This is a genomic window from Arthrobacter sp. zg-Y1143, from assembly GCF_030125565.1.
Classification (GTDB): Bacteria; Actinomycetota; Actinomycetes; order Actinomycetales; family Micrococcaceae; genus Arthrobacter_B.
Window position 1 is genome coordinate 57534 of record NZ_JASKLW010000003.1, and the last position, 41902, is coordinate 99435.

Genomic DNA, 41902 nt, shown 5'->3' on the forward strand with positions numbered 1-41902 from the left:
GGCGGGGGCGGCTACAACGTGGCATCCGTGGTGCCCCGCTCCTGGGCCCTGCTCATTTCCGTGGCTGCCAACGGGCGGGTGCGCCCCTCAACGCCGGTGCCCGCGGCCTGGCGGGACTACGTGCTGGAAAAACACGGAGTGAAATGCACGGACGTCATGGGGGACGGGGCGGACCTGTGGTGGCGTTCCTGGGAAGTGGGATACGACCCAAATGACGGGATCGACCGCACGGTGATGGCCACCCGCAAGGAGCTGTTCCCGCTGCACGGGCTGGATCCCTGGTTCGATTAGCCGAGCCCGAAGATGCCCGGGCACCCGTATGCGGTTAGGGTAAATCCATGGTCTGTGACGATGTATTTGCTGTAATCGCGGAAGGCACCCGCCGCGAAATCCTCGGTGCCCTGCGTACCGGGGACAAGTCCGTAGGGACGCTGGTGGAGGAGCTGGAGGTCAGCCAGCCCACCGTGTCCAAGCACCTGAAGGTGCTCCGCGACGCAGGACTCGTCACCATGCGCGCTGAAGGGCAGCGCCGTTATTACTCGCTGCAGGCCGCCCCCCTGGAGGAACTCGTGCTCTGGCTGCGGGCCTTCGAACTGCCTTCCCTGAGCGGGCATACACCGCGCCTGGCTTCCGTGGGAACCGCGCGCACCACCGCGGCGGCGGCTGCCGCCGGTGCCCTCGTTCCCGGTGCTGCGGAGGCCCGTCCGCTGCCCCTGGACGCCGGTGTCCAGAACCTGGGCCGAACCGTCGGCCGTGCCGCAGAGCGTGCCGCGGACCTGTTCGGACAGCTGCCCAAATTCCGCCGCCGCCGCCCGTAGGGGTGACGTGCGGCCCGTTCGTTACGCGCGCATCGCGTCAGGGCACCCGCCGGACTAGCGTAGTGCTGACGGTGCCCCGACGCATAAGGAGCAGGACATGGAACGAGTACTCACCCGTGTGCGCGACGACGTTTTCCGCCGCAATCCCGGCGAAACAGAGTTCCACCAAGCCGTGGTGGAGGTCTTCGATTCGCTGGCGCCGGTCTTGCGCAAGCACCCGGAGTTCGCCGAAGCGGCTATCCTGCAGCGCATCTGCGAGCCGGAGCGGCAGATCATCTTCCGGGTTCCCTGGGTGGATGACAAAGGTGCGGTCCAGATCAACCGAGGCTTCCGGGTGGAATTCAATTCGGCGCTGGGGCCGTACAAAGGCGGGCTGAGGTTCCACCCGTCCGTCTACCTGGGCATCATCAAATTCCTCGGGTTCGAGCAGATTTTCAAAAACGCGCTTACCGGCATGCCCATCGGCGGCGGCAAGGGCGGCTCCGACTTTGACCCGCGCGGAAAGTCCGACGCCGAGGTAATGCGCTTCTGCCAGTCCTTCATGACCGAGCTGTACCGGCACATCGGGGAGTACACGGATGTTCCGGCAGGGGACATCGGCGTGGGCGGCCGGGAAATCGGCTATCTCTTCGGGCAGTACAAACGCATCACCAACCGCTACGAATCCGGCGTGCTCACCGGTAAGGGCGTGAGCTGGGGCGGGTCCCTGGTCCGCCCCGAAGCCACCGGGTACGGCGTGGTGATGTTCGTGGAGGAAATGCTCAAAACCAAGGGCATGAGCTTGGACGGGCAGCGCGTGATCGTCTCGGGATCCGGCAACGTCGCCATCAACGCCATTGACAAGGCGCAGATGCTGGGCGCCAGCGTGGTGGCCTGCTCCGATTCCTCCGGGTACGTGGTGGACGAGAAGGGCATTGACGTGCCGCTGCTGCGGCAGATCAAGGAAATCGAACGCGGGCGAATCTCCGAGTACGCCCAGCGCCGCGGACACTCGGTGAAGTATGTGGAAGGCGGGTCGATCTGGGACGCGGGCGCCGGCGTCGCCCTGCCCTGCGCCACCCAGAACGAATTGGACGCGGACAACGCGCTGGCCCTGATCCAGTCCGGGGTCCGGGCGGTGGCCGAAGGCGCCAACATGCCCTGCACCCCGGCGGCCATTTCGGCGTTCCAGGGCGCCGGCGTGCTCTTTGGACCCGGCAAGGCAGCCAACGCCGGCGGGGTGGCAACTTCGGCCCTGGAAATGCAGCAGAACGCCAGCCGGGATTCCTGGTCCTTTGAGCACACCGAGCGCCGGCTGTCCGAAATCATGGTGAACATCCATGAGCGCTGCGCGCGCACAGCGGAGGAGTACGGAGCGCCGGGCGACTACGTGGTGGGCGCGAACATCAGCGGGTTCGTCAAGGTGGCCGATGCCATGCTGGCCCAGGGAGTTATCTAGCTGTTCCGTTCCTGCCGGGCATCGTGGAGGGAAAGAACTTCCACTATGGTTACTCCAGCCACTACAGTAGGGACAAACGGGGCCGGACTCACGTCGCCGTGGCGTATTACGCGATGTCTTTCAGCTCAGTATTCTCCAATGCCGGGCTGCGGGAGCGGCAGCTAATGAGCAAAGGGACAGGGATAAATGGCAGACGAGGGAAACTTCTCGGATGTGCGGTTTCTGACGGTGTCGGAAGTCGCCGATGTCATGCGCGTTTCCAAAATGACGGTCTACCGGCTGGTTCACTCAGGTGAGCTGCCGGCGGTCCGCTTTGGCCGGTCCTACCGGGTTCCGGAGTCGGCCGTGCAGAAGGTGCTTCGAGACGCCGTCATTGACCGGCGTTCCGACACCGCGTGAGGAAGCAGCACGGCAGCGGTTCCATGCTGTCAATTACCGCAGCGCCGACGCTGTACCCTGTTAAGGAACGTTTTAATCGTCGCAAGTAACTACCGGCGTGCACTCCCTGCGGCCCTGGGCCGCAGGGGATGGATACCGGTGACTCCTAATTAGTTTGTGAGGACTCTGTGGGTTCAGTAATCAAGAAGCGCCGCAAGCGTATGGCCAAGAAGAAGCACCGCAAGCTGCTTCGCAAGACCCGCCACCAGCGCCGCAATAAGAAGTAACCACTTCTCCGCGACCGCTGTCAGCGTCCCGTGCAGTTTGCCGGTCCGCTGTGGCAGAGCCCGCCAGTCTTCCGGGACGGCGGGCTTCGGCTTTTAAGGCGTGTTTCGGCTCAGCGGCCGCGGACCCGGGTGAAGCCCCGCCAGAGGCCGTAGGCGGCGCCGGCCACGGTTGCGGACTTCAGGCCCAGGGTTGCTGCCCTGCGGCCGGAGCGGAAGTCATAAACGGGCCAGTTGCGTTCGCGGGCGTGACGGCGCAGCCGGGCGTCCGGGTTGATGGCTACCGGATGACCCACCATGCTCAGCAACGGAACGTCGTTATAGGAGTCGCTGTAGGCCCAGCAGTTTTCCAGCTCCAGGCCTTCCTTTTCCGCCAGTGCCAAAACGCCGTCGGCCTTGGCCTGCCCGTGGAGGAACTCGCCCACCAGCCGCCCGGTATAGAGGCCGTCGGTGACCTCGCTGACCGTGCCCAGGGCACCCGTGAGGTTGAGCCGCGACGCGATCACCGAAGCGACCTCCACCGGGGTTCCGGTCACCAGCCATACCGGCCTGCCGGACTTCATGTGCTGCTGGGTCAGGGCGCGGGTGCCGGGCCATATTTTTGAGATGATCATCTCGTCGTAGACCTCTTCACCAAGCGTGCGGACATCTTCCGACGACAGTCCGATGGCGAAGGCCAGTGCCGCGTCCCGGACCGAGTGGACGTCCTTGAGGTTCTCGCCCTGGAGCATGAAACGCAGCTGCTTGCCGGCAAAGCCGGCGGCTTCCCGCAGGGTAAAGACTTTCCGCTGGTGCAACTTGCGGCCCACATGGAACAGGCTGGCTCCGCGCATCAGCGTGTTGTCCACATCGAAGAAGGCCGCCTCGCCCGGCTTGCCCGCTGCAGACGTGGTCCCGCTGGCTCGGACTGCAGTGGATCGGGGCATATTCCGAGTCTACGCAAATCCAGGCCCGGGCGCGGAAATCGCGAGGTTTGGCGCTATTTTGGAACTATGAGCGAATCCGCCGGACCCGAAGTTGTCCTCCTGACCCGACCGGGCTGCCACCTGTGTGAAGAGGCCCGGTTAGTGCTCAAGCGCGTGGGCGGGGAACTGGGCGTGCCATGGCAGGAGCAAAATGCCGAGGAAGCCCCCGAACTCGCGGCCCGTTTCGGCGAGGAGATACCGGTGCTGTTCATCGACGGTGTGCAAAGGGATTTTTGGACCATCGATGAAACGCGCCTGAGACGGCTGCTGGGGGCATGATGATGCCGGAAGAAGCCCGCTCAGCCGAGGAGCAGACCGCTATGGAACGGGAAACCGCAAACAGCGACCAGGCCCCGCCGGCCGCCAGGCCCGGAACCCAGCGGCATATCCCTCCGGCGTCGCTGGCCCGCCTGACCATTTATCTGCGTGCCTTGTCCGTGATGCTCGCTGACGGCATAGAGCGGGTGTCCTCCGAGGAGCTGGCTGAGGCAGCGGGAGTGAACTCCCCGAAGCTGCGCAAGGACCTCTCCTACCTGGGCTCCTATGGGACCCGGGGGGTGGGATACGACGTGCCGTACCTGAGCGGGCAGATCTCTGCGGCCTTGGGACTGACGCTGAACTGGCGGGTGGCGATAGTGGGTGCAGGCAACCTGGGGCGTGCACTGGCCGGCTATCCCGGTTTCGGCAGCCGCGGCTTCGAAGTGGTGGCCCTTTTCGATGCGGACCAGATGGTAATCGGCCAGGAGGTCGGCTGGTTGAAGATCAGCCCCATCCAGTCGCTCGAAACCGTGCTGGTGAAAACGCGGGCGAACATGGCGGTGCTCTCCGTCCCGGCCGACGTCGCCCAGGAACTGTGCGACCGGCTGGTGGCGTCCGGCATCACCAGCATCCTCAGCTTCGCGCCGGTGGTGCTGCAGGCACCGCCGAACGTCCAGATCCGCAAGGTGGACATGGCTACGGAACTGCAGATCCTGGCCTACCATGCCCAGCGGGCCCAGGTATCGGAGATCGCATCCGACGCACGGGCCCGTCTGGCACGCTAAACAGCGTCCGGGCGGGCCGGCTCTGCCCGGCCCGGAGATACGACGTCGGGCTCCGGGTTATCCATTCCGTGACCTGCGGTGTAGTCCTGCTGCGCGTCGACCTGTGCGGCGCTGCGGCGCGGGGAACGGAACCATGGAGCCGCGCCCTTGGTGAAGGTCAAGCCAGCCCCCAGGGCGGCGGCTGCTGCGGCGGCCGTTTGAACGCCTGTGCCCGCCGGGATGGCGTACGCCAGAGCTGCCACTGCCAGTATGGCTGCCGTCACCTGGGCCCAGCGGCGTTTTTCCCAAATGCAGACGGCAAGCAGGAGCGCGACGCCGAAGAACACCAGGGCGTAGGCCACTTCCACGATCGCCACGGCCCTGACGTATTGCGAACCGTTGACGCCGAACCGTTCGAGGATGGACAGCACCCCCGGCAGGGACTCCGGCACGGGAAGGCGGGAAACCGCTGCGAAGGTGTCACCGAGGTTGAGCGCGCCCGCACCGGCAACACAAGTACAGGAAATTGCGATGAAGGGCACCGGGTTGCCCGTGGCAGAGGGGAGCTTTTTTCGCATCCACCGGGCCGCGGCCCGCGTCTGAGCAGCAGCGGTCCGGGCACCGGTCTGGACCTGGTGGGCCCCGGCTTGGATTGCGCGGGACGTGGCGTGTGCGCCGGCTTGGATGCGCAGGGATGCTGCGTGTGCGCCGGCGTGGATGTGGCGCGAGGTGGTTTGGGCGCTGACCTGGACTCGGTGTGCTCCGGCGCGGGCTGTGCGGGTGGTGGCGTGGGCGCCGGCGCGGGCTGTGCGGGTGGTGGCGTGGGCGCCGGCTTGGACGCGCAGGGATGCTGCGTGTGCGCCGGCGTGGATGTGGTGCGAGGTGGTTTGGGCGCTGACCTGGACTCGGTGTGCTCCGGCGCGGGCTGTGCGGGTGGTGGCGTGGGCGCCGGCTTGGATGCGCAGGGATGCTGCGTGTGCGCCGGCGTGGATGTGGCGTGAGGTGGTTTGGGCGCCGGTCTGGACAAGGTGTGCTCCGGCGCGCGCGCCTGCTTGGGTCCGCTCGGCACCTGCGCGCAGCCGAAGCGCCGCTATGTGCAACCCGATGCGGAGCCACGCCTGGAGTCCCCGTGCTCCGGCGAGGAGCCACCGGCCCACCCCCCTGGCCCCGGCGGCCAGCCAAGCAGTAAGTCCCAGGACTCCTTTCCGGAACCACAAGGCCAATACTTCTTCCTCATTCCGTGAGGGGCCTCCGGCTGCGGCAGCGCTGTCCAGAGCGTTGCTGTCCAGGGCTTCGCTGTTATCCATACCCTTCGGCAGATTCTTCGACGGCGGATGCGGCGGGGGAGCCGGGAAGGTGAAATCATTCACCGGTTCTGTCAGTTGCCCCTGATGGTTTTGGCGTCGGCGGTTAGGAAGAAGTGAGGCCATGGTGATCCCCTTCGCGGCGGAAACGGCGTCTCCGGAGGCGACTGCGGGCAGGGCCGCGCTTCCGGGAGAATACCTAACGCTACGCGGGCACTGAAGCCGTGTGACCACCCCTGCGCTGAACCCGCAGCGGGAAGGGAAAAGTCCCGCCGCAAACCGGCGGGACTATCCATATTGCAGTCCGGGGCCTTCCGGGGGCCCTTCCTGTACTCGCCGGGTCAATACGGCGGGTACAGGGGTGTGGTGCGGAAATAAGGGTTGGAGGGGGTGAGATAGAGCATCACAATGCCCGCAATGCCCAGCAGGCTGGAGAGCAGTGAGAGAAGACCCAGCGGTGAGGTGAAGTACGTGGCGGCCATGGTGATGATGCCGATCAGGGCGAAGGCAGCGAACACGGTCCCCAGGATCCGGGCCCAGTTTTTCCCCCTCCGGACAAAGACGGCTATCAGGATGTAGAAGCCGAAACCGATCAGGGCGACCACAATGCCAAAGCTCACCAGGAAGGAATTCACGCTGGTGGGGGTCATGCCCGAGTCTGTGAGTGTCTGCTGCTCTTCGGGCGTGAGCAGCGAGGGCAGGTTGAAGGAAGTAATGATGTTGTTGATCAGGCTCAGGACGCCGGCGGCGAGGATGAGCCAGGATCCGATCACCACTTCCCGCGGAGCCGGTCCCTTGGGAGCACGTTTACCCATACCGCCGCCGGGATAAGCGTACCCGGAGGGCTGTGCCGCCTGATATCCGTACGGCCCGGAGGCGTACTGGCCGTACTGGGGCTCGGGGCGCGTGCCGCCTCCCGGCTGCGGGGATCCGTAAGGGTTCGGAGTGCCGGGGGCACCGGCGGGTGGAGGGTTGTTTTCGCGACCTGGCTCGGGAGCGTTCTCAGGTGTAGTCATGTCCGCCTGCTAACTGGTTGGAGTCTTAGGCGGCTGGGCGGTTTGTTGCTCCGGCAGGGGCGGCCGGGGCGCCCCCCAGCCGAGCCTCCAGCCTATCGCGGCAGCGGCTGCGGGGTGAGGGGTCCCTGAAAGCCCGATGGTCGCCTGGTACTAAACGGCACCGGGTACTAAACGGCACCGGGTACTAAACGGCACCCGGCGCTAAACGGCAGCCCGGCGCTAAACAGCGACCAGACAGCAAAAAGGCAGCCCCGGACCGATGTGGTCCGGGGCTGCCTGGGGGTATTGCCCTGCGCCGTATGGCTAACGCGGTGGTGCCGGGCGGTTACGCTGCGATGAAGGCAGCGTCCACGTTGATGGTGACCTTGTCTCCCACCAGCACGCCGCCGGTTTCCAGGGCGGCGTTCCAGGTCAGGCCGAAGTCCTTGCGGCTGATCACGGTGCTGGCGGAGAAGCCGGAGCGGGTGGCGCCGAAGGGATCCACTGCAACGCCGTTGAATTCGGTGTCCAGGACCACGGTGCGGGTGATGCCCTTGATGGTGAGGTCGCCGGTGACCTTGTAATCGGACCCGGAACCCTCGATGCCGGTGGCGGCGAAGGTCAGTTCCGGGAACTGCTCGGCATCGAAGAAGTCGGCGCTCTTGACGTGGCCGTCGCGGTTGGCGTCATTGGAGTTGAAGGAATCCGCTGCGATGACGGCGGTTACGGCGGTGTCCGCCAGGGTCTCGCCGATGGTCAGGGTAGCGTCCACCTTGTCGAAGTTTCCGCGGACCTTGCTGATGCCCGCGTGGCGGACGGTGAAGCCGACTTCGCTGTGTGAAGCATCAAAGTTCCAGGTTCCGGTGGTGAGGCCGCTGGGGATCATGGGAGAACTCCTTCTGTGACAGTGCCGCGGGAGGGCTCCCGGAGCATCTTCATGCATTTGCATTTAGTGTTGCACGGTTTGGTTAAACGTTCAAGTTAATTGGGTTCCCGATCTCCGATAATTTAGCGGCTGGCTCCAACTCTGCGAAACTGGGACACATGTCCCGCTCATCCATACATCTCGTACGCCACGGTGAAGTCTTTAATCCGGACAAGGTTCTCTACGGGCGCTTGCCGGAGTTCCACTTGTCCGATCTGGGCCGCCGGATGGCGGACCGTGTGGCGGAACACTTCAGCGACCAGCGCAGCCAAGGAGCCAACCTGGTTCACCTGGTTGCTTCCCCGCTGACCCGTGCCCAGGAAACCGCTGCCCCTATTGCGGCCGCCCTTGGACTGGAGATCGTCACGGAAGAGCGGATCCTTGAAGCCGAAAACCGCTTCGAGGGAATGTCGCGCATCCAGAGCAAGCTGCGCAACCCCCGCTATTGGCCGCTGCTGCGCAATCCCATGCGTCCGTCCTGGGGCGAACCGTATGCCAAGCAGGTGGCGCGCGTGATGGCCGCCGTCGACGACGCGCGGATGCGTGCGGTGGAACTGGGCGGGGACAACGCGGAGGCGATCCTGGTCAGCCACCAGCTGCCCATCTGGGTGACCCGCCTCGCTGCGGAAGGCAAGAAGCTCTGGCATGACCCGCGCCAGCGTGAATGTACTCTCACTTCCGTCACCACCCTGGACTTCGACGGCGCGGTCCTGACGGGTGTGCGGTACGCCGAGCCCAGTGCCGACCTGCTGCCCGGTGCTGCAAACGTGCCCGGCGCATAATAGAATTACTACGCGTTGTAGAAGTGGCTTCTCCGTGCCGCGATGAAAGCTGGAAATCCTTGAAGAACCGTCAGAGCCCTGCGGGGGACCTAGGCCGCCGCTCGTTCCTGCGCCTCGGCGCCGGACTAGCCCTCAGCGTCCCCTTTGCCGCTGCCGTCGCCGGCTGCTCCACGGATGACCCCCTGGCCGAGCAGGCCAACGCCGGAGACAACAAGAACTACATTGCCGGAGACGGCTCAGTCACCGAGTACGCCCCCGGCGACCGCGGCGATGCCGTGGAGTTCAGTGCCACACTTTTTGACGGCACCGAAGTGAATTCCGCTGACTGGGCCGGCGACGTCGTGGTCCTCAACTTCTGGTACGCGGCCTGCGCCCCGTGCCGGAAGGAAGCCCCGGACCTGGTTGAGCTGCACAATACCTTTGAGCCCGAGGGTGCGCGTTTCTACGGCGTGAACATCCGGGACGAGGCGGCCACGGCCGAGGCCTTCGAACGGAACTTCAACATTCCCTACCCGAGCTTCATGGACAAGGACGGCGGCGTGCTGCTGGCCATGACCAGCTATGTCCCGCCGCAGGCCGTGCCCACCACCCTGGTGCTGGACCGGCAGGGCCGCGTGGCAGCCCGCATCCTCGGACTGGCTGAAAAGGGCACCCTGAAGGCCCTGATCAGCGACGCGCTGGCTGCGTAAGGGCCGTGTCCTTCCTTCCCGCCGCGCTGGCTCCTGCCGCTGAGTCCACCGCCAACGCCTTTGCCGACACGGTGCTGAACGGGTCCGTGCTGCTGGCTGTCCCCGTGGCTGCGCTGGCCGGCCTCGTCTCCTTCCTGTCCCCGTGTGTGCTCCCCCTCGTTCCGGGGTATCTCGGCTACGTCACCGGACTCACCGGGGTGGACCTGCAAAAGCAGCGTCGCGGCCGCATGTTCGCGGGTATCGGCCTGTTCGTGCTGGGTTTCTCCGCGGTCTTCGTTGCCCTGGGTGCCGGGATCGGCCAGCTTGGCGCCTGGTTGAAGGGCTCCGAACAGGGCTGGATCCCGCAGGTCCTGGGCGTGGTGGTAGTGCTGCTGGGCATTGTCTTTATGGGCGGCATGAGCTGGTTCCAGCGTGATCGCAAGATCGAGGCAAAGCCCCCGGCCGGGCTGTGGGGTGCGCCCGTCCTGGGCATCACCTTCGGTCTGGGCTGGGCACCGTGCATCGGCCCGACCCTTTCAGCCGTGCAGTTGCTGTCCTTTTCCGGCAGCGACGCCAGCGCCGCCAAAGGTGCGCTGCTGACCTTCGTCTACTGCCTGGGCCTGGGGCTGCCGTTCCTGCTGATAGCCGTCGGATTCCGGCGGGGCATGGGCGCCCTGGGAATCTTCCGGCGGCACCGGCTCGCGCTGCAGCGTTTCGGCGGAGGCATGCTGATCATCCTGGGCGTGCTGATGATCAGCGGCGTCTGGAACATGTGGATCAACCAGCTCCAAGGTTGGTTGGGTAACGTGACCCTGCCGATCTGATGCACTCAAAGACAGACAGTGAGACCAGAGGAACCATGAGAACACCTAGACCCCGGAATCGGTTGACGTGAAAGCACTGAAGGACCGCCCGTCCAAGTCCCGCCCGCAGAAGGGCCGCAGGGACGACGTCGCGCTGCCCGCCCTGGGCGTGTGGGGGACGCTGCGGTGGGCCTGGGGCCAGCTGACCAGCATGAAGACGGCACTGTTCCTGCTGCTGCTGCTGGCAGTGGCCGCCGTTCCGGGATCCCTGTTCCCGCAGCGCCCGGCAAATCCGTCAGTGGTGACGCAGTACATCAAGGACAATCCCGGCACCGGGCCCTGGCTGGACCGCTTCCAGCTTTTCGACGTGTACTCCTCCGTCTGGTTCTCGGCAATCTACCTGCTGCTGTTCATCTCCCTGATCGGCTGCGTTATTCCGCGGGCCAAAGCTCACTACAAGGCCCTGCGTTCCAAGCCGCCGCGCACCCCGAGCAGGCTTTCCCGGATGCCCGAATACGGCACCATGGCGATTCCCGCCGGTTCGCTCACCCCTGCCGAAGCGGTGCGCGACGCCGCGAAGATCCTGCGCCGGCGCGGCTACCGGGTGGATATCCGGGATGAAGACGGGGAACGGCCCTCGGTCAGTGCCGAGCGCGGCTTCGCGAAGGAACTGGGCAACCTGATGTTCCACACCTGCCTGATCGGGGTCCTCGCCTCGGTGGCCGTGGGCGGCTTGTTCGGTTACAGCGGCCAGAAAATCGTGGTGGAGGGTGAGTCCTTCGTGAACACCCTGGTCAGCTACGACACCTTCACCCCGGGCTCCAACTTCAGCGAAAACCAACTGAGCCCTTACTCGCTGACCCTGGACAAGTTCGACGTCGAGTTTGACCGCGAATCCGAGACGCACTTCGGCCAGCCGCTGGACTTCACCGCCAGCATGACCGTGAAGGACGGCCCCGACGCCGAGGAACAGAAGCAGGTCCTGAAGGTCAACTCACCCCTGACCCTGGGCGGCACCCGCGTGTACCTGGTGGGCAACGGCTATGCGCCCATGGTCACGGTGCGCGACGGCGAGGGCAACGTGGCGCTGGAGGGCCCGGTTGTCGCCGTGCCCACCGACGGCGTGTACACCTCGCTGGCCGTTATCAAGGCACCCGACTCCAAGCCGGACCAGTTGGGCTTTGTGGGCTTCTTCCTGCCCAGTGCAGCCATGGACGAGACCGGCGTGAGCTATTCCTATGATCCGGATCCGCTGGAACCGCAGCTGAACCTGAACTCCTACTACGGTGACCTGGGCCTGGACGAAGGTGTCCCGTCCAACGTCTACGTGCTGGAGACCGAGGACCTGACCCCGCTGAACAACCGCGACCTGCCTGCCGGCGGCATTGTGCTGGATGCCAACGAGACGTACGAGCTGCCGGACGGCAAGGGCTCCATCAGCTTCGACGGGCTCAAGCGCTACGCCGCCCTGGATATCCACTACGATCCGGGAAAGACCGGGGCACTGGTGTTCTCGGTGCTGTCCCTTTCCGGCCTGGCCGCTTCGCTGTTCCTGGCGCGGCGGCGGGTATGGGTTCGCGCGGGAGCACACCCGGACGGCCGTACCATGGTCGAGTACGGGTTGCTTGCCCGCGGCGAGGATCCCCGGCTGACCGGTGAAGCAGCTGCTATCCGTGGCCTGTTGGCCGAAAAGTGGCTGGTGCCGCAGGGCACGGAAGGACAAAATGTTGAGCGGGCCGACGTATCCGCAAACACGGCGGCGGAGTCCGGCCACGAGGCCGGGAACCCCGCACCCCCCGCATCGAATGATGAACCAGGTAAGGACCGGTAATGGACCCCATCGATTACGACCTCGCGCGCTACAGCGAGTTGTTTATGCTGCTTGCGGCCTTCACCTACACGGTCGCCTTCCTGGCCTTTGCGTGGGACCTGGCCAAGAGCAGCAAGATCATCCAGACGGTGGAGAACCGGGTGGAGCAGAAGAACGCAGTGCGTGAAACAGTTCCCGCCGGCAACGGCAACGCCCGGGACTGGGATGCCGAGGCAAGCCGGGGTTCGCAGACCGCAGACGCAGGCATGGGCTACGGCGGTCCGCGGCGCAACGCCGCACGGGTGGGCGTTGCCCTGACCGTGCTGGCTGCCGCCATCCACGCTGCCGCCGTCCTGTGCCGCGGCATGGCGGCCCACCGCGTGCCGTGGGGCAACATGTACGAGTTCTGCACCACCGGCGCCCTGGTGGTGGCCGTGGTCTTCCTGCTGGTGATCACCCGCCGCGACCTGCGCTTCCTGGGCACCTTCGTGCTGGGGCTGGTCCTGGTCATGATGATGGCCGCCACCATCGGTTTCCCCACCCCGGTGGCGCACCTGGTACCCGCCCTGCAGAGCTACTGGCTGATCATCCACGTGTCGGTGGCCGTGCTGGCTTCGTCGCTCTTCACCCTGACGTTCGCCATGTCCGTACTGCAGCTGCTGCAGGCGGACCGTGAATCCCGTATCCGCTCCGGCCGGCCCGCACGGATGGCGTTCATGCGCATTGTTCCGTCCGCGCAGAGCCTGGAGAACCTGTCCTACCGCATCAACGCCGTGGCCTTTGTGCTGTGGACCTTCACGCTGATGGCCGGGGCCATCTGGGCCGAGCAGGCCTGGGGCCGGTACTGGGGCTGGGACACCAAGGAAGTGTGGACCTTCGTGATCTGGGTGGTCTACGCCGGCTACCTGCACGCACGCGCCACCCGCGGCTGGACCGGAACCCGCGCTGCCTGGCTGTCGATCGTCGGCTACCTGTGCGTGATCTTCAACTTCGGAATCGTCAACGTGTTCTTCTCCGGCCTGCACAGCTACTCCGGCCTGTAAGGCACTGAAGCCCTAACGCACCAACGGTCAATAACGCACCAACGCGGAAGGCCCCGTCCCGGATCTCCGGGGCGGGGCCTTCTGCGTTACAGGGTTCCGGCATTGCCGGGGTGCTGCGGCTGAAAAGGGGCGTGCAGCCTAGGCGCCCGGCAGGCCGTCGTCGTTCTGCTTGCCGCTGTCATTCTGCTTTCCGCTGCCTTCCTCGCGTGCTTTCAGCTCCGCTTCGCGGCGCGCGGCCTCTTTCTGGGCCTGGCGGCGGCGGCTCTCCAAGTTGCGCAGGAAGTCCGGGTCGTCGTCGGGGGCGGCAGGACGGCGCGGCTCCCTGGGCCCGGAACCCCCGCCGGTGGGACGGCCGAACAGGAACCACAGCAGGGCTCCGAGGACCGGGACCAGAATGATGGCGAACAGCCAGGAAACCTTGGAGATGCTGCGCACTTCGTTCGAGCGGGACATGATGCACTCGATGACGGCGTAGATGATCACGGCAGCGACAATAATGACGCCGAACAACACAAGACGGGGCATACCAACAGTGTAGAGGAGGGGCGCCTGCCCGGTCCTTTGGCGGCGAAAGGAACAGCAGGGGTACCCAGCGCCTAGAATGAAGGCGTGGCTTTCTGGAAATTTACTGCACTCCGCCTTGGTTTGGTGGCCGTTTTCTTTGCGATCAGCATGTGGCTGGGGCTGGGCATTGTGCCCTCGGCGCTGGCGGCCGCGGTTATCGCCTGGTGCGTGACCTATCTGTTTGCACGCAACATGCGCGACGAAGCCGCACGCACGGTACAGCGCCGGTTCACCCAGGAACGCGCACCCAAGCGCAACCGCGGCGAACTTGACGACGCCGCGGCGGAGGACGGCATGGTGGCGGACCGTCCCGGCGTCGAAACCGACGCGGACCGCCGCCGCGACGCCTAGCCCCGCAACGGCTTAGGCTGCACCGTCCTGCCCCGGCCTAGGCCAGGATGCGGGTGATCACCAGTCCCGCGGCGTAAAGCACGCTGAAGCCCAGGTTGATCAAACCCGTGTGTTTCAGCACCGGAACCAGGCTGCGGCCGGTCTTGCCGGTGAGCATCAGCCCGGCCGGCAGGATGCAGGCCGGCACCAGCAGCAGCACCAGCAGGAGCCAGGGGTAACTGCCGACAATAAACAGCGGCAGCAGCAGGGCCACCGCCAGCATCATGACGTAGCTGATCCGGGCCGGACCGTCGCCCAGCCGGACTGCCAGGGTGCGCTTGCCGGCCACCCGGTCCGTGGGAATGTCCCGGACGTTGTTGGCCATCAGCAGTGCCACGGCAATCAGTCCGGTGCCTACGGCGCCCAGCACGGCGGCAGCGTTGATTTCCAGTGCCTGGGTGTAGGTGGTGCCCAGCGTGGCCACCAGGCCGAAGAACACAAAGACGAACACGTCGCCCAAGCCCATGTAGCCGTAAGGGTTTTTACCGCCGGTGTAGCCCCAGGCCGCCGCCACGCAGCCGATCCCGACCAGGATCAGGAACCACGTGGAGGAGAGCACCACCAGGCCCAGACCGGCGACCATTGCTGCGCCGAAGCACCCGAAGGCCGCGTACTTGACCTGCTTGGGGGTCGCCAGCCGGGAGCCGGTCAGGCGAAGCGGTCCCACCCGGTTGTCGTCGGTGCCGCGGATGCCGTCGGAATAGTCATTGGCGTAGTTGACGCCTATCTGCAGCAGGACGGCAACCAGCGCAGCCAGTACGGCACGCAGGGGCGAGAAGGCTCCGAGGTCATAGGCGGCGGCGGAGCCGATAATCACCGGCGCGACTGCCATCGGCAGCGTCCGGGGCCGGGCGCCTTCTATCCATTGGGCGGCTGTAGCCACAGTTGTAATCCTTAATTTTTCTTCGGTTTTGGAGAGTTATACCCGGCGGTTCAGTGCCGTGCGGCGGCGAGCAACCGCAGCAGGGTCATCCGGTCCGCCTTGCCGTTGGGCAGCAGGGGCAGGGATTCCAGCAGCAGGACCACCTTCGGCACTGCCGCAGCGCCCAGCCGGGCGCGGACGGCCTCACGGACCAGTTCAGGGTCAACACTGCCAACGACGGCGGCGCCCACCCGGGCGCCCCACTCGGCGTCCTCGAGGCCCAGGACAAAGGCCTGTTCCACCCCGGCCACGGTTTCGACCGCTTCGGCCACCACCTGCGCGGAAACCTTGACGCCGCCGCTGACAATTACGTCATCCAGCCGGCCGGATACGCTGACCCGTCCCTCGCCGTCGACCGTCCCTGTGTCATCCGTGCGGAACCAGCGTCGGCCGGAGTTGAACCGGAAACGGTCCCGGGTAAGCTCCGGACGGCCCATGTACCCATCGGCGAGCACGTCACCGGCTATCCACAGCCGGCCGTCTTCGCGGATCACGTCGACGCCGGGCAGCGGAAGCCCGTTGTAGACGCAGCCGCCGCAGGTTTCGCTCATGCCGTAGGTGGTGACCACGTTCAGCCCAAGGCTGCCGGCCTTTTCCAGCAGCGCAGCACCGGCCGGAGCTCCGCCGAGCAGGATCGCATTGAAACGCCGCAGCACGCGCAGCGTCTCCGGGGCAGGATCCTGCAGCAACCGGTGCAGCTGGGTGGGCACCAGCGAGGTGAAGCGGTTGCGGTCCGTCATGTCTTCGGCGGCGCGGGTGAAGACCTCCGCGGTGAACGGGACGGACAGGTCCATAAAGACCGGCTGTGTCCCGGCGTAGAGGGACCGCACCAGGACTTGGATGCCGGCAATGTAGTTCACCGGCAGGGCCGCCAGCCACTGGCCGTCCGCTTCCAGCGCCACCGCAGTGGCCATGGAGGAGGCGGCCAGGGCATCGCTGCTGAGCATGGTCTGCTTGGGGGTGCCGGTGGACCCGGAGGTGCTGATCACCAGGGCAATGTCGTCATTGGGCAGCTCGCCCTCGAACGCCTGGCCCGGGTCGGTGTGCGGCGCGACGGCGGGGCCTTCCCCGGCCAGCGCGTCGGCCAGCGGGGCAAGCAGCATGCCGGCGTCGAAGCCGGGCCTGATGAGGACTGGGAGCAGTTCCAATGCGGTCCTAGAAGTAGTAGGGGAATGAGGACCAGTCCGGGTCGCGTTTGGCCAGGAATGCTTCCTTGCCCTCCACCGCCTCGTCCGTCATATAGGCCAACCGGGTGGCTTCGCCGGCGAAGACCTGCTGCCCGGCCAAGCCGTCGTCGGCCAGGTTAAAGGCGAACTTCAGCATCCGGATGGCCTGCGGGGACTGCCGGGCTATATCGGCAGCGTACTCCAACGCCGTTTTTTCGAGGTCCTCGTGGTCCACGGCTTCATTGACCGCACCCATGGCCACCATGTCCTCGGCGGAGTATTCACGGGCGAGGAAGAAGATTTCGCGGGCTTTTTTCTGGCCGATCTGCCGGGCGAGCAGGGCCGAGCCGTATCCGGCGTCGAAGCTGCCCACTGTGGCGTCGGTCTGCTTGAATTTTCCGTGCTGGCGGGAAGCGATGGTCAAATCGGCAACCACGTGGAGGCTGTGCCCGCCGCCGGCGGCCCAGCCGTTCACCACGGCAATAACCACCTTGGGCATGGTGCGGATGAGCCGCTGGACTTCCAGGATGTGCAGCCGCCCCGCGCGTGCCGGGTCAATGGTCTCCTTGGTTTCCCCTTCTGCATAGCGGTAGCCGTCACGGCCGCGGATCCGCTGGTCGCCGCCGGAGCAGAACGAGTGGCCGCCGTCCTTGGGGGAGGGGCCGTTGCCGGTGAGCAGGACGGTGGCGACGTCGGGGGTCATCCGGGCGTGGTCCATGGCCCGGTACAGTTCGTCCACGGTGCCGGGGCGGAAGGCATTGCGTACCTCGGGCCGGTTGAAGGCAATCCGCACGGCCGGCAGGTCGCGCAGGACGGCGCCGTCGGCGTCGCGCTCCACCTGCCGGTGGTAGGTCATGTCCTGCAGGTCTTCGAAGCCGGATACAAGACGCCACTGCTGCGGGTCGAAAATATCGGACACCTGTGCTGGAAGTTCTGTGCTCACAAACCGAGTTTATCGCCCGGCGCGGTTCGTTCCCGACAACCCGGGCAGCCCGGAACGCACCGCAACCCTCCCGTGCCCCGGGCTGTGTTGCCGGCCGCAGCCGCTTAATCCGCCGCACCCCTGTTCTCTGCAGGGCATCCTGCTCCAAGGTAGTAGCTATGGCTGGCTCCGTTCCGGGGATAGATGGCCCCGCATCAGATGCAATGCTCAAGTTTGGCCGGTTCTTCACCCGATGGGATGAAACCGATGACGGCCGGGCGGTTTTCCGCGAGGGCGGCCGGGAGGGGGACGCCTTCTACCGCAACCGTTGGAGCCACGACAAGGTGGTGCGGTCCACCCACGGGGTGAACTGCACGGGCTCCTGCTCCTGGAAGGTCTACGTCAAGGACGGGATCATCACCTGGGAAGCGCAGGAGACCGACTACCCCTCGGTGGGCCCGGACCGCCCCGAATACGAACCCCGCGGCTGTCCGCGCGGTGCGGCCTTCTCCTGGTACACGTATTCCCCCACCCGGGTCCGGTTCCCGTACATCCGCGGAGTGCTGCTGGAAATGTACCGGGACGCCAAGGCCCGCACAAAGGATCCGGTGCTGGCGTGGGAAGAGATCATCAACGACCCCGAGCGCCGCCGAACCTACCAGCAGGCCCGCGGCAAGGGCGGGCTGGTGCGCTCCAGTTGGGCCGAGGCCCTGGAGATGACTGCCGCCGCGCACGTCTCCACCATCAAAAATTACGGGCCGGACCGCTGCACCGGGTTCTCACCCATCCCTGCCATGTCCATGGTCTCGCACGCCGCCGGGGCCCGGTTCATCAACCTGATCGGCGGGGTGATGAACAGCTTCTACGACTGGTACGCGGACCTGCCGGTGGCCAGCCCGCAGGTTTTCGGCGACCAGACGGACGTCCCGGAATCCGGCGACTGGTGGGATGCCACCTACCTGATGATGTGGGGCTCGAACATCCCGGTGACCCGTACCCCGGACGCGCACTGGATGGTGGAGGGCCGATACCGGGGCACCAAGGTGGTTTCCGTCAGCCCGGATTATGCGGACAACACCAAGTTCGCCGATGAATGGCTGCCGGCCGCCGCCGGTTCCGACGCGGCGCTCGCCATGGCGATGGGGCATGTGATCCTCAAGGAAAACTTCGTGGACCGGAGGGTTCCGTTCTTCGAGGACTACGTGGTGCAGTACACGGACCTGCCGTTCCTGGTTCACCTGGAGGAACGGGATGACGGGACGGTGGTGCCGGGAAAGTTCCTGACCGCGGCGGATCTGGGCCGCAGCCAGAAGAAGGTCTCGGACGCCGCTTTCAAGATCGTGCTGCTGGACCGTGATGCCGGCACCCCGGTGGTGCCCAACGGCTCCGTGGGTTTCCGCTACAACGAGGCCGACGCCGGCAAATGGAACCTCGACCTGCAGGGCGTGGTGCCGGCCCTGTCGGTGGTGGATGCCTCCTCCTACAGCCAGCAGGTTAGCCGCGTGGACCTGCCCGCCTTCACCGATCCGTCCGGTGTCGGATCGGTGGTGCAGCGCGGAGTGCCCGTGCTGGAAGTGGCCGGCCGGACCGTCACCACCGTTTTCGATCTGATGCTGGCGCAGTACGGGGTAGGCAGGGACGGGCTGCCCGGCCAGTGGGCCGCCGGCTACCAGGACGCCGCCACTGCGTACACCCCGGCCTGGCAGCAGGAAATCACCAATGTGGGTGCCGAAGCCGTCATCCGCACTGCCCGGGACTTCGCGGCCAACGCGGAGAAATCCAATGGCCGGTCCATGATCATCCTCGGCGCGGGCATCTGCCAGTGGTACCACGGCGACGTCACCTACCGTGCCATCCTGGCCATGCTGATGCTGTGCGGATGCCAGGGCCGGAACGGCGGCGGCTGGGCCCACTATGTGGGACAGGAGAAGTGCCGGCCCATCACGGGGTGGGCGGCCATGGCCTCTGCGGGGGACTGGAACCGGCCGCCACGGTTCATGGTCGGCACCGCGTTCTGGTACATGCATACGGACCAGTTCCGTTCCGACGGGTATTCTTCGGACGCCATGCAGTCCCCGCTCGCCTCCGGGCACCTGCGCGGAATGCACACCGCCGACGTCATTGCGAAGTCCACCCGGATGGGCTGGATGCCGTTCTTCCCGCAGTTCGATGCCCGGAACTCCCTGGACGTTGCCGACGACGCCGCCGCCGCCGTTGCGCGCGGTGAAGCGGATACCGAAGCGGGGTGGGTTGCGCGGCAGCTGAAGGAGGAAAAACTGCGGTTTGCCGTGGAGGATGTGGACGCCCCGGGGAACTGGCCGCGCACCCTGATCCTGTGGCGTTCGAACCTCCTGGGCTCCTCGGCCAAGGGCGAGGAATACTTCCAGAAGCACCTGCTGGGCACGCTGAACAACGTCATGGGCAAGGACCACGCCGACGCCCGGCCCAAAGACGTGGTGTGGCGCCAGGACGCCCCGCAGGGGAAGTTGGACCTGCTGGTGTCCGCGGACTTCCGGATGACCAGCTCCACGCTGCTTTCCGACGTCGTGTTCCCCGCCGCCACCTGGTACGAAAAGTACGATCTGTCCTCCACCGACATGCACCCGTACGTCCACGCCTTCACCCCGGCCATCGCCCCGCCCTGGGAAGCGAAAACGGACTACGACCTGTTCCGGTTGCTCGCCGAGGAATTCTCCCGCCAGGCGGCCACGCACCTGGGGGTGCGCAAGGACATGGTAGCCACGGCACTCACCCATGACACCCCCGGGGAAATCGCCCAGCCCGGCGGGCACGCGCCGGATTGGAAAGGCACGGACATCCCGGCGGTCCCGGGGCAGAATCTGCCCTCGCTCGCGGTGGTTGAACGGGACTACACCGCCATCGGGGAGAAGTTCACCGCTGTCGGCCCGCTGGCTGAAAAGCTGGGCTTCACCACCAAGTACGTCAAATACGATGTCTCCCGGCCGCTGGTCCAGCTGGCCCGTAAGCACGGCGTCTTTGACCGGGGAGCGGCAGCGGGCAGGCCGGCAGTGGATACCGATGCCCGGATGGCCGAAGCGATCCTGCTGCTTTCCGGCACCACCAACGGGGAACTGGCGGTGCAGGGCTTCCGGACCCTCGAAAAACGGACCGGGATTGCCCTGGCGGACCTGGCCGAAGGCGCGGAGGACCGGCAGATCACCTTCCGGGACACGCAGGACCGGCCCACACCGGTCATTACCTCCCCGGAGTGGTCCGGTTCGGAGACCGGCGGCCGGAGATACGCCCCGTTCACCATCAACATCGAACGGCTCAAGCCTTTCCACACACTGACCGGACGGATGCACTTCTTCCTGGACCACGACTGGATCCAAGACATGGGTGAGGCGCTGCCTGTGTACCGGCCGCCGCTGGACATGCACCGGCTGTTCGGCGAGCCCGCCCTGGGTACCCGCGGCGAGTTATCCGTGGCCGTACGGTACCTGACGCCGCACAACAAGTGGTCAATTCACTCCGAGTACCAGGACAACCTGCTGATGCTCTCCCTTTCCCGCGGCGGCACCTCGGTGTGGATGAGCGAGGAGGACGCCGCCCTTATCGAGGTCTCCGACAACGACTGGGTGGAATGTGTAAACACCAACGGTGTCCTGGTGGGCCGGGCCATCGTGAGTAGCCGAATGCCCGCGGGGGTCTTGTACGTCTACCACGCACAGGAACGGATCATTGACGTGCCCAAGTCCGAAGCCACCGGCAGGCGCGGCGGCATCCACAATTCGGTGACCAGGATCTTGGTCAAACCCACACACATGATCGGCGGCTACGCGCAGCTGTCCTGGGCCTTCAACTATCTCGGCCCCACGGGCAACCAGCGCGACATCGTCTCCGTTGTCCGCAAGCGTTCCCAGGAGGTGGCCTACTGATGCGCATCATGGCCCAGACCGCAATGGTGATGGCATTGGATAAGTGCATTGGCTGCCATACGTGTTCGGTGACCTGCAAGCAGGCGTGGACCAACCGCGCCGGCACCGAATACGTGTGGTTCAACAACGTGGAAACCCGTCCCGGGCAGGGGTATCCCCGCCGGTACGAGGACCAGGAACGGTGGAAAGGCGGCTGGGAACTGAACAGCCGCGGGAAGCTGAAGCTGAAGGCCGGCGGACGGCTGGCCAAACTCTTCGGCATCTTCGCCAGCCCGGTCCAGCCGGAGCTGAATGACTACTACGAGCCCTGGACCTACGACTACGAGAACCTGATCAACGCCCCGGCCGGCAAGGACTTCCCGGTGGCCCGGCCCAAGTCCCTGATCACCGGCGAGAACATGAATATCCGCTGGTCCGCCAATTGGGATGACGACCTGGGCGGTTCGGAGCGCACCAACCGGCAGGACCCGGTGCTGCAGAAGCTGCGCAGCGAGGCCGAGGAGAAGGTCAAGGCGGACTTCGACAACACGTTTATGTTCTACCTGCCGCGGATCTGCGAGCACTGCCTGAACCCCTCCTGCATGGCCTCCTGCCCGTCCGGAGCCATTTACAAGCGCGAAGAGGACGGCATAGTGCTGGTGGACCAGGACCGCTGCCGCGGCTGGCGGCAGTGCGTCACCGGCTGCCCGTACAAAAAGATGTACTTCAACCACCGCTCCGGCAAGGCCGAGAAGTGCACCTTCTGCTATCCGCGCATCGAGGTTGGTATCCCCACGGTCTGCGCGGAAACCTGTGTGGGCCGGTTGCGGTACATCGGGATTTTCCTGTATGACGCCGACAAGGTTACTGAGGCCGCCTCCACCCCCAACGTTCAAGACCTGTACGAGGCACAGTTGGACCTGATGATGGACCCCAATGATCCGGAAGTGGTTGCCGGCGCCCGGGCAGAGGGGATCCCGGAGGACTGGATTGACGCGGCCCGGCGCTCGCCGGTCTACGCCATGGCCAAGACGTTCCGGGTGGCGCTGCCGCTGCATCCGGAATACCGGACCATGCCCATGGTCTGGTACGTACCGCCGCTGTCCCCGATTGTGGACGTGCTCAACGAGCAGGGGCACGACGGCGAGAGTGCGGACAATCTTTTCGGCGCCATCGAGGCGCTGCGGATCCCGGTGGAATACCTGGCCGAACTGTTCACCGCCGGGGACACCGACCTGGTGACCGGGGTGCTGCGCAAGCTCGCTGCCATGCGCGCCTACATGCGCGACATCACCCTCGGTGACGCTCCCGACGAGCGGATTGCGGCCGACGTCGGGATGACAGGTGAGCAGATTGTGGCTATGTACCGGCTGATGGCCGTGGCCAAGTACGAGGAGCGGTATGTCATCCCCACTGCGCACCTGGAGGACGCCCACAACCTCGAGGAAATCGGCTGCTCGCTGGATGTGGAGGGCGGGCCGGGCATGGGACAGACCGGGGTATTCGGTGAAGCCTCCGGCCGGCCGACGCCGGTGGCGGTGGAAAACTTCGACGCGCTGCAGGCGCGGCAGCGCGGGGAGGACCCCACCGGAAACGGCAACCTGGGCGGCCGGGTGAACCTGCTCAACTGGGACGGGCGGGGAACACCGCGCGGACTGTTCCCCGCCAACAACAACCGCGGGGCAGCGGATGCAGACGCCGCCGAGGGCAAAGGCGCGGGGTACGACTCCGCCGAAGGCGACGGACCGGCGTCGGACTCCGGCGGGCGGAACCGTCCCGAGCCACCCTCCTCCGGACCGGGGGTCCGCCCGTGAGCCTGCTGGAGAAGCTGCTGGGCAAACCGGGCAAGGGCACGCTGGCCCCCGAGCCGTACGCCGACCAGCACCCCGCGCGCAGCCGGGCCATTCGGCAGGCAGCTGCCCTGCTGCTGGAGTATCCGGACCGGCAGCTGCTGGACCTGGTGCCAGCCATCCGCTCGGCCCTGGCCGAAGCCGGCGCCGGCAGCAGCGAGCTGGACCCGCTGTTTGGCTGGTTCGCCGACACGCCCCTGCGGGACGTGCAGTCGGCCTACGTGCAGGAATTCGACCTCTCCAAGCGGCACAGCCTGCACCTGACCTACTGGACCGACGGCGACACCCGGCGCCGCGGTGAAGCGCTCGCAGCCTTCAAGGAGATCTACCGCTTGCACGGAGTCCTGCCCGAGGGCACCGAGCTCCCGGACTACCTGCCGCTGGTGCTCGAGTTCGCCGCCAAAGTCTCACCGCAGGACGGCTACGAGATGCTCCAGCGCTACCGGCCGTCCGTGGAACTGCTGCGCCTGGCCCTCCGCGATGACGGGCTGCCCCATGAGGGTGTGCTGACCCTGCTGTGCACCACGCTGCCCGGTGTCTCTCCCGAGGATGCCGCTGCGGTGATGCGTACCGCGGGCTACGGGCCGCCCACCGAAACCGTGGGCCTGGAACCCTACAGTTCGCGGCTGCTGCCGGTGAGTGAAAGGAACAGCCCATGATCGCAGTGGATCTACGGGCGGAAATGCCGCAGGCAACCGTGCCGGAAGCAACCGTGCCGGAAGCAACCGTGCCGCTGGACGTGCCGCCGCCGGGGAATGTGCAGGTGGGCCTGGACGACGTGATGCTCTGGGGAGTGCTGCCCTATCTGGTGCTCGCCGTCCTGATCCTGGGCTCCATCTGGCGCTACCGGTATGACAAGTTCGGCTGGACCACCCGGTCCTCCCAGCTGTATGAATCCCGGCTGCTGCGCATTGCCTCGCCGCTGTTCCACTTCGGCATCCTCGCGGTGATTGTGGGTCACTTTGTGGGACTGGTGATTCCCAAGACCTGGATGGACGCCATCGGGTTGAACGAGGACACCTACCATTTCTTCGCCCTCAGCGTCGGGACCCTGGCCGGCGTAGCCACCCTGGTGGGAATCGTGCTGCTGATCTACCGGCGCCGCACCACCGGTCCGGTGTTTATGGCCACCACCCGCAACGACAAGCTGATGTACATCTTCCTGCTCGCCGCAATCCTCACCGGGCTGGCCACCACCGTCTTCTCCGTCTTCGACACGAACATCGTGAATTACCGGGACACTGTGTCGCCCTGGTTCCGGTCGATCTTCATCCTTCAGCCGGACATCCTGGGCATGACCGCGGCCTCGGTGTCCTTCAAGATCCACACCCTGTTCGGCCTGGTGCTGTTTTCCCTCTGGCCGTTCACCCGGCTGGTGCACGCGTTCACCGCACCGCTGCAGTACCTGTTCCGGCCCTACATTGTCTACCGCTCCCGGGGGAAGCGGCCTCTTCCCGGTGCTGCGCCTCCGCCCCGCGGCTGGGCGCCGGTGGGCACCCCGGACCGCGACCGCCGCGGCGTTCCGCGGAACTGAGTACTCCCTCCTGAAGGCAGGCACCCATGTCTACAGCATCTACCTCGCCGGCCGCAGGGGCGGACCTGAAATCCGGCCAGCTGCGGAACCTGATAGTCGCGACCATTGCCTCCACAGTCGGCTTCTGGGCCTGGACCATCATCGGGCCGCTCTCCAGCCGTTACGCCGCCGACATGGACCTGGGCGCAGGCCAGACCTCCGTCCTGGTGGCCATGCCCATCCTCGTCGGTTCGGTGGCCCGCATCCCGGTGGGTGCCCTGACGGACCGGTACGGCGGGCGGATCATGTTCACCGTCATCCTGGGTGTCACCGCGCCCCTGGTGCTGCTGACCGGAATAGTGGGACGGCTGGGCAACTTCCCGTTCCTGGTGGTCATCGCCTTCTTCCTGGGCATTGCCGGGACGGTGTTCGCCATCGGTATCCCGTTCTGCTCGGCCTGGTATGACCGCAGCCGAAAGGGTTTCGCCACCGGTGTTTTCGGCGCCGGGATGGTGGGCACCGCGGTGTCCGCCTTCTTTACCCCAAGGCTGGTCGACGCCGTCGGCTACATGGGCGCGCACATCACCATCGCCGTCGTGGTGGCCGTCATGGCCGTGATCAGCTGGCTGGTCCTGCGCGAGTCCCCGGCCTGGTCCGCCCCCACGGAACCGGTGCTGCCCAAGATCACCCACGCCTTCACGCTGCGGGTCACCTGGCAGCTGTGCTTCCTGTACGGGGTGGTGTTCGGGGCTTTCGTGGCGTTCTCGAACTACCTGCCCACGTATCTGGGCAACGTGTACGACTATGACGCAACCGCGGCCGGGACCCGGACCGCCGGGTTTGCGGTGGCCGCCGTCATTGCCCGGCCCATTGGCGGGACTATGGCGGACAAGGTGGGGCCGAAGCTGGTCACCCTGGCCTCCCTCGCCGGAACGGTGGTGCTGGCCGTGATCGTGGCGCTGCGGCCGGAGGAGGAACGGGTGTACGGTACCGCGTTCATCCTGATGGCGCTTTTCCTGGGGCTGGGCACCGGCGGCGTGTTTGCGTGGGTAGGGCGTGCCGCCCCGGCGCAGGACGTCGGCACCATTGGCGGGATCATTGCCGCCGCCGGCGGGCTTGGCGGATACTTCCCGCCACTGGTTATGGGGGCCACCTATGATCCGGAAAGCCGCAGTTACTTTGTGGGGCTGCTGCTGCTGGCCGCTTTTGCCGCCGTCGCGTTCCTGCTGACCTTTACGGTGCGCAACGGCGGGCGGGTGGATGAACGGACGCGTACCTGAAAACCGGTGTCCGGCCGGCGGCGGGCGTACAGTCGGGTGCATGGGTGCAACCGAACTGATCCTGATCCGCCACGGTGAGAGCGCGGGCAACGTAGCCGCCACCCGCGCCGGACGTGTTGGTGCCGAACGTATTGACATTGCCTGGCGGGACCCGGACGTCCCGCTCAGTCCCGACGGCGAGGAGCAGGCCGCGGCGCTGGGCCGCTGGTTCGCCGAGCTGCCTGCCGGGGACTTGCCGGATTCGGTGTGGTGCTCGCCGTACCTGCGCGCACAGCAGACCGCAGAACTGGCCGGACTGCCTGGACTCGCCGGGCCGATGCGCCTCGACGAACGCCTCCGCGACCGTGAACTGGGCGTGTTGGACCTGCTGACCAGCGCCGGCGTCGCCGCCCGCTACCCGGAGGAAGCCGAGCGCCGGGCCTGGCTGGGGAAATTCGTGTACCGGCCGCCGGGCGGGGAGTCCTGGGCCGACGTCGCCCTGCGGTTGCGTTCCGTCTTCCGCGACCTCGACGACGAGGAGGACGGCAAGCGGGTGGCAGTGGTCTGCCACGACGCAGTGATTATGCTGATCCGCTACATCTGCGAACGGCTGAGCGAGCAGGAACTGCTGGATCTCGCTGCGGCCAACAGCGTTCGCAACGGCTCGGTCACCCGCCTGGTGCGGCCGTCCGGAACCGGACCGTGGAAAGCGCACACCTTCAACAGTGTGCTCCACCTGCAGGACAGCGGAGCACCCGTCACCGAACACTCTGGAGATGAGCATGACGTCCACCCCCGCTAAACTCGTTACCCCCGCACTGCTGCGCGACTGGCAGCTCTCCACCGACACTGCCGGGAAGGAGGAGCGCGGCACCGTAGTGGTAATCGGCGGCGAACGCCGCACCCCCGGAGCCGTGATGCTGACCGGCCTTGCGGGCCTGCGCGTGGGCGCCGGCCGGCTGACCATGGGCGTGGCGGACTCCGTTGCCGTGGCCGTAGCCGTTGCCATTCCCGAATCCGGCGTGGTGGGACTCGCGGAAGCCGACGGCGGCATAGACGGCGGTGCTGCCGGCGGACTTCTCGCTGCGGACCTGGAGTCTGCAGCTGCGGTGGTGATTGGCCCGGGAATGGCCGACGCCGAACAGACTGCGGCCCTGCTGCAGTCCGTGGTGCCGCTGTTGGGGGAGAAGACCCAGGTGGTGCTGGATGCCTACGCGCTGGGTGTGCTGCCCGGCCAGCCGAAGCTCGCGGAGGCACTGGCCGGACGGCTGGTCCTGACCCCTAACCGCACCGAGATCCTGCACCTGCTGGGGGATGAAGACGCGGACGAGGAGTCCCTTGACCTGGCCGAAGCCTCGGCCGAGGTGGCCAGCAAGTATTCGGCCGTAGTCACCGCACAGAACCTCGTCACGGCACCGGACGGCTCCAGCTGGGAAGTGCCCGCCGGGAATCCCGGCCTGGGTACGTCCGGTTCCGGTGATGTCCTGGCCGGTGCGGTGGGCGGTTTCCTGGCCCGCGGTGCCACGCCGGAGCAGGCCGCATGCTGGGGCACCTACCTGCACGCCGTGTCGGGGGACCGGCTCTCGGCGTCGCGCGGCCCGCTCAGTTTCCTGGCGCGCGAGCTGCTGGAGGCCATGCCCCCGGTGATCGCGGAGCTGAACTAGGGGGAGCAGGCTGCCCGGTGCCGCTTCGGGCTCCTATCCTTAACTGATGACAGCTAACGAATACCGGGCCCCGTCCGGCCGCCCGCCGGCGCAAATCCCCTGGCTGGCGTACCGCTTCACCCGCAGTGATGCCGTGGCGGCGGGCTACTACGTCCTGTTCCTGCTGTTGCTCAGCTTTGTGCCGATCGACATTCCGGGCCTGTCCGCGCTGATCCCGGATCCGCTGGTGGCCGCATATGTGATCAACCTGGCCTTCTACGCGGTGGGCGGCGTCCTGGCCCTCATCGCAGCCCGGGCCTATGTGGCACGGGAAGCAAGGATCCTCGCTACCCGGCCGGTCCTTTCAGCGGCGCTGATTCCGATCGGCGTGATCCTGACCATCATCGCTTCCATGGTGGGCCTGATCATCACCGGCGAGGCGGAGACCGCCGTGAACCAGGAGGCCGTGCAGGGCCTGGTTACGCAGATGTCGCCCTGGCTTGTGGTGCCCCTGGTGGTGGTGCTGGCGCCCTTCGTGGAGGAGTACATTTTCCGCCACCTGCTGATCGGCAAGCTCAGCCGCTACTGGAACACCTGGGCTTGCTGCATCCTGTCGGTCCTGCTGTTCGCCTCCATCCACATTGTGGGCAAGGAGTCGCTGTCCCTGCCGGTACTCATGCCCTATCTGGCCACCGGCGCCGTGCTGGTGGGCATGTACGTCTGGGCCGGGAACAACTTCATGCTGTCCTACGGGGTGCATGCCGCGAAGAACCTGCTTAGCGTGGTGATCATCTACGCCGTGCCGCCGGAGCTGCTGCAGCAGTAGGGTCTCACGGCTGTTTTAGAGGATCCGCGGACGCCCTCTGCACAGCTGATGCGGGTATTGGCCCTTCCACGCCGCATCAGCTGTACAGAAGCTGGAAGAGCAGGTGCGCGTCAGCTGATGCAGAACTCGTTGCCCTCGGGATCGGCCATCGTGTACCAGGAGTGCGGGCCCTGACTGGCCTCGTACAGGAAGGATGCACCTCGACCTTCCAATGCGGCCCGGGCTTCGTCCTTGTCCCTGCCCTCCAGCCGCACATCCAGGTGGATTCGATCCTTGACGGTCTTGGGCTCGGGGACGGGCTGGAACAGGATGCGCAGCCGGTCCTCCTGTCCCACCTGATCGGCAGGGCAGATAGCTGCGCCGTCACGCCAGACCCGGACACCGTTGTGCTCAATCACGTCCTCGGGTTTTGCGAAGCCCTGGTCCAGCAAGGACGAGATGAAGCCCTGGTCCGTGGGCTCCAACGTCCAGCCCAAGGTTTCCGCCCACCAATCGGCCTGAGCGTGGGCATCGGTGCAGTCTACGCAGATCTGTATGTTCGTCATGGCCCAGAGCCTAGGAGGGCAGCGCCACCGTCGGCACTGAATTGCGGCCAGCTACCGTCCGCAAGCTAGGAGCCGGGCTTCTCGAGCCGCTCACTTTCGGGTGCCCGGACCGGAGAGCCGTTGCACGGCAGCACCCGCTCCGGCCGGGCCAAGTAGAAAAAAGAGCTCCGGGCTTCGGAGCCAAACCCGCCGGGCACCATCAGCGTGGAATACCGCTGGCACCACTGGGGCGTGTCGACGGCGGCTTCCAATGCGGTTGCGACCGCACCGACATTGTGGAACCACATCAACTGCTGCTGGCCGTCGATAACCAGGTAGATGAGGTCCAGCTGCGGATCCGCGGTGACGTCGACGTCGGCCCAGTGCTCCCAGCCCTGAAGCCGGCGGCCGTGGATCCAATGGATGTTGTGGCCCGGAGCGAAACCGGTGCAGTTGCTCGGGGAGGAACTGCTGAAGTCGGGGTTGTTGAAGCCGGAGTTGCTGACACTGGAAATGCTCACAGTGGGTTCCTTTTCAGGTTGTCCTTGCCTGCAGCGGATGAAGCAGGCCGCTTCGTCATCCGAACCACCCGCCGAACAGTGGGGTTGGTGTGGGGCCAGTCGGAGCTTTTATGCCCGGCGAACCGGGCGAAGGCCACATCTCGTGAAGCTGAAAACTACTGTAGCGGAGGGCGCCGACATTTCGACAGGGGCTCTTGTTCTCGGGTCCCGGGCCGGGCGCCGGGGGGGGGCCGGGCGGGGCGCCGGGCGGGCCGGAACGGCGGCAACGAAAACTTCCGCTCGCAGAGCTCGCGAAAGTTATTAAAGCCGCCTAACCCGGCCCGTCCGGTGCCCTGGTGCCGCACCGCGCCTGACTCGGCCCGTCCGGTGCCCTGGTGCCGCACCGCGCCTGACTCGGCCCGTCCGGTGCCCTGGTGCCGCACCGCGCCTGACTCGGCCCGTCCGGTGGCCTGGTGCCGCACCGCCCTACCCGGCCCGTCCGGTGCCCTGGTGCCGCACCGCCCGACCCGGCCCGGCCGGCCTTGGTGCCGCACCGCCTGACCCGGCCTGTTCGGTGCCCTGGTGCCGCACCGCCCTACCCGGCCCGGCCGGCCCTGGTGCCGCACCGCCCGACCCGGCCCGCGGCCCGGTGCGCCGCCCCGAAAGGCGGCGGAAAGGAGAGCCCTACGGGGCGGAATCCACCACGGAGGTTCTAATCGAAGTCCATGCCTGAACGGTGCCGGCAGGAGCGTTGGGGAAGTCCTGCAGCAGTACGTCCTGTTCGCCGATGACGAGTCCCGAGTCAGGATCGATGATGATGTCGGTCCGCGACGTTCCTCCTGGGTGGGGGATTCCGATGGCGATGCCTGTCCTACCGTCCACTGTTGCCTGCTTGTCGCTTATGACCACGCCGGGGATCAGTGCAGCGGCCCGATACATGGTTGCGCGCAGGTCGGCGGGGACGGCCCCGGTGCGCAAACCGTCAGCGATGGTTACAAAGGCCTCGGTTTCCGGCGTTTTGCCGGCTCCCTCGGTGCGCTCGTAAATGAGGTCCAGCAGTTCCCGGGGATCCCGGGGCAGGCTTCCGGCTTCGTCGAGGGAGGTGCCGATGATGACCATCGGCGCCTGCCCGTAGAAAGCTCCGCCCGGGCCGCGCTGGATTCCGACCGTCGGGTTCGGCACCCCGCCCTTCGGCGGCAGCTGGGCGATCTCGGCGGCCGCCTTCTTGGCGGCGTCGGACGAGGACTCGAGGGGAATCCGCTCTCCGCGGTCCCAGACCCATTCACCGTTCCTGTCTGCCGGTATGTAGAGCTGATCGCTGACGGTTTCCTGCCAGGAAAGGTCGCTGCCGTCGGCCATCTGCTTGCCGCCCCAGGTCAGCTCGGTTGTGTCGATCTTCAGGTACTGGCCGGGCCCCACCAAGGGATCAGAGGTGCGGATAGTGGCGTCAGCCGCGGCGTTCAGGACTTCTGCTGCCTCAGCGGTGGCGCCGGGACTGCCGGGCCGGACGACGTCGGCCACCACTATGCCTCCCACCAGCAGAGCTGCAGCGGCGGATGCAAGCAAGAGACGGCGTCGGGCGCGGGGCGCCGTGGTCCTCGGGCCTCCGGCGCGGCGGGCGTTTAGCGGAGGAACAGCGTGCAGGCGGGAGGGCGAGGTGCTTTGTGCCGCCTGCGGGGCGTCCATCACGGCCAGCGACCTGGCGCGGCTGCCGGCCAGCTCCGTCTCGTGAACCCAACGTGCGGGGTCAGCGGATGCAAGTGCGCGGTCAAGGCCGCCGGGCTTATTGGTATGGCTCATCGTTTCGCTCCCTCTGAAAGTGATTCCGTGTCCAGCAGGCGGCCGAGCGCCTTGCGTGCCCGGTGCAGGCGCATCCTGACGGCGGTGGCACTGGTGTCGAGCAGGTCCGAGACTTCGCTGGAACTGAAACCGTCCCAGTACGTCAGGAGGAGGACCTCCCGGTCATCGGGCCCGAGCCGGGCGAGCGCTTCGTGGATACGGGAGTCGTCGTCGTTCCGCTCGTGGTCGCGTTCAAGCTGGAGGGCTCCGAGGAGGTTCACGGACCGGGAGGCGGACCGGTCATGGTTGCGGAGGACGTTTTTCGCGATCCCGAACAGCACCATGACCGAAAGGCTTTCCTCTTGCCCGGTCTTTTCCCAGGCGATCCGGAAGACCTCGGCACACAGATCCTCGGCGGTGGCGGCGTTTTCGGTTCGACGCCGGAAGTAGCGGTAGATGCGGTCATGTCCGGCGGCGTGGGCGGCCAGGAAACACTTCTCCCTGTCCACGTCCCGTTGTTCCTTCCGGAAGCTTTGTACACTCATGCCCTGTTAATGTCCGGCAGCCTCCAAAGTGTAACTGCGCGCGCCGAAAGCCCCGGCCGCGTACCAAAGGGAAGCCGCATCGAGCGCAGTAGGTACCGGACACAACGAAGGGGCCTGGCGGAGGCGGCTTTAATATTCCCCGCGAGCTCTGCGAGCGGGGAATTTCGTTGCCGCCGGAGCCAGGCCCCGTAGGTGCCAGGGCCAGTGTCGGAGTGACGCAGGCGCGGGAAACTTACCGCCAGCCGGCCCCCGGCGCCACCAGCTTCACGACGCTTTCCAGCAGCTGCGCGTTGTAGTCCACGCCCAGCTGGTTCGGTACGGTAATCAGCACGGTATCGGCTTCCTGCACGGCGGCGTCGGCGGCCAGTTCAGCAGCGATGACATCCGGTTCGCCGATGTAGCTCTTGCCGAACCGCGCCAAACCGCCGTCGAGATGGCCCACCTGGTCCCGTCCCTCGGCCTGCGCACGGAGCCCGAAATAATGCCGGTCCTCCCCGGTGACCAATGGGATGATGCTGCGGCTGACGGAGACCCGCGGGGTGCCCTGGTGGCCGGCGTCGGCCCAGGCCTGCCGGTACACGGCAATCTGCTCGGCCTGCAGCTGGTCGAACGGGACACCGGTGTCCTCGGTCAGCAGGGTGGAGCTCATCAGGTTCATGCCCTGCTCGCCCGTCCACTTGGCTGTGGCCCGGGTGCCGGATCCCCACCAGATGCGCTCGGGCAGGCCGGGGGACAGCGGATCGATGGGCATGGCTCCGGTGCTGCCGGTCATGGCCGGATCCGCCTGGGCGACGCCGGCACCGGCAATCGCGGCCCGGAACACTTCGGTGTGCTGCCGGGCCATGTCGGCGTCGGTGGATTCCGGCCCCGGCACGTAACCGAAGGACTCATATCCGCGCAGGGCCGGCTCGGGGGATCCCCGGCTGATGCCCAGCTGCAGCCTGCCTCCGCTGATCAGGTCCGTGGCCGCGGCATCCTCGGCCATTGAAAGCGGATTCATATAGCGCATGTCGATCACGCCGGTGCCCAGCTCAATCCTGCTGGTCCGCGCGGCCATGGCTGCGAGCATCGGGAAGGGGGCGGAGAACTGCGGGGCGAAGTGGTGCACCCGCAGGTACGCGCCGTCGACGCCGATTTCCTCGGCTGCGACGGCCAGCTCCACCTGCTGCAGCAATGCGTCACGTGCGCTGGGGGTCCGTGAGCCGAGCGCATTCCGGTAATGTCCGAAGGACAGGAACCCTATTCGTTTCATATCAGCCTCAGCGCCGTAAGGTTCGGCCGTATTCCCGTCCTCCCCGGACTTCCGGGCCGGGCACGTGGAAACGCAGCGGAAGGAAGCAGGAACAGTGCACATCACCTTGGTCCCGGGCTATCAGGGCTCACCGCCGGAGCAGTGGCAGAGCCGGTGGGAAGCCGACCTGCCCGACGTCACCCGCATCGCGCCGTCGTCGTGGGACGAGCCGGAGCTGGAGGACTGGATGTCCGCGCTGGACAAAGCCGCCGGGGCACAGCACGGGAACACCGTGCTCGTGGCGCACAGCCTGGGCTGCCTGGCCGCGGCGGAATGGCTGCTGCGCAACCCCGTCGGCGCCCGCGGGGTCTTCCTGGTCAGCCCGCCGGATCCCGTAGCCGCCTCCTTCCCGCAGCCGGCCGGGACGTTCCGGAACCCGCGCTTGCAGGAACTGCCTGTTCCGGGCCTGCTGATCGCCAGTGAGAGCGACCCGTACTGCGCGCTGCCGGCGGCAGAGGTCATTGCAGCGGCCTGGAAACTGCCATTCATCAATGCCGGCGAGCTGGCGCACATCAACGAAAAGAGCGGCGTCGGCTACTGGGAACAGGGCCGGGATTTGCTCACCGCGTTCACCGCGGGGCTGGGGGAACGGGCCGCAATCGGATAAGAATGGGCACATGCAACTTCCGGTGATGCCTCCCATTGCGCCCATGCTGGCCAAAGCCGCCAGCTCCCTGCCCGAAGGCGAGTACCTCTACGAGCCCAAATGGGACGGGTTCCGGTCCATCATTTTCCGGGACGGCGACGACGTCGAGATCGGCTCCCGCAACGAGAAGCCGATGACGCGCTACTTCCCCGAACTGGTGGCGGCACTCAAGGCCAACCTGCCCGAGCGGTGCGTGGTGGACGGGGAAATTGTGATGGTGGCGCCGGACGGTAAACGGTTGGACTTCGAGCTGCTGCAGCAGCGTATCCACCCGGCCGCCAGCCGCGTGAAACTGCTTGCGCAGCAGACCCCGGTCCGGTTCGTGGCCTTCGACCTGCTGGCCCTGGGCGACACGGATTACACGGACAAACCGTTCGCCGAACGCCGCGAGGCCCTGGTCCAGGCGCTGAAAACGGCGCAGGCACCGGTGTCCGTCACCGCCGCAACGGATGATCCGGAGCAGGCGCGGGACTGGTTTGACCGGTTCGAAGGTGCCGGGCTGGACGGAGTGGTTGCCAAGCCGCTGGATGCTGCGTATGCCCCGAACAAGCGCACCATGGCCAAGCTCAAGCATGAGCGCACCGCTGACTGCGTGCTGGCCGGCTACCGGGTGCACAAGTCCGGCCCGGACCTCATCGGTTCGCTGCTGCTGGGCATTTACAACGACGACGGCGAGCTCACCAACGTGGGCGTTGCCGGAGCCTTCTCCATGGACCGGCGCCGGGAGCTGTTCCAGGAGCTCCAGCCGCTGGTGGCGGGCGAAGAAGGGCACCCCTGGGCGTCGGAGGAGCAGGAGGCCGGCACCCGCACGCCCCGCAACTCGGAAGGCAGCCGCTGGAGCGGCAAGAAGGACCTCTCCTTTGTGCCGCTGCGTCCGGAGCGGGTGGTGGAGGTGAAGTACGACCACATGGAAGGGAATCGGTTCCGGCATGTGGCGAGCTTCGTGCGCTGGCGGCCTGACCGCTCGCCGGAGTCCTGCACCTACGCCCAGCTGGAGGAACCCGTGAAGTTCGACCTGGCGGACGTGCTGGGCAGCTAGCTGCGAAGACTAGCCGCGGCCCCGGCACCCGGTCCGGAATTCGCTGCCGGCATCCGCCAGGATGGCCGCGGTGTAGCCGTCCCGGTAACCGGTCTCGGTGGGATGCAGGTCGAACGGGCCGCCTTCGAAGCGAATCCAGGAATCGGCGGATCCCACTCCGTGTCCGGCGAATTCGTCCACCACGTCCACAAAGACGCCGTCCTCGGGAACCTGTCCGGCGATGACCGCATTCAGGGCGTCGGTTCCGGCGTTGAACAGGGCCTGCGCCTCCGCGCTGAGCGGGCCCGGCGCACCGGTTTCGAACAGGTGCGGGTATCCGGTGACCACCAGGGTGGCGCGCGGGGCTGCCTCGGCTATCCGGGCGAATTCCGCCGCCAGCTGGGGAGCCAGGACCGTCGAGGCGTAGGTGCTGGCCTGCTCGATGGCCGGTGCGCAGGTGGCCGGAAGTTGGGTCCCGGCGCAGGCGGCCACCACGGTGCCGAACCGGACGTCGTTGCCGCCGATGGTCACGGTCACGACGTCGGTCCGGTCGTTGAGCGTGCCGCTGGCCGCCGCGTTGCTGATCTGTTCGGGCAGGTCCACCGGTGCGTCAGCCGGGGTGGTCAGGGTGGTGGCGCCGGCGCAGGTGGCATCGGCTTCCAGATCCACGCGCCGCCGGGCGTCCAGCAGCGCGGGATAGCCCTGTTCCGTGCGGCCGCAGGCATCCAGCACGGGACCGCCGCCGTAGCCGGCGGCATAGGAGTCTCCGAAGGCCACATAGTCGACGTCGCGGCCCCAGCCGTGCCCGCCACCATGCCCGCCGCCGTGGCCCCAGCCATGCCCGTGGCCGTCTCCGCCCCGGTGCTGCACGGAGTCCCCGCCGAAGTTGCCCGGGGAGCCGCCTGCCGGACCGTCTGCCGCGGCGGACGACGCACCGCCGGCTAGGAGCGCCGCCGCAGCCAGGGCCAGGACACCGAGCCTCCCGCCGCGGAATGAACGGCGGAACGGGAGGCGGAACGGACTGCGGAAAGGGACACCGGGTGAACGGCGGTAAAGACCTGGGCGAGGGCTCATCTTTGCACTCCTTCGGGCAGCGGAATCAACGGCTCCAAGGCGGACAGTCTTTCCCAGCGCAGGGCATGCGGCAATCGCCAATCCCGTATCCGGTTCCCTGGCGGCAGGTTTTCCATCGACAACCCGGGCAGCATGAGCGGCCGGAATGCTGCCCGGAGGGGTGTGGCGCAACGCGCTCTGCGCTACGCTGGCGAGATACCGACCGTATGGTCAGTAATCGCCGGCCATTACGGTGCCCGGCGGTCCGGGCAACGGTGCCCGGCAGGACGCGTCCCGTGCGAAAGGTTTTCCCATGACGGCAACAGCCCTCGACGTTGACTACGTACCCAGCTACGTCCGGGACGCCTGGTGGTCTCCCGGCGACGGCGGAGCGGGCACCGAGGTGCGGGATGCCAGCACCGGCGAACTGCTGGCCCGGGTCAGTACGGACGGACTGGACACGGCTGCCGCCGTCGAACATGCCCGCAGCACAGGCCAAGCCGAACTGGGGAAGTACACCTTCCACCAGCGGGCCCTGCTGCTCAAGGAACTGGCCGGTTTCCTCAACGCCCGCCGGGAGGAACTGTACGAGGTGTCCGCCCGCTCCGGGGCCACCCGCAAGGACTCCCTGGTGGACATTGACGGCGGCATCGGAGTGCTCTTCGCCTACGGGTCCAAGGGGCGCCGCGAGCTGCCCAACGCCACGGTCATCACCGACGGCGCAGCGGAACGGCTGTCCCGGGACGGGTCTTTCCTTGGCGAACACATCTACACCCGCCTGCCCGGCACGGCCGTGCAGATCAACGCCTTCAACTTCCCGGTATGGGGCCTGCTGGAAAAACTGGCGCCGGCCTTCCTCGCGGGGCTGCCGAGCATCGTCAAACCCGCCACCCCCACCGGCTACCTGGCCGCCGCAGCCGTGCGGCTGATCGTGGAGTCCGGGATCCTGCCTCCCGGGTCGCTGCAGCTGATCTCCGGCCCGGCGCGGGACCTGCTGGACCACCTGGACTACCGGGACCTGGTCTCCTTCACCGGCTCGGCGTCCACCGCCGAAAAGCTGCGTGCGCATCCCAATGTGACGGTGGGAGGCGTTCGTTTCACGGCCGAAACGGATTCACTCAATGCCGCCATCCTGGGAGCCGACGCCGTGCCCGGCACACCCGAGTTCGAGGCCTACATCGAATCGCTGGTCACCGAGGTGACGGTCAAGGCCGGCCAGAAATGCACCAGCATCCGCCGGGCCCTGGTGCCGCGGGAACTGGTGGACGACGTCGTAGCCGCCGCCGCGGACCGCATCCGGGAGCGGGTGGTGCTGGGTGATCCACGGGCCGCGCAGGTGACCATGGGGGCGCTGGCGTCCACCGAGCAGCTCGACGGTGTCCGCGGTGCCGTCCGTGAACTGCTTGCCGCCGGCGGGACGCTGGCGCTCGGCTCGCTGGAGGCACCCGACGTCGTACTTGCCGACGGCAGTACCGGCCCGGCGCCGTCGGGCGCCTTTATGGAACCGGTGCTGCTGACCTGGGACAACAAGGACGCGGACGCACTGCACAGTGTGGAGGCCTTCGGACCCGTTGCGTCGGTGGTCGGCTATGACAGTGTGGCCGACGCCGTTCGGCTGGCTGCCCGCGGGGGCGGGTCGCTCGTGGCCACCGTCTGCACCAATGATCCGCAGGTGGCCGCCGAAGTGCTCGCCGGCATTGCCGGGCACCATGGGCGGGTGCTGATCCTGAACCGGGAGGATGCGGCGAGTTCCACCGGCCACGGCTCCCCGGTGCCGCACCTGGTCCACGGCGGTCCCGGGCGGGCGGGCGGGGGAGAGGAGCTGGGCGGCATCCGCGCGGTGCTGCATTACATGCAGCGCACCGCCGTGCAGGGCTCGCCGAACATGCTCACCGCCCTCACCAGCATCTGGCACACGGGTGCGGACCAGCGGTTCGACGCCGGCCATCCCTTCCGCAAGCCGCTGAGCGAGCTGCGGGTGGGCGACGCCGTGCGCTCCGGGCTGCGCACGGTGACCCTGGCGGACATCAGTGCCTTCGCCGAGACCACCGGCGACACGTTCTACGCCCACACCGACCAGGCCGCGGCCGAGGCCAATCCGTTTTTCCCGGGCATTGTGGCGCACGGCTACCTGCTGCTGTCCTGGGGTGCGGGCCTGTTCGTGGACCCGGCACCCGGTCCGGTACTGGCGAACTACGGGCTGGAGAACCTGCGCTTCATCACTCCGGTGGCTGCGGGCGACGCCATCCGGGTCACGCTGACCGCCAAGAAAATCACGCCGCGGGAGACCGACGACTACGGCGAAGTGGCGTGGGACGCGGTGCTCACCAACCAGGACGATGAGCTGGTAGCCACCTACGACGTGCTGACCCTGGTGGCCAAATAGCTGCCGGGGGACGCTGGGTTACGGGCAGCTGCTGCGGCGTACTGCCCAGTCGCAGACGGTGTCCGGGCTCAGGACGTCGCTGACCACCACCACGCCGTAAGCGGCCAGGACGAGCCCTGCAACTGCCAGGGCCGCCCACAGCAGCCGGCGCTTCCCCATCAGGCCGAGCCTGGACCCAGGCGGGTATGCAGCCCGTCGAAAACCATGGTGATGATGTTGTCCGCGAGCTTCTGCGCGGGCAGCGGACCGCCCGGCCGATACCACTCGACAATCGAGTTGATGGTGCCGAAAAGCAGCCGGGTGGTGGTCCGCGGATCAATGTCGCTGCGCACCGAGCCTTCACGCCGCGCCGCGTCCACCAGGTCCGCCACCCGGTGGTCGAACTCGCGGCGGCGGGCCAGCGCGGTGCGCTCAATCTCGGTGTTGCCGCGCAGGCGCAGCAGCAGGGTCACAAACGGCAGCCGCTCGGTCAGCACCTCAATGGTGCCGCGCAGCACGAATTCGAGCCGGACGTCGGCCGCACCGTCGGAGGCCCGCGGGTCATCCAGCACCGCCTCCAGCCCGTCCAGGGCATGGTCGAGGGCCATGCGGAGCAGCTCGCCCTTGGAGGGGACGTGATGGTAAATGGCTGACTTGGTGATGCCCAGGTTCTCGGCGAGGATGCCCATGGACGTGGCTTCGTACCCGTGCCGGTTGAACACGTCCACGGCCACGTTCAGCACACTCTGCTGGTCATAGCCGGGGCGGCCGCGGCGGCCGGGAACGGCAGCAGCAGGTGCATCGGGGGCAGCAGCGGGATCGGGGGCGGCATCAGGCATGGCGCCATTTTCCCACGCCGGGGCGCACCGGCGTCGGGCCGTTCATCACGACGGCGCGGCGCCGGGCTGCCGGCGCAGATCGTAGATCCGGCGCAGCTTGCCGCTGGAGCGTGCCAGCGTGCCCGGTTCCACCACCTCCACCGTGCAGGAGGAGCCGACATGGACCTTGATCTGCGCTGCCAACTCGACGGCGGCGGTGGCGGCCTCCGGTGCGGAGGTCTCTTCCCGCCGCTCGATCCGCACGGTGAGTTCATCCATCCGCTCCGGCCGCGTGATTTCCAGTTGGAAGTGCGGGCTGAGGGCCGGCAGGCGCAGCGCGATTTCCTCGACCTGGGTGGGGAAGAGATTCACACCGCGCAGGATGACCATGTCGTCGCTCCGGCCGGTGATCCTGCCCATCCGGCGCATGGACGGCCGCGCCGTGCCGGGCAGCAGTCGGGTCAGGTCATGGGTCCGGTAGCGGATGATCGGCAGCGCTTCCTTGGTCAGGGAGGTGAAGACCAGTTCCCCGGGCTCGCCGTCGTTGTGCACCCGGGTGTCATCAAAGGGATCGATGATCTCGGGGCGGAAGTGGTCCTCCCAGATGTGTGCACCGTCCTTGCTCTCCACGCACTCGCCGGCCACGCCGGGGCCCATCACCTCGGAGAGGCCGTAAATGTCGCAGGCATCCAGGTCCATCAGGGTTTCGAGTTCATGCCGCATTTCCTCTGTCCATGGTTCGGCACCCAGTACCGCGGTTCGAAGCGACGTGGACCGGGGATCAATGCCGGCGGCAGCCATCGCGTCGGCGATCGCCAGCAGATAGGTGGGGGTGCAGAGGATGGTGTCCGGCTCGAAGTCCAGAATCAGCTGGATCTGGCGTTCGGTCTGCCCGCCGGAGATCGGTATGACGGTGCAGCCCAGTTTCTCCGCTCCGAAGTGTGCGCCCAGCCCGCCGGTAAACAGCCCGTAGCCGTACGCATTGTGCACCTTGTCGCCCGGCCGCACCCCGGACGCACGCAGCGAACGTGCCACCAGGGCGGCCCAGCGGTCCAGGTCTCCGGAGGTGTAGCCGACCACCGTGGGCCGCCCCGTGGTTCCCGAGGACGCGTGGATGCGCGAGACCTGGTGCTGCGGTACCGCGAACATGCCGAAGGGGTACGTTGAACGCAGGTCCTCCTTAGTGGTGTACGGGAAAAGCCGCAGGTCGCCCAGCTCGCGCAAATCCGAGGGGTGCACGCCGGCGTCGTCGAACTTGGTCCGGTAGAGCGGAACCCGCTCGTAGGCGTAGGCCAGCGTCTGCTGCAGGCGCCGCAGCTGCAGGTCCTCCAGTTCGTCCCGGCTCATCCGCTCCTCGGGATCCAGGGAAGCGGGATCCAGGGCGGCGGGATTCACGGCGGCGGAGTTGGCGGGGGAAGTCTTCATGCGCTGTTTCCTGTCGGGAACGGGGCCGGCTCCCGGCCGGTGTCGGGACGGGAGAGCGGGTCCGGGAGCGGGCCGCGGATGGTGCGTGAGCGTCCGCGGAAAAGGGCGACGACGTCGGATGTACCGTCGGGGCGGTCGGCCCGCACCTCAATGTCATAAACACCGCTGCGGCCGCTGCCCGCCCGGTGCTCGGCGTGGGCGGTGAGGATGTCACCCGCGTGCGCCGACGCCAGGAAGGTGATGTCTGCCCCCGCAGCTACGGTAACTTCGGTCCGCTGCCGGGCCGGTCCACCGGCTTCCGGGTTGCAGGCCAGCGCAAAGGCGGTGTCGGCGAAGGCAAAAACCATGCCGCCGTGCGCAATGCCGAAACCGTTGAGCATTTCCCGGCGCAGCAACATGGAGATGCGCGCTGCGCCGTCCCGGAGCTCCAGGACTTCGATGCCCAGCCACTGCGAGGCGGCATCGAAAACCAGAAGGGGATGGGCGGGGGATTTGCCCGGGGTGACGCCGGTGCCAGCCATGGGACCCTCCTTTTTATTTACCGAATGTTCATTAGGTAATCCCGGCAGGAGGATGGCTGTCAAGGACCCGGGCACCCGCGGGCCTGCCGGTGTTCCCAGAGGGTGCAGCAGGTCATGGCGTACCCTAGGGAGGTGACTCTTACCGCGGCCGCTGCCGTTTCCGGGCCCGTAAGGCCTCCCACATCTGCCCTTTTGCCCGAGTGGCTGGACCCTCAGGTATTCCTGGCCAATCCTGCCCTGGGACCTTGGGTTGTCCTGCTCGTCTGCGGCATTGTTTTTGCCGAGACCGGGCTGCTCATCGGGTTCTTCCTGCCCGGTGACTCCCTGCTTTTCACCGCGGGCCTGCTGGTGGCCACGGGCACCATCCACATCAATGTGTGGCTGCTGGGCCTGCTGGTCTTTGTCAGCGCGTTCGTAGGCGACCAGACCGGTTATTACATCGGCAAAAAGACCGGCCCGGCTATCTTCAAACGGGAGAACAGCCGGCTGTTTAAACAGGAAAACGTGCACCGGGCCGAAGTGTTCTTCGAGCGCCACGGCGGCAAGGCCGTGATCCTGGCACGCTTTGTTCCGGTGGTGCGGACCTTCACGCCCGTGGTGGCTGGCGTCGCAAAGATGAACTACAAAACCTTCGTTACCTTCAACGTCATCGGCGCCTTCTTCTGGGGCGTGGGCGTTACCCTGCTGGGTTATGTGCTCGGCGACCGCGTGCCGTTTGTCCGGGAAAACCTGGACCTGATCTTCGTGGGCGTAGTAGTGCTTTCGGTGATTCCGATCGTTATCGAGGTACTGCGCCAGTCCCGTAAGGCCAGCACCAAGCACGACGACGGCGGCCCTGCCGGAGACGCCGAGGAATCCGGCCCAGCATCAGGCCAAGCCACCGCTGCCTCCGCACAAACCCCCGCTGCCCGTCCGGCCGCCGGCGATGCTGCCCTGGCCCGGCAGGCGGAAGAGTCCGCTGCCCGTCCGGCCACCGGGGATGCTGCCCGGGCCCGGCAGGCGGAAGAGTCCGCTGCCCGTCCGGCCCGGCACGCCGCAGCCGACGGCGGACGCTTCTCCGCACCGAAAGCGGATGCCGAAGGCAGCGGCTCCTAACCGCACTGCCCGCAGGCTGGGATAGCAGTCCCGCCCGCAGAGTTTCGCAGAAGGCCCGGACCCCAGGTCCGGGCCTTCTGCGCGTCCGGGGCAGCTGAGCTAAACGGCCGCCCAGGGGGCGGGGGTTTTGCCGTGGGTCCCCGCGGGTTCGGGG

At 66.8% G+C, this 41902-nt stretch carries 43 protein-coding genes and 1 riboswitch (1 of these 44 running past the window's edge); of the genes, 25 read left to right on the forward strand and 18 right to left on the reverse strand.

Annotated elements, in window-relative coordinates; all coding sequences use genetic code 11:
- From QNN98_RS03830 to QNN98_RS03850, 5 genes are all read left to right on the forward strand, one after another.
- A protein-coding gene (locus QNN98_RS03830) for an acetoin utilization protein AcuC (protein ID WP_283996319.1) crosses the window boundary here: on the forward strand, positions 1 to 291 show its end. The gene continues 918 nt to the left of window position 1, outside the view; 291 of the gene's 1209 nt are visible here — the last part of the coding sequence; the start codon falls outside the window, past its left edge; it ends in the stop codon at positions 289 to 291.
- A gap of 47 nt (positions 292 to 338) precedes the next feature.
- The gene (locus QNN98_RS03835) at positions 339 to 818 is read left to right on the forward strand and encodes an ArsR/SmtB family transcription factor (RefSeq protein WP_227925296.1); all 480 of its coding nucleotides are present in this window, start codon (positions 339 to 341) and stop codon (positions 816 to 818) included.
- Between the two features lie 97 nt (positions 819 to 915).
- Positions 916 to 2256: an NADP-specific glutamate dehydrogenase gene (gene gdhA, locus QNN98_RS03840; RefSeq protein WP_283996320.1), complete on the forward strand. Its 1341-nt coding sequence runs from the start codon at positions 916 to 918 to the stop codon at positions 2254 to 2256.
- Positions 2257 to 2442: 186 nt separating this feature from the next.
- Positions 2443 to 2655: a helix-turn-helix domain-containing protein gene (locus QNN98_RS03845; RefSeq protein ID WP_227912631.1), complete on the forward strand. Its 213-nt coding sequence runs from the start codon at positions 2443 to 2445 to the stop codon at positions 2653 to 2655.
- 167 nt (positions 2656 to 2822) lie between these two features.
- Positions 2823 to 2921 (forward strand): 30S ribosomal protein bS22, encoded by a 99-nt coding sequence (locus QNN98_RS03850; RefSeq protein ID WP_003792170.1) that lies wholly within the window; start codon positions 2823 to 2825, stop codon positions 2919 to 2921.
- A 110-nt stretch (positions 2922 to 3031) separates the two neighbouring features.
- Here QNN98_RS03850 and QNN98_RS03855 read toward each other — a convergent pair whose 3' ends face one another.
- Complete coding sequence (locus tag QNN98_RS03855) at positions 3032 to 3844, reverse strand: HAD family hydrolase (protein WP_283996321.1); 813 nt, start codon at positions 3842 to 3844, stop codon at positions 3032 to 3034.
- Positions 3845 to 3910: 66 nt separating this feature from the next.
- On the opposite strand from QNN98_RS03855, the gene QNN98_RS03860 reads away from it, so the two are divergent.
- Together QNN98_RS03860 and QNN98_RS03865 are read left to right on the forward strand one after the other, a co-directional pair.
- Entirely contained in the window at positions 3911 to 4162 is a 252-nt protein-coding gene (locus QNN98_RS03860; protein ID WP_227912633.1) for a glutaredoxin family protein, read from the forward strand.
- Positions 4163 to 4203: 41 nt separating this feature from the next.
- A complete protein-coding gene (locus QNN98_RS03865) occupies positions 4204 to 4926 on the forward strand; it encodes a redox-sensing transcriptional repressor Rex (protein WP_227912634.1) in 723 nt (240 codons plus the stop codon).
- On the opposite strand, the gene QNN98_RS03870 is transcribed toward QNN98_RS03865, so the two are convergent.
- The 3 genes from QNN98_RS03870 to QNN98_RS03880 all read right to left on the reverse strand — a co-directional run bounded on the left by QNN98_RS03870 (position 4923) and on the right by QNN98_RS03880 (position 8090).
- Complete coding sequence (locus QNN98_RS03870) at positions 4923 to 6212, reverse strand: hypothetical protein (protein WP_283996322.1); 1290 nt, start codon at positions 6210 to 6212, stop codon at positions 4923 to 4925. The genes QNN98_RS03865 and QNN98_RS03870 overlap by 4 nt on opposite strands.
- Before the next feature lie 338 nt (positions 6213 to 6550).
- The gene (locus QNN98_RS03875) at positions 6551 to 7225 is read right to left on the reverse strand and encodes a hypothetical protein (protein WP_283996323.1); all 675 of its coding nucleotides are present in this window, start codon (positions 7223 to 7225) and stop codon (positions 6551 to 6553) included.
- Between the two features lie 325 nt (positions 7226 to 7550).
- The gene (locus QNN98_RS03880; RefSeq protein ID WP_227912637.1) at positions 7551 to 8090 is read right to left on the reverse strand and encodes a YceI family protein; all 540 of its coding nucleotides are present in this window, start codon (positions 8088 to 8090) and stop codon (positions 7551 to 7553) included.
- 158 nt (positions 8091 to 8248) lie between these two features.
- Between QNN98_RS03880 and QNN98_RS03885 the strand changes: the two genes are divergently transcribed.
- From QNN98_RS03885 to ccsB, 5 genes are all read left to right on the forward strand, one after another.
- The gene (locus QNN98_RS03885; protein WP_283996324.1) at positions 8249 to 8911 is read left to right on the forward strand and encodes a histidine phosphatase family protein; all 663 of its coding nucleotides are present in this window, start codon (positions 8249 to 8251) and stop codon (positions 8909 to 8911) included.
- A gap of 59 nt (positions 8912 to 8970) precedes the next feature.
- Positions 8971 to 9600, forward strand: a complete 630-nt coding sequence (locus tag QNN98_RS03890) for a TlpA family protein disulfide reductase (RefSeq protein ID WP_442860158.1) — start codon at positions 8971 to 8973, stop codon at positions 9598 to 9600.
- Positions 9601 to 9605: 5 nt separating this feature from the next.
- Complete coding sequence (locus QNN98_RS03895) at positions 9606 to 10403, forward strand: cytochrome c biogenesis CcdA family protein (RefSeq protein ID WP_283996325.1); 798 nt, start codon at positions 9606 to 9608, stop codon at positions 10401 to 10403.
- A 76-nt stretch (positions 10404 to 10479) separates the two neighbouring features.
- The gene (gene resB / locus QNN98_RS03900) at positions 10480 to 12213 is read left to right on the forward strand and encodes a cytochrome c biogenesis protein ResB (RefSeq protein WP_283996343.1); all 1734 of its coding nucleotides are present in this window, start codon (positions 10480 to 10482) and stop codon (positions 12211 to 12213) included.
- Entirely contained in the window at positions 12213 to 13235 is a 1023-nt protein-coding gene (ccsB, locus tag QNN98_RS03905) for a c-type cytochrome biogenesis protein CcsB (RefSeq protein WP_227912640.1), read from the forward strand. The genes resB and ccsB overlap by 1 nt, the downstream gene beginning before the upstream one ends.
- 138 nt (positions 13236 to 13373) lie before the next feature.
- Here ccsB and QNN98_RS03910 read toward each other — a convergent pair whose 3' ends face one another.
- The gene (locus tag QNN98_RS03910) at positions 13374 to 13760 is read right to left on the reverse strand and encodes a PLD nuclease N-terminal domain-containing protein (RefSeq protein ID WP_227925286.1); all 387 of its coding nucleotides are present in this window, start codon (positions 13758 to 13760) and stop codon (positions 13374 to 13376) included.
- Positions 13761 to 13844: 84 nt separating this feature from the next.
- On the opposite strand from QNN98_RS03910, the gene QNN98_RS03915 reads away from it, so the two are divergent.
- Positions 13845 to 14150: a DUF4229 domain-containing protein gene (locus QNN98_RS03915; RefSeq protein WP_227912642.1), complete on the forward strand. Its 306-nt coding sequence runs from the start codon at positions 13845 to 13847 to the stop codon at positions 14148 to 14150.
- Between the two features lie 37 nt (positions 14151 to 14187).
- Here the strand turns inward: QNN98_RS03915 and QNN98_RS03920 are convergent, their stop codons facing one another.
- Genes QNN98_RS03920 through QNN98_RS03930 form a run of 3 tightly spaced genes read right to left on the reverse strand, consistent with a single transcriptional unit; the run spans position 14188 to position 17220 of the window.
- Positions 14188 to 15072 (reverse strand): 1,4-dihydroxy-2-naphthoate polyprenyltransferase, encoded by an 885-nt coding sequence (locus QNN98_RS03920; protein ID WP_227912643.1) that lies wholly within the window; start codon positions 15070 to 15072, stop codon positions 14188 to 14190.
- Between the two features lie 50 nt (positions 15073 to 15122).
- Entirely contained in the window at positions 15123 to 16259 is a 1137-nt protein-coding gene (locus tag QNN98_RS03925; protein ID WP_283996326.1) for an AMP-binding protein, read from the reverse strand.
- Between the two features lie 7 nt (positions 16260 to 16266).
- Positions 16267 to 17220 carry a 1,4-dihydroxy-2-naphthoyl-CoA synthase gene (locus tag QNN98_RS03930; protein ID WP_227912645.1) on the reverse strand — a complete coding sequence of 318 codons (954 nt, stop codon included), beginning with the start codon at positions 17218 to 17220 and terminating at the stop codon, positions 16267 to 16269.
- Between the two features lie 158 nt (positions 17221 to 17378).
- On the opposite strand from QNN98_RS03930, the gene QNN98_RS03935 reads away from it, so the two are divergent.
- The 8 genes from QNN98_RS03935 to QNN98_RS03970 all read left to right on the forward strand — a co-directional run bounded on the left by QNN98_RS03935 (position 17379) and on the right by QNN98_RS03970 (position 28168).
- Complete coding sequence (locus QNN98_RS03935) at positions 17379 to 21098, forward strand: nitrate reductase subunit alpha (RefSeq protein WP_283996327.1); 3720 nt, start codon at positions 17379 to 17381, stop codon at positions 21096 to 21098.
- Complete coding sequence (gene narH, locus QNN98_RS03940; protein WP_283996328.1) at positions 21098 to 22891, forward strand: nitrate reductase subunit beta; 1794 nt, start codon at positions 21098 to 21100, stop codon at positions 22889 to 22891. Before QNN98_RS03935 ends, narH begins: the two co-directional genes overlap by 1 nt.
- The gene (gene narJ / locus QNN98_RS03945) at positions 22888 to 23586 is read left to right on the forward strand and encodes a nitrate reductase molybdenum cofactor assembly chaperone (RefSeq protein WP_283996329.1); all 699 of its coding nucleotides are present in this window, start codon (positions 22888 to 22890) and stop codon (positions 23584 to 23586) included. The genes narH and narJ overlap by 4 nt, the downstream gene beginning before the upstream one ends.
- 122 nt (positions 23587 to 23708) lie before the next feature.
- Positions 23709 to 24461: a respiratory nitrate reductase subunit gamma gene (narI, locus tag QNN98_RS03950; RefSeq protein ID WP_227925430.1), complete on the forward strand. Its 753-nt coding sequence runs from the start codon at positions 23709 to 23711 to the stop codon at positions 24459 to 24461.
- 26 nt (positions 24462 to 24487) lie between these two features.
- Positions 24488 to 25720 (forward strand): MFS transporter, encoded by a 1233-nt coding sequence (locus QNN98_RS03955; protein ID WP_283996330.1) that lies wholly within the window; start codon positions 24488 to 24490, stop codon positions 25718 to 25720.
- A 40-nt stretch (positions 25721 to 25760) separates the two neighbouring features.
- Positions 25761 to 26501: a histidine phosphatase family protein gene (locus QNN98_RS03960; protein ID WP_227912650.1), complete on the forward strand. Its 741-nt coding sequence runs from the start codon at positions 25761 to 25763 to the stop codon at positions 26499 to 26501.
- Entirely contained in the window at positions 26476 to 27363 is an 888-nt protein-coding gene (locus QNN98_RS03965; protein WP_283996331.1) for an NAD(P)H-hydrate dehydratase, read from the forward strand. Before QNN98_RS03960 ends, QNN98_RS03965 begins: the two co-directional genes overlap by 26 nt.
- A 46-nt stretch (positions 27364 to 27409) precedes the next feature.
- Positions 27410 to 28168 (forward strand): CPBP family intramembrane glutamic endopeptidase, encoded by a 759-nt coding sequence (locus QNN98_RS03970; RefSeq protein WP_283996332.1) that lies wholly within the window; start codon positions 27410 to 27412, stop codon positions 28166 to 28168.
- 110 nt (positions 28169 to 28278) lie between these two features.
- Here QNN98_RS03970 and QNN98_RS03975 read toward each other — a convergent pair whose 3' ends face one another.
- The 5 genes from QNN98_RS03975 to QNN98_RS03995 all read right to left on the reverse strand — a co-directional run bounded on the left by QNN98_RS03975 (position 28279) and on the right by QNN98_RS03995 (position 32768).
- Entirely contained in the window at positions 28279 to 28713 is a 435-nt protein-coding gene (locus QNN98_RS03975; protein ID WP_227912653.1) for a VOC family protein, read from the reverse strand.
- A gap of 65 nt (positions 28714 to 28778) precedes the next feature.
- Positions 28779 to 29213, reverse strand: coding sequence for a hypothetical protein (locus tag QNN98_RS03980; protein ID WP_229957831.1), 435 nt, complete (start codon positions 29211 to 29213; stop codon positions 28779 to 28781).
- Positions 29214 to 29228: 15 nt separating this feature from the next.
- Positions 29229 to 29361: riboswitch (SAM riboswitch) on the reverse strand.
- A gap of 515 nt (positions 29362 to 29876) precedes the next feature.
- Complete coding sequence (locus QNN98_RS03985; RefSeq protein ID WP_283996333.1) at positions 29877 to 30992, reverse strand: CU044_5270 family protein; 1116 nt, start codon at positions 30990 to 30992, stop codon at positions 29877 to 29879.
- Positions 30989 to 31516, reverse strand: coding sequence for an RNA polymerase sigma factor (locus QNN98_RS03990; protein WP_283996334.1), 528 nt, complete (start codon positions 31514 to 31516; stop codon positions 30989 to 30991). Before QNN98_RS03990 ends, QNN98_RS03985 begins: the two co-directional genes overlap by 4 nt.
- Positions 31517 to 31748: 232 nt before the next feature.
- Positions 31749 to 32768, reverse strand: coding sequence for an LLM class flavin-dependent oxidoreductase (locus QNN98_RS03995; protein ID WP_283996335.1), 1020 nt, complete (start codon positions 32766 to 32768; stop codon positions 31749 to 31751).
- 94 nt (positions 32769 to 32862) lie between these two features.
- Here QNN98_RS03995 and QNN98_RS04000 point away from each other — a divergent pair, with 94 nt between their 5' ends.
- Both QNN98_RS04000 and QNN98_RS04005 read left to right on the forward strand, forming a co-directional pair.
- A complete protein-coding gene (locus QNN98_RS04000) occupies positions 32863 to 33414 on the forward strand; it encodes an RBBP9/YdeN family alpha/beta hydrolase (RefSeq protein ID WP_283996336.1) in 552 nt (183 codons plus the stop codon).
- A gap of 10 nt (positions 33415 to 33424) precedes the next feature.
- On the forward strand, positions 33425 to 34492 hold the full coding sequence (locus tag QNN98_RS04005; RefSeq protein WP_283996337.1) for an ATP-dependent DNA ligase: 1068 nt from the start codon (positions 33425 to 33427) through the stop codon (positions 34490 to 34492).
- 9 nt (positions 34493 to 34501) lie between these two features.
- On the opposite strand, the gene QNN98_RS04010 is transcribed toward QNN98_RS04005, so the two are convergent.
- A complete protein-coding gene (locus QNN98_RS04010; RefSeq protein WP_283996338.1) occupies positions 34502 to 35545 on the reverse strand; it encodes an SGNH/GDSL hydrolase family protein in 1044 nt (347 codons plus the stop codon).
- Positions 35546 to 35837: 292 nt separating this feature from the next.
- On the opposite strand from QNN98_RS04010, the gene paaZ reads away from it, so the two are divergent.
- Positions 35838 to 37910, forward strand: a complete 2073-nt coding sequence (gene paaZ / locus QNN98_RS04015; RefSeq protein ID WP_283996339.1) for a phenylacetic acid degradation bifunctional protein PaaZ — start codon at positions 35838 to 35840, stop codon at positions 37908 to 37910.
- Between the two features lie 18 nt (positions 37911 to 37928).
- Here paaZ and QNN98_RS04020 read toward each other — a convergent pair whose 3' ends face one another.
- The 4 genes from QNN98_RS04020 to QNN98_RS04035 are packed head-to-tail and all read right to left on the reverse strand — an operon-like array spanning position 37929 to position 40653.
- Positions 37929 to 38069 carry a hypothetical protein gene (locus QNN98_RS04020; protein ID WP_227925258.1) on the reverse strand — a complete coding sequence of 47 codons (141 nt, stop codon included), beginning with the start codon at positions 38067 to 38069 and terminating at the stop codon, positions 37929 to 37931.
- A complete protein-coding gene (locus QNN98_RS04025; protein ID WP_283996340.1) occupies positions 38069 to 38728 on the reverse strand; it encodes a TetR/AcrR family transcriptional regulator in 660 nt (219 codons plus the stop codon). The genes QNN98_RS04020 and QNN98_RS04025 overlap by 1 nt, the downstream gene beginning before the upstream one ends.
- Before the next feature lie 45 nt (positions 38729 to 38773).
- Positions 38774 to 40132, reverse strand: coding sequence for a phenylacetate--CoA ligase PaaK (paaK, locus tag QNN98_RS04030; protein ID WP_283996341.1), 1359 nt, complete (start codon positions 40130 to 40132; stop codon positions 38774 to 38776).
- Entirely contained in the window at positions 40129 to 40653 is a 525-nt protein-coding gene (locus QNN98_RS04035) for a hotdog fold thioesterase (protein ID WP_283996342.1), read from the reverse strand. Before QNN98_RS04035 ends, paaK begins: the two co-directional genes overlap by 4 nt.
- Positions 40654 to 40785: 132 nt before the next feature.
- On the opposite strand from QNN98_RS04035, the gene QNN98_RS04040 reads away from it, so the two are divergent.
- Positions 40786 to 41748 (forward strand): DedA family protein, encoded by a 963-nt coding sequence (locus tag QNN98_RS04040; protein WP_349643206.1) that lies wholly within the window; start codon positions 40786 to 40788, stop codon positions 41746 to 41748.
- The last annotated feature ends 154 nt before the right edge of the window (positions 41749 to 41902 follow it).

Excerpts from the sequence above, each read along its gene's own strand:
- ccsB (WP_227912640.1), top strand. The coding sequence starts at position 12,213 with ATGGACCCCATCGATTACGACCTCGCGCGCTACAGCGAGTTGTTTATG.
- QNN98_RS03875 (WP_283996323.1), bottom strand. The coding sequence starts at position 7,225 with ATGACTACACCTGAGAACGCTCCCGAGCCAGGTCGCGAAAACAACCCT.
- QNN98_RS04020 (WP_227925258.1), bottom strand. The coding sequence starts at position 38,069 with ATGGGGAAGCGCCGGCTGCTGTGGGCGGCCCTGGCAGTTGCAGGGCTC.
- QNN98_RS03995 (WP_283996335.1), bottom strand. The coding sequence starts at position 32,768 with ATGAAACGAATAGGGTTCCTGTCCTTCGGACATTACCGGAATGCGCTC.
- QNN98_RS03975 (WP_227912653.1), bottom strand. The coding sequence starts at position 28,713 with ATGACGAACATACAGATCTGCGTAGACTGCACCGATGCCCACGCTCAG.
- QNN98_RS03855 (WP_283996321.1), bottom strand. The coding sequence starts at position 3,844 with ATGCCCCGATCCACTGCAGTCCGAGCCAGCGGGACCACGTCTGCAGCG.
- QNN98_RS03955 (WP_283996330.1), top strand. The coding sequence starts at position 24,488 with ATGTCTACAGCATCTACCTCGCCGGCCGCAGGGGCGGACCTGAAATCC.
- QNN98_RS03885 (WP_283996324.1), top strand. The coding sequence starts at position 8,249 with ATGTCCCGCTCATCCATACATCTCGTACGCCACGGTGAAGTCTTTAAT.
- QNN98_RS03865 (WP_227912634.1), top strand. The coding sequence starts at position 4,204 with ATGGAACGGGAAACCGCAAACAGCGACCAGGCCCCGCCGGCCGCCAGG.
- QNN98_RS04025 (WP_283996340.1), bottom strand. The coding sequence starts at position 38,728 with ATGCCTGATGCCGCCCCCGATCCCGCTGCTGCCCCCGATGCACCTGCT.
- QNN98_RS04035 (WP_283996342.1), bottom strand. The coding sequence starts at position 40,653 with ATGGCTGGCACCGGCGTCACCCCGGGCAAATCCCCCGCCCATCCCCTT.
- paaK (WP_283996341.1), bottom strand. The coding sequence starts at position 40,132 with ATGAAGACTTCCCCCGCCAACTCCGCCGCCGTGAATCCCGCCGCCCTG.
- QNN98_RS03880 (WP_227912637.1), bottom strand. The coding sequence starts at position 8,090 with ATGATCCCCAGCGGCCTCACCACCGGAACCTGGAACTTTGATGCTTCA.
- QNN98_RS03860 (WP_227912633.1), top strand. The coding sequence starts at position 3,911 with ATGAGCGAATCCGCCGGACCCGAAGTTGTCCTCCTGACCCGACCGGGC.
- paaZ (WP_283996339.1), top strand. The coding sequence starts at position 35,838 with ATGACGGCAACAGCCCTCGACGTTGACTACGTACCCAGCTACGTCCGG.
- narI (WP_227925430.1), top strand. The coding sequence starts at position 23,709 with ATGCTCTGGGGAGTGCTGCCCTATCTGGTGCTCGCCGTCCTGATCCTG.
- QNN98_RS03845 (WP_227912631.1), top strand. The coding sequence starts at position 2,443 with ATGGCAGACGAGGGAAACTTCTCGGATGTGCGGTTTCTGACGGTGTCG.
- narH (WP_283996328.1), top strand. The coding sequence starts at position 21,098 with ATGCGCATCATGGCCCAGACCGCAATGGTGATGGCATTGGATAAGTGC.
- QNN98_RS03985 (WP_283996333.1), bottom strand. The coding sequence starts at position 30,992 with ATGAGCCATACCAATAAGCCCGGCGGCCTTGACCGCGCACTTGCATCC.
- QNN98_RS04010 (WP_283996338.1), bottom strand. The coding sequence starts at position 35,545 with ATGAGCCCTCGCCCAGGTCTTTACCGCCGTTCACCCGGTGTCCCTTTC.
- QNN98_RS04005 (WP_283996337.1), top strand. The coding sequence starts at position 33,425 with ATGCAACTTCCGGTGATGCCTCCCATTGCGCCCATGCTGGCCAAAGCC.
- QNN98_RS03965 (WP_283996331.1), top strand. The coding sequence starts at position 26,476 with ATGAGCATGACGTCCACCCCCGCTAAACTCGTTACCCCCGCACTGCTG.
- QNN98_RS03870 (WP_283996322.1), bottom strand. The coding sequence starts at position 6,212 with ATGGATAACAGCGAAGCCCTGGACAGCAACGCTCTGGACAGCGCTGCC.
- QNN98_RS03970 (WP_283996332.1), top strand. The coding sequence starts at position 27,410 with ATGACAGCTAACGAATACCGGGCCCCGTCCGGCCGCCCGCCGGCGCAA.
- QNN98_RS03935 (WP_283996327.1), top strand. The coding sequence starts at position 17,379 with ATGGCTGGCTCCGTTCCGGGGATAGATGGCCCCGCATCAGATGCAATG.
- QNN98_RS03990 (WP_283996334.1), bottom strand. The coding sequence starts at position 31,516 with ATGAGTGTACAAAGCTTCCGGAAGGAACAACGGGACGTGGACAGGGAG.
- QNN98_RS03960 (WP_227912650.1), top strand. The coding sequence starts at position 25,761 with ATGGGTGCAACCGAACTGATCCTGATCCGCCACGGTGAGAGCGCGGGC.
- gdhA (WP_283996320.1), top strand. The coding sequence starts at position 916 with ATGGAACGAGTACTCACCCGTGTGCGCGACGACGTTTTCCGCCGCAAT.
- QNN98_RS03835 (WP_227925296.1), top strand. The coding sequence starts at position 339 with ATGGTCTGTGACGATGTATTTGCTGTAATCGCGGAAGGCACCCGCCGC.
- QNN98_RS03910 (WP_227925286.1), bottom strand. The coding sequence starts at position 13,760 with ATGCCCCGTCTTGTGTTGTTCGGCGTCATTATTGTCGCTGCCGTGATC.